General features: G+C 62.5%; 51 protein-coding genes and 3 pseudogenes (2 of these 54 cut by a window edge). 28 read left to right on the top strand and 26 right to left on the bottom strand.

The genetic code is table 11. The features are described from left to right. The 5 genes from IVB01_RS09355 to IVB01_RS09335 all read left to right on the top strand — a co-directional run. Positions 1–2,283, top strand: partial view of an AAA family ATPase gene (locus tag IVB01_RS09355; RefSeq protein ID WP_247494420.1) — the 3' portion only. 1,851 nt of this gene lie to the left of the window's left edge; only the last 2,283 of its 4,134 coding nucleotides appear in the window; its start codon lies beyond the left edge, outside the window; its stop codon occupies positions 2,281–2,283. Between the two features lie 17 nt (positions 2,284–2,300). After that, a complete protein-coding gene (locus IVB01_RS09350; RefSeq protein WP_247279948.1) occupies positions 2,301–4,457 on the top strand; it encodes an FAD-dependent oxidoreductase in 2,157 nt (718 codons plus the stop codon). Then, positions 4,454–5,395, top strand: a complete 942-nt coding sequence (locus IVB01_RS09345; RefSeq protein WP_247279947.1) for an acetoacetate decarboxylase family protein — start codon at positions 4,454–4,456, stop codon at positions 5,393–5,395. Before IVB01_RS09350 ends, IVB01_RS09345 begins: the two co-directional genes overlap by 4 nt. Before the next feature lie 57 nt (positions 5,396–5,452). Then, positions 5,453–7,477 carry an NAD(P)-binding protein gene (locus IVB01_RS09340; RefSeq protein WP_247494419.1) on the top strand — a complete coding sequence of 675 codons (2,025 nt, stop codon included), beginning with the start codon at positions 5,453–5,455 and terminating at the stop codon, positions 7,475–7,477. A gap of 1,205 nt (positions 7,478–8,682) precedes the next feature. Next, the gene (locus IVB01_RS09335; protein WP_247415314.1) at positions 8,683–9,306 is read left to right on the top strand and encodes an HWE histidine kinase domain-containing protein; all 624 of its coding nucleotides are present in this window, start codon (positions 8,683–8,685) and stop codon (positions 9,304–9,306) included. Here the strand turns inward: IVB01_RS09335 and IVB01_RS09330 are convergent. From IVB01_RS09330 to IVB01_RS09320, 3 genes and pseudogenes are all read right to left on the bottom strand, one after another. Then, on the bottom strand, positions 9,212–10,114 hold the full coding sequence (locus IVB01_RS09330; RefSeq protein ID WP_247279944.1) for a hypothetical protein: 903 nt from the start codon (positions 10,112–10,114) through the stop codon (positions 9,212–9,214). The two genes, IVB01_RS09335 and IVB01_RS09330, sit on opposite strands and share 95 nt — an antisense overlap. A 519-nt stretch (positions 10,115–10,633) precedes the next feature. After that, positions 10,634–12,274, bottom strand: coding sequence for a cytochrome b5 domain-containing protein (locus IVB01_RS09325; protein WP_247279957.1), 1,641 nt, complete (start codon positions 12,272–12,274; stop codon positions 10,634–10,636). Positions 12,275–12,509: 235 nt separating this feature from the next. Continuing rightward, positions 12,510–12,858 (bottom strand): annotated as a pseudogene (locus IVB01_RS09320) (transposase); the annotation flags it as partial. A gap of 357 nt (positions 12,859–13,215) precedes the next feature. On the opposite strand from IVB01_RS09320, the gene IVB01_RS09315 reads away from it, so the two are divergent. The 8 genes and pseudogenes from IVB01_RS09315 (at position 13,216) to IVB01_RS09280 (ending at position 18,197) form a co-directional block, all read left to right on the top strand. Beyond that, a complete protein-coding gene (locus IVB01_RS09315; protein ID WP_247279943.1) occupies positions 13,216–13,497 on the top strand; it encodes a hypothetical protein in 282 nt (93 codons plus the stop codon). Between the two features lie 37 nt (positions 13,498–13,534). Next, positions 13,535–13,765: a hypothetical protein gene (locus tag IVB01_RS09310; protein ID WP_247279942.1), complete on the top strand. Its 231-nt coding sequence runs from the start codon at positions 13,535–13,537 to the stop codon at positions 13,763–13,765. Positions 13,766–13,909: 144 nt separating this feature from the next. Next, positions 13,910–14,149 (top strand): annotated as a pseudogene (locus IVB01_RS09305) (hypothetical protein); the annotation flags it as partial. A gap of 61 nt (positions 14,150–14,210) precedes the next feature. Further along, positions 14,211–14,390: a hypothetical protein gene (locus IVB01_RS09300; RefSeq protein ID WP_247279941.1), complete on the top strand. Its 180-nt coding sequence runs from the start codon at positions 14,211–14,213 to the stop codon at positions 14,388–14,390. Positions 14,391–14,431: 41 nt separating this feature from the next. Continuing rightward, positions 14,432–14,602: a hypothetical protein gene (locus IVB01_RS09295; RefSeq protein ID WP_247279940.1), complete on the top strand. Its 171-nt coding sequence runs from the start codon at positions 14,432–14,434 to the stop codon at positions 14,600–14,602. Positions 14,603–15,417: 815 nt separating this feature from the next. Further along, on the top strand, positions 15,418–15,741 hold the full coding sequence (locus IVB01_RS09290) for a low affinity iron permease family protein (protein WP_247279956.1): 324 nt from the start codon (positions 15,418–15,420) through the stop codon (positions 15,739–15,741). Positions 15,742–16,802: 1,061 nt separating this feature from the next. Next, positions 16,803–17,237, top strand: coding sequence for a hypothetical protein (locus tag IVB01_RS09285; RefSeq protein WP_247279955.1), 435 nt, complete (start codon positions 16,803–16,805; stop codon positions 17,235–17,237). A 669-nt stretch (positions 17,238–17,906) separates the two neighbouring features. Further along, positions 17,907–18,197, top strand: coding sequence for a hypothetical protein (locus IVB01_RS09280; RefSeq protein ID WP_247279939.1), 291 nt, complete (start codon positions 17,907–17,909; stop codon positions 18,195–18,197). A gap of 895 nt (positions 18,198–19,092) precedes the next feature. Here the strand turns inward: IVB01_RS09280 and IVB01_RS09275 are convergent. From IVB01_RS09275 to IVB01_RS09240, 8 genes are all read right to left on the bottom strand, one after another. Continuing rightward, positions 19,093–20,271 (bottom strand): MFS transporter, encoded by a 1,179-nt coding sequence (locus tag IVB01_RS09275; RefSeq protein WP_247279938.1) that lies wholly within the window; start codon positions 20,269–20,271, stop codon positions 19,093–19,095. A 241-nt stretch (positions 20,272–20,512) separates the two neighbouring features. Next, positions 20,513–20,935, bottom strand: a complete 423-nt coding sequence (locus IVB01_RS09270) for a hypothetical protein (protein WP_247279937.1) — start codon at positions 20,933–20,935, stop codon at positions 20,513–20,515. A gap of 91 nt (positions 20,936–21,026) precedes the next feature. Then, on the bottom strand, positions 21,027–21,371 hold the full coding sequence (locus IVB01_RS09265) for a DUF1236 domain-containing protein (RefSeq protein WP_247279936.1): 345 nt from the start codon (positions 21,369–21,371) through the stop codon (positions 21,027–21,029). Positions 21,372–21,604: 233 nt separating this feature from the next. After that, the gene (locus IVB01_RS09260; RefSeq protein ID WP_247279954.1) at positions 21,605–21,910 is read right to left on the bottom strand and encodes a hypothetical protein; all 306 of its coding nucleotides are present in this window, start codon (positions 21,908–21,910) and stop codon (positions 21,605–21,607) included. 285 nt (positions 21,911–22,195) lie between these two features. After that, the gene (locus IVB01_RS09255; RefSeq protein ID WP_247415323.1) at positions 22,196–23,374 is read right to left on the bottom strand and encodes a PHB depolymerase family esterase; all 1,179 of its coding nucleotides are present in this window, start codon (positions 23,372–23,374) and stop codon (positions 22,196–22,198) included. Positions 23,375–23,379: 5 nt separating this feature from the next. Then, positions 23,380–23,799 (bottom strand): CopG family transcriptional regulator, encoded by a 420-nt coding sequence (locus IVB01_RS09250; protein ID WP_247415325.1) that lies wholly within the window; start codon positions 23,797–23,799, stop codon positions 23,380–23,382. A 247-nt stretch (positions 23,800–24,046) separates the two neighbouring features. After that, complete coding sequence (locus IVB01_RS09245) at positions 24,047–24,241, bottom strand: hypothetical protein (RefSeq protein WP_247415326.1); 195 nt, start codon at positions 24,239–24,241, stop codon at positions 24,047–24,049. A 78-nt stretch (positions 24,242–24,319) separates the two neighbouring features. Next, complete coding sequence (locus IVB01_RS09240; RefSeq protein ID WP_247278115.1) at positions 24,320–24,775, bottom strand: GMC oxidoreductase; 456 nt, start codon at positions 24,773–24,775, stop codon at positions 24,320–24,322. Positions 24,776–26,881: 2,106 nt separating this feature from the next. Here IVB01_RS09240 and IVB01_RS09235 point away from each other — a divergent pair. Further along, complete coding sequence (locus IVB01_RS09235) at positions 26,882–27,091, top strand: hypothetical protein (protein ID WP_247278116.1); 210 nt, start codon at positions 26,882–26,884, stop codon at positions 27,089–27,091. A 29-nt stretch (positions 27,092–27,120) separates the two neighbouring features. Here the strand turns inward: IVB01_RS09235 and IVB01_RS09230 are convergent, their stop codons facing one another. From IVB01_RS09230 to IVB01_RS09185, 10 genes are all read right to left on the bottom strand, one after another. Then, positions 27,121–28,128: a formate dehydrogenase subunit gamma gene (locus IVB01_RS09230; RefSeq protein WP_247278117.1), complete on the bottom strand. Its 1,008-nt coding sequence runs from the start codon at positions 28,126–28,128 to the stop codon at positions 27,121–27,123. A 31-nt stretch (positions 28,129–28,159) separates the two neighbouring features. Then, a complete protein-coding gene (gene fdh3B, locus IVB01_RS09225; RefSeq protein WP_027571966.1) occupies positions 28,160–28,756 on the bottom strand; it encodes a formate dehydrogenase FDH3 subunit beta in 597 nt (198 codons plus the stop codon). A gap of 12 nt (positions 28,757–28,768) precedes the next feature. Further along, positions 28,769–31,711, bottom strand: a complete 2,943-nt coding sequence (locus IVB01_RS09220) for a formate dehydrogenase subunit alpha (RefSeq protein WP_247278118.1) — start codon at positions 31,709–31,711, stop codon at positions 28,769–28,771. A gap of 2 nt (positions 31,712–31,713) precedes the next feature. After that, positions 31,714–31,932, bottom strand: a complete 219-nt coding sequence (locus IVB01_RS09215; protein WP_247278119.1) for a twin-arginine translocation signal domain-containing protein — start codon at positions 31,930–31,932, stop codon at positions 31,714–31,716. 29 nt (positions 31,933–31,961) lie between these two features. After that, positions 31,962–32,741 (bottom strand): molecular chaperone TorD family protein, encoded by a 780-nt coding sequence (locus IVB01_RS09210; protein WP_247278120.1) that lies wholly within the window; start codon positions 32,739–32,741, stop codon positions 31,962–31,964. 118 nt (positions 32,742–32,859) lie between these two features. Then, positions 32,860–33,483 carry a DUF3306 domain-containing protein gene (locus IVB01_RS09205; RefSeq protein WP_247278121.1) on the bottom strand — a complete coding sequence of 208 codons (624 nt, stop codon included), beginning with the start codon at positions 33,481–33,483 and terminating at the stop codon, positions 32,860–32,862. Beyond that, positions 33,480–33,995 carry a DUF3305 domain-containing protein gene (locus tag IVB01_RS09200; RefSeq protein ID WP_247278122.1) on the bottom strand — a complete coding sequence of 172 codons (516 nt, stop codon included), beginning with the start codon at positions 33,993–33,995 and terminating at the stop codon, positions 33,480–33,482. Before IVB01_RS09200 ends, IVB01_RS09205 begins: the two co-directional genes overlap by 4 nt. Next, entirely contained in the window at positions 33,992–34,999 is a 1,008-nt protein-coding gene (locus IVB01_RS09195) for a DUF6352 family protein (protein WP_247278123.1), read from the bottom strand. Before IVB01_RS09195 ends, IVB01_RS09200 begins: the two co-directional genes overlap by 4 nt. Next, positions 34,996–35,535 (bottom strand): DUF6505 family protein, encoded by a 540-nt coding sequence (locus tag IVB01_RS09190; RefSeq protein ID WP_247278124.1) that lies wholly within the window; start codon positions 35,533–35,535, stop codon positions 34,996–34,998. Before IVB01_RS09190 ends, IVB01_RS09195 begins: the two co-directional genes overlap by 4 nt. Next, positions 35,532–36,254 (bottom strand): biotin/lipoate--protein ligase family protein, encoded by a 723-nt coding sequence (locus tag IVB01_RS09185; protein ID WP_247278125.1) that lies wholly within the window; start codon positions 36,252–36,254, stop codon positions 35,532–35,534. Before IVB01_RS09185 ends, IVB01_RS09190 begins: the two co-directional genes overlap by 4 nt. 182 nt (positions 36,255–36,436) lie before the next feature. Here IVB01_RS09185 and IVB01_RS09180 point away from each other — a divergent pair, with 182 nt between their 5' ends. Then, complete coding sequence (locus tag IVB01_RS09180) at positions 36,437–38,407, top strand: 4Fe-4S binding protein (protein WP_247278126.1); 1,971 nt, start codon at positions 36,437–36,439, stop codon at positions 38,405–38,407. 35 nt (positions 38,408–38,442) lie between these two features. On the opposite strand, the gene IVB01_RS09175 is transcribed toward IVB01_RS09180, so the two are convergent. Continuing rightward, the gene (locus tag IVB01_RS09175; protein WP_247278269.1) at positions 38,443–39,657 is read right to left on the bottom strand and encodes a c-type cytochrome; all 1,215 of its coding nucleotides are present in this window, start codon (positions 39,655–39,657) and stop codon (positions 38,443–38,445) included. A 589-nt stretch (positions 39,658–40,246) separates the two neighbouring features. Between IVB01_RS09175 and IVB01_RS09170 the strand changes: the two genes are divergently transcribed. Next, positions 40,247–40,453: a hypothetical protein gene (locus tag IVB01_RS09170; RefSeq protein ID WP_247278127.1), complete on the top strand. Its 207-nt coding sequence runs from the start codon at positions 40,247–40,249 to the stop codon at positions 40,451–40,453. Between the two features lie 586 nt (positions 40,454–41,039). On the opposite strand, the gene IVB01_RS09165 is transcribed toward IVB01_RS09170, so the two are convergent. From IVB01_RS09165 to IVB01_RS09155, 4 genes are all read right to left on the bottom strand, one after another. Beyond that, positions 41,040–41,246: a hypothetical protein gene (locus IVB01_RS09165; RefSeq protein ID WP_247278278.1), complete on the bottom strand. Its 207-nt coding sequence runs from the start codon at positions 41,244–41,246 to the stop codon at positions 41,040–41,042. 142 nt (positions 41,247–41,388) lie between these two features. After that, positions 41,389–41,607 carry a hypothetical protein gene (locus IVB01_RS09160; RefSeq protein WP_247278128.1) on the bottom strand — a complete coding sequence of 73 codons (219 nt, stop codon included), beginning with the start codon at positions 41,605–41,607 and terminating at the stop codon, positions 41,389–41,391. Positions 41,608–42,231: 624 nt separating this feature from the next. Further along, positions 42,232–42,354: a hypothetical protein gene (locus IVB01_RS35440; protein WP_256464607.1), complete on the bottom strand. Its 123-nt coding sequence runs from the start codon at positions 42,352–42,354 to the stop codon at positions 42,232–42,234. 231 nt (positions 42,355–42,585) lie between these two features. Next, on the bottom strand, positions 42,586–43,713 hold the full coding sequence (locus IVB01_RS09155; RefSeq protein ID WP_247278129.1) for a mandelate racemase/muconate lactonizing enzyme family protein: 1,128 nt from the start codon (positions 43,711–43,713) through the stop codon (positions 42,586–42,588). A 265-nt stretch (positions 43,714–43,978) separates the two neighbouring features. Between IVB01_RS09155 and IVB01_RS09150 the strand changes: the two genes are divergently transcribed. The 12 genes and pseudogenes from IVB01_RS09150 to IVB01_RS09095 form a co-directional block, all read left to right on the top strand. Next, positions 43,979–45,229 (top strand): ABC transporter substrate-binding protein, encoded by a 1,251-nt coding sequence (locus IVB01_RS09150; protein ID WP_247278130.1) that lies wholly within the window; start codon positions 43,979–43,981, stop codon positions 45,227–45,229. Positions 45,230–45,353: 124 nt separating this feature from the next. Further along, positions 45,354–46,181: an AraC family transcriptional regulator gene (locus tag IVB01_RS09145; RefSeq protein ID WP_247278131.1), complete on the top strand. Its 828-nt coding sequence runs from the start codon at positions 45,354–45,356 to the stop codon at positions 46,179–46,181. 483 nt (positions 46,182–46,664) lie between these two features. Then, entirely contained in the window at positions 46,665–47,675 is a 1,011-nt protein-coding gene (locus IVB01_RS09140; protein WP_247278132.1) for a branched-chain amino acid ABC transporter permease, read from the top strand. 1 nt (position 47,676) lies between these two features. After that, positions 47,677–48,760: pseudogene (locus IVB01_RS09135) on the top strand (branched-chain amino acid ABC transporter permease). After that, positions 48,753–49,535 carry an ABC transporter ATP-binding protein gene (locus tag IVB01_RS09130; RefSeq protein ID WP_025035423.1) on the top strand — a complete coding sequence of 261 codons (783 nt, stop codon included), beginning with the start codon at positions 48,753–48,755 and terminating at the stop codon, positions 49,533–49,535. Before IVB01_RS09135 ends, IVB01_RS09130 begins: the two are co-directional and overlap by 8 nt. Further along, on the top strand, positions 49,528–51,738 hold the full coding sequence (locus IVB01_RS09125) for an ABC transporter permease (RefSeq protein ID WP_247278134.1): 2,211 nt from the start codon (positions 49,528–49,530) through the stop codon (positions 51,736–51,738). Before IVB01_RS09130 ends, IVB01_RS09125 begins: the two co-directional genes overlap by 8 nt. Before the next feature lie 3 nt (positions 51,739–51,741). Continuing rightward, entirely contained in the window at positions 51,742–52,575 is an 834-nt protein-coding gene (locus IVB01_RS09120) for a phosphoenolpyruvate hydrolase family protein (protein ID WP_247494418.1), read from the top strand. A gap of 25 nt (positions 52,576–52,600) precedes the next feature. Then, entirely contained in the window at positions 52,601–55,498 is a 2,898-nt protein-coding gene (locus IVB01_RS09115) for a flotillin family protein (RefSeq protein ID WP_247278136.1), read from the top strand. A 10-nt stretch (positions 55,499–55,508) separates the two neighbouring features. Then, entirely contained in the window at positions 55,509–55,946 is a 438-nt protein-coding gene (locus IVB01_RS09110) for an SRPBCC family protein (protein ID WP_128939213.1), read from the top strand. 2 nt (positions 55,947–55,948) lie between these two features. Beyond that, positions 55,949–56,392: an SRPBCC family protein gene (locus IVB01_RS09105; RefSeq protein WP_247278137.1), complete on the top strand. Its 444-nt coding sequence runs from the start codon at positions 55,949–55,951 to the stop codon at positions 56,390–56,392. A gap of 2 nt (positions 56,393–56,394) precedes the next feature. Next, positions 56,395–57,213: an FAD binding domain-containing protein gene (locus IVB01_RS09100; RefSeq protein WP_247278138.1), complete on the top strand. Its 819-nt coding sequence runs from the start codon at positions 56,395–56,397 to the stop codon at positions 57,211–57,213. 12 nt (positions 57,214–57,225) lie between these two features. Continuing rightward, a protein-coding gene (locus tag IVB01_RS09095; protein WP_247278139.1) for a (2Fe-2S)-binding protein crosses the window boundary here: on the top strand, positions 57,226–57,671 show its 5' portion. 31 nt of this gene lie beyond the right edge of the window; only the first 446 of its 477 coding nucleotides appear in the window; it begins with the start codon at positions 57,226–57,228; the stop codon falls past the right edge of the window.

Below are 57,671 nucleotides of genomic sequence, written 5' to 3'. Positions count from 1 at the left end.
TGGATCGATGCGCTGTCGGCGGACCTTCTGCTGGCGCTGGCGCGCAGATTGCCCCGGCTGCTGATCGTGGTGACGTCGCGGCCGTTCGATGCGACGGAGGCGCCGCACGGCGGACGGGTCATCCAGCGTGCGTCCCGCCGCATCCCGGTTACACGGATTGACTCGAAAGGCACGACGCAGATCATCTGCGATCTCCTGAACGTCATGTCCGTCCCACGCCGGCTGGTCGATTTCGTCTACGGACAGTCGCAAGGCTTGCCGATCCATATCGAGCAGCTCGTGCTTTCGCTGCAGGAGCATGGGTTGATCGAAGCACGGGAGGGGAAATGTCTCGTGCATGCGTCCGATCTCAGAGCCGCCGCGGTGCCGCAAAAGCTCCGTGACCTGGTCGTCGGACGCATCGACCATCTTGGTCAGGCCGATCAGCTCGTGGCTAAGGTTGCGAGCGTCATCGGCCGCGTTTTCGACATGGACACATTGCGGGCGATCTATCCGCTTCCGAGCGAGGCGCGCAGCCTCGAGATGAGCGTGCGGCGCCTGGCCCTCGCGGGCATTCTGGAGCCCGCATCCGGAGGAGACAGCGCCGCGCATGCCTTCCGCCATGTGATCATTCAGGAAGCGACATACGAGCTCCTGAGCTATGCGCAACGACGATCGATCCATCTTCATCTCGTCGAGCAGATCGAGCGGCGGCGCGCGGAGGCGCTGGAGCCGCACTATTCGGAGCTCGCCCATCATTGCGAGCACGCGGGCGAGACGGCGAGAGCGGTCGAGTTTCGCCTGTCGGCGGCGAGCCTCGCCGTGCTCCGCTCTGCCAATGATGACGCGCTGATGCATGTGGAGCGCGCCGACCGTCTGGCCAGGACCGCACGGCTGGCGCTGACCGACGCCCAGCGCTCGACCTTCGCGTTCCTGAGAGGAGAAGCGCTCCACGCCTTGGCGCGCTTCGGTGACGCCGAGGGCTATTTCCGGGAATGCATGCGGCTGAACAGGATCAAGAGGCCGGAGACCCCCCTCCAGATGAGGCTCTCCACGATTCGGCAGCTCGCTCGACAAGCCGCGCACCGAGTCGGCTTGATGCGAACGCCATGCGATGAAGTTACCCGCCAACGGGAGCGGCTGTCCGCCCTTCTGCATACACGCCTCGCCGAGCGCGCCTACTTCATGTGCCAATCCACCGAGCTGGAGCACGATACGCTCGCGGCGTTGAACCAGGCCGAAAAAGTTGGTGCGGTCTCGGAGACGATCGGCGGATACGGGGCGCTCGCGATCGGACTTGGAACGACGCGCCTGCATGCGCTGGGCCGCTACTATCGTCAACGCGCAATCGACGAATCCAAACGTGTCGGAGAATTGCGGGACCAGGGTTTTGCCCGTCTCTATGGCGCGGTCTACTCGCTGCACACTTGTGACTGGGACGAGGCGCGTACGCTTCTGCAGGATGGCGCCAAGCTGTTCGAGCGGCTCGGCGACCGGTTTCGCCGACAGTCGTGCCGCGCGGTGCTCGGGTATATCGCGATGGCCGCCGCGAACTACCGCGAAGCGCGTGCCATCCTCAGCGAGTTCGGATGGGACGCGGAGGGGGCCGAAACGAATGCGGTGCGGATCTGGTTGCTCGCCGGTCAGTCGGCACTCGATATGCTGGAGGGCCGCCCGCCTGCTGCCGCGGTGCGACGGATGGAAGCGGTGCGGGAGCTCGTTCTCTATCCGGCCGAACGCCACCTCTGCGACGGCGTTGCCGCTGCCGCTCGTCTCAGGGCAGGCGACATCGAGGGCGCACGGCGCGGTGCCGACGAGGCATTGCAGAACCTGGCCGCCGGCTTCTGCACGATGGGCTCGGCGTACAACAGCGTCAGCAGCGTGGCTGCCGTGTTCCTCGAACTGCTCGAGCAAAGCCAGGCTGACGGCAAGCGCGACGACGGCTTGCATGCGCGCACGGCCGAGGCGTGCCGCGCCGTATCGGCCTACGCAGCGCGGACGCGGATATGCCGCCCGCGCGCGCACGTGCTCGAAGGCCGCTTTGCATTGGCCTCGGGACGGCAGAGCCGAGCGATCCGTCAGTTCCGCCGTGCGCAGGGTTGGGCGCGACGATTGCAGATGCCGCTTGAGGAGGCATTGGGTCATCTCGGGCTCGCGCAAGCCCTGCCCGACAACGCCGCGCGCGAGCACCACTACGAACAGGGAATGTCGATGCTCGATGGCCTGGGAGCCCGGCCGTGGGGCTACGATTTAATGACGGCTGCAGCAGTCAAGCGCGAGGGTCACTCAGCCATCCGGGCGTAGCATGAGAGGAAAGATCGATGGCGAAGCAGAAGATCGCGATTCTCGGCGGAGGCATGGCCGGGCTGAGCGCGGCCTATCACCTTACCAAGACCCACGCTCTGCGCGATCGATACGAGGTCGCGGTGTACCAGCTTGGTTGGCGGCTCGGCGGCAAGGCAGCAAGCGGAAGGGACGATCTGGGACGCAATCTCGAGCACGGCCTTCACGTCTGGTTCGGCTGCTACGAAAACACCTTTCAGATGCTCCAGGAGCTTTATGCGGCGAATCCGCCCGGCGGCATGCTGACGGACTGGACGGCCGCCGTGACGCCGCAAAGCTACACGCCGATCGGCGTTTACGACAACGGCCGATGGACGTACTGGCCACTGACCTGGCCGACCAACGATGGAACGCCCGGTGACGGCACACTCCTGCCGAGCTGGGGCCAGATGATGCAGATGGTCGCCGGCTGGATCGCGGAGGCGATTGAACGTCGCCTGCAGCAACCGGCCCCCGCAGAGGCGGTCGCTGCGGCCGGCTGGCTGCCGCCCACCGGAGCCCTGGCGCTGTCGTCGGATACTGCGACACCGGCGGGTGCGGTGAGAGCGGCGCAGAACCACCTGCGTGCTCACGGTTCAGATCTTCGCAAGCTGACCGAACAGGACATGAAAGAATTTCACGACCTCGTCCGGTGGGCGCGCGATGCGCTGGCCGGACGGAAGTTCGTGGGTGAACAGAGGGCGGAATTCGTGGAGGCATCTCCACTCGATCACCGCATCCTGACCGAAGTCCTCGATATCTTCGCAGCAACCTCTGCCGGCATTTTCTGGGATTTGGTCGTGCCGGACCGTCCCCTCGAAGCGCTCGACGGCTACGACTTTCGCGCCTGGTTGATCAACCACGGCGCCAACCCCACGATCGTTAACACGTCCTCGGTCATTCGCGTCCTCTACGACACCTTGTATCAGTACGAGGACGGTGATGTGTCGCGTCCATCCTACGCCGCGGGCTCCGGGCTCGGCGTCATCATGCGTCTGATCGGAACCTACAAGGGCGCCATGATGTGGGACATCCAGGCCGGCATGGGCGAGGTGATCGTCGCGCCGCTGTACGAGCATCTTGTTTCGTTGGGCGTGAGCTTCAAATTTTTCCGCAAGGTGACACATCTCGGCTTGTCGCCGGACGGGACGCTGATCCAGACGATCCGGATGGACAAGCAGGTGGAGACGATCTCCGGCGACTACCAGCCCACCTACGATCTTGCGGATGGATTGACTGTCTGGCCGGCCGAGCCGCTTTGGGAGCAACTCGTCGACGGCGCCGAGATGAAGGCCGCAAAGGTCAATTTTGAGAGCTATTGGTGCGATCGGCCGCCCGTCGGACCACCCGAGGAGCTTCATCTCGGAACGGATTTCCACATCGCGGTCCTTGCGATCTCGCTCGGCGCCTACAAGCCCCTGAATGGCGCTGACGCCAGCATGTGCGCGGAGCTGATCGCCAAGAACGGAGCGTTTGCCTCGTACGTTCAGAATGTCGGTGTCGTGCCGACGCAGTCGGTCCAGCTGTGGTGCGACCCGACCAGTGCCGGCCTCGGCTGGACCACCGGCAAAGCCGCGACCGTTTCAGGGCCCGAGTATCTAAACATCTGGGCCGACATGACCCAGGTGTTGCCGTTCGAAACCTGGCAGGGGCCGAGGCCGCAGTCCCTGCACTATCTCACTGGAACATACAAGACGACGCTATTCCGGCAGCCCTCCTCCAATACAGGCGTTCCCGCCCAGGCCCATGATGAGATCCGGACCCAGGCGATCGCGTGGCTCAACGAGTCGTCCTACGGCCTGTGGCCACTCGCTGATCCCAACGGCGCCTTCGATTTCGACGTGCTGCACGTGACGGAGCCGGCCGTCGGCACAGCACGTTTCAACCAGCAGTTCTGGCGCGCCAATATCGACCCGACCGAATGCTGCACGCTGTCGGCAGCGGGAACGACGCAGTATCGGCTGCATCCCGACCAGACCGGCTTCAACAACCTCATCCTTGCCGGCGAGGGCAGCCGGCACGGTTTCAACACCACGGCAATCGAGGGAGCCGTGATGTCCGGTGCGGCGGCCGCGCGCGCGATCAGCGGCGCCCCTGCTCACATTGTCGGGTACGACTTCCTGCAACGCCGGCCATCGCAAGGACCAGGAACATGACAGAGGTACCCTACATATCGTGGATCGGACACGGCGCGACGTGTCTGTCAGCTCCCGACACCTTCGCCGATGCCACGATGAGCCTCTTCAGCATCGAGACCGACACCACCGCCGTTCAGAACCTCGTGGATGCGCTTCTCAATCCCGTAGCTCCCGGACGGGTGCGCTACGCCCCTGCGCTGTCCGCCGCGATCTTCAGCTTCAGCGACAATGCAAGATGTACCTCGACGGTCGATGCGATCGGCTTCATGCCCGGGCGCGAGACCATGATCCTGGTGCCGCTCTGGGAGTTTCATGGCACCAATCCGCTTCCCAGCCGGCTGGTGTTCTGGGCGCCCTATATCTTCATTGACTACACGATCGGCCTTGTCACCGGGCGCGAGGTCTGGGGATGGCCGAAAGCTTTCGCGCGCATCGGCGTCGACACCGATGCGCCGGGCGCGGGCTTTTCTTGTCGGACCACGGTGTTCCCGGTCCTCGCGCCGACGACGCCCGCGCAGGACGTCGTTCTCTATCGTATCTTCAGGACCAACGAGGGCGCCAAGTCCGAACCTTGGGACAGCGCGGGGGCAGCAGCCCGCGGCGCGGTGCGAGGCTTGCTCGACGGGATCGCCGAAGATGCCCTCCAGATGCTCACCCGCCAGCCGGAAATTTCGTGTGTCGTGCTGAAGCAATTCCGTACGTCGGACGATCCGACGATCTGCTGCTATCAGGCAATCGTCAACTCGCCGATCGCAGTGACGAATTTCGCCGCTGGGGGCCCGCTGTTCGACAGCTTCACCGCCGAGATTGCCACCTGCGAAAGCCACAGGATCGTGTTCGACTTGCTCGGGACGATGCCAACATCCCCGACCACACGCCTGCCGATCAGGTTCGCCGGTTGGGCAAGGATCGATTATACAGCGCTTCCCGGCAGCGCCGTGATCGTTGCAACGTAGACGAGCTCAATTGGTTTTGGCAGCATCGGTGCACCGATGCTGCATGGAGGATAAGCCATGCCCCACGGATCGCAAATCAACGTCGTGATCATCGGAGGAGGACCGGCGGGACTCGCCGCGGCCTTTTGGCTAACGGCGCCGGAGCAGAACGATCGCTATCGGGTCACACTCTACACCCAGGGCTGGCGCCTTGGGGGAAAATGCGCCAGCGGGCGTAATTACAGCGAGCACGACCGTATTGAAGAGCATGGGCTCCACATGCTGATGGGCTGCTATCACAACGCGTTTGCGACGCTGCGGGCGTGCTATGAGGCCTGGCATCCTGGCCCGGGCAGTCCGCTCTCCACCTGGGAGCAGGCGTTCATCCCTCAGCGCAAGATCACCCTCATGGAGCCCGACGGTCGCGGAGGAGCCTGGGAGCCATGGGACTTCGCCAACCTGCCTCGATCTCCAGGTGAACCTGGCGACGGTCTCGGCGCAGATCCGATGGCCGCGCGGGCCCTGGCGGAAGGGCCTGTGGATGCCATGCATCGGCTGGTAAAAAGGCTGGCCGATTGGCTCGAGACGTCGGTTGGCCTCGATAAGCTGATCAATTGCGGCAAGGCCGCGATTGCCGCATTGCGTGCTCCCCTGTTCGAACCAACGGATGAAAGAACGAAAAAGAAGCTCAATGACCTCGAGATCGCCAATAAGCAACTGAGAGAGGCGATTGGCAACAAGGGCTGGCAACCGGCCGGGCACGATGCCGAGCAAAACGAATCGTTTCAGCTGGCATCTGGAGCCATGAGCCGGCTCCTCATTCTTGCCAACCTCGGCGTGGCGACAGGCCTCGGCTATCTCCGGGATATCGCCCACAGCGGCGAGGCCGCCTACGACAAGCTCAACGCACAGGACTTTCGCGCATGGCTGGCGACGTGCGGTGCGTTCGACGAGACGCTGGCCTCAGCTCCCATTCGCGCGCTCTACGATCTCGCCTTTGCCTTCCGGGACGGTCTGGCCGGTAACATCGATAATGGCTCGATGGCCGCCGGCGTCACCTTTCGCTTTGCAATGGAGCTGACCTTTGGCTATCGCAACGCCCCGCTGTGGAAGATGGCAGCAGGAACGGGTGACACCATCTTCACGCCATTCTATGAGGTCCTCGAGGCGCGGCAGCCGGGATGCGTGCAGTTCTTCAGCCGGCTCACCGACATGACCGCGGCAAACGGGCGCATTCAGTCCATCGAGATCTCGATCCAGGCCGTGACGGGGGACGGCACGCCCTACAGGCCGCTGGTACCGGTCAAGAACCTGCAATGCTGGCCGAACCAGCCGGACTGGGATCAACTCAAGGACGGCTCTGTCTTGCGGGGCTGCAATTTCGAATCCAGCTTCTGCACGGCATCCGCCGGCACGCGACCGCTGCAGGTGGACCAGGATTTCGATCTCGTCATCCTTGCCATTCCGCCCGCGGCGATCACCAAGACCCCGGCGTCGTTCGCGCAAGGCAGCGCGCGATGGCAAGCCGCGCTAGGAGACAGCCGGTCCGTGGGAACCCAGTCGTTGCAGCTCTGGATGGGCCCTCCCATCGCCGGTCTGGGCTGGCCGCTTGGGCCGACCGTGCTGACCGCTTTCGCTGAGAACTACGATTCCTGGGGAGACATGAGTCATCAGCTGCAGACGGAATCATGGAGCTGTCCAGACGCACCGCAGACGATCGGCTATTTCGTCGGCTGTCTCCACGTGCCGCAGCAACCCGCGCCTACCCCGGATTCGATGCAGCAGGCAGCGAACCAGCAGGCCGATCAGTGGATCGCACAACACCTGCCCATCCTGTGGCCGGGCTACGGCGCGGGCCAGCAAACCTGCCGCTGCGTCGCGGCCAATTTCGACGGCTCGGACCTCTATGTGCAGACGCCGAGCGGCACGAATGTTGCGAGCCGCTTTTCATCCGCGGATACGGCAGACTTCGCAAACCTGTATGTCGTCGGCGACTGGACGCGCACGCGCTTCAGCGGTGGATGTTTCGAGTCAGCGATCGAATCCGCAATGCTCGCCTCCCGCGCGATCAGCAACTTTCCCACCCACATCAAGACAACGTAGGTGGCAGGAGCCGCGCTGAGGCGCGGTCCCTCAAACTCCGGCAGGCGTGCCGTGGCGACGATGATCGGCACTCGGTCGCGCCAGGGCCAGCCCTCGACCACTGTTCGATCGGGCTCGAAAATCTCGACCTTGAGCGGGTGGCAGGCGGCAACATCGCTGGAATGGCTGGCACCGCAGTCGCCGCCGGGACAGGCCGACAATGCGCCGATACCGATCTACAACCTCGATTTCTCGCTCATTCCCCGTGACGCTCGAGGAACTCGAAGCCGCGCAGGAGCGCGAGTATTGGTCGATGGTGGGCGATCCGCGATAGTAGGTACCGTGGCGTTGGCTCGTCACCAGACGTCCTTTGGCGATACGGAGATGGCCTTCTTGCGCGACAGGCATACCCAGCATCGCGCAGTTCGCGCGCCGCCTTGGTCCGAAAATCGGAAACTCCTAGCGCCTTGAATGCGGCCGTATCTCTCACTCGCTCCTCGACGTTCCCAGCCCGCCGTGCCGGACAGATACTCCGCACAACACCCCCAGGCTTCCTGCGCAGTAGCAGGCGTGTTGACGAACCGCCTGGTTGCGGCCGTTCCGGAACAGTCTGACGTGTTTCTGCTGGGCCATCTTGTTATCCCAAAAGTCCGACGCTCGGCTAATTCGATGTCGTTTCGCGTTCGATGTGATCCGCACTAGCTAATGTCAGTCCTATGATCTGAGCTGGCAGCCCTCAAGCCAATCCCAAGATTTTCGGATACACATTCAAACAGCCTATCTGGCCCGAAACGGCGCGCCAAATTCGGGTGTCGTTTCGCGTCGATCGCTTAGCGGCACGCAAGCGGGCGTCATCGAGCTTCGACCTAAGGTTCTGACGGCCGTGTCGGCCGTCCATCTCATCCTTCCTTTTCAATGGTGTCGTTTCGCGTTCGATCTGGATCATTCGCGTTCAATTGGAGTCTGTCGGGCCGATCCAGCGGTTGAACTTTGGGCGCCTAAGCTATGGCGCTTAAAGAGATTTCTCGATGTGATCCAAACTAAGTCGTGACAGTTTCCCATGGTCCGGGCTGGCAACACTCAAGCCAATCCTAGGATTTCGGATACACTTCCCCACAACCCGGAAATCGCTGCCCCTCGGCGAATCTGACGATTGAATATCCGGCGAGAAAGGGCTGTCACACCAATGATTTTCTCTCCAAACTTCGGCGCACATCCTACAACGCATGCGCGATCTCCTTGAGGGTCTGCCCGCAGCGATCTACACCACTGATGCCGACGGCCGTATTAAATTTCTTCAATCGGGCCGCAGTCGAGATGGCGGGGCGGACGCCCAGCCTGGCGATAAATGGTGTGTAACCTGGAAACTCTATTGGCCCGACGGTCCGCCTCTGCCGCACAATGAATGTCCGATGGCAGTGGCGCTGCGTGAAAACCGCCCGGTTCGCGGGGCCGAGGCAATTGCTGAGCGTCCAGACGGCAGACGCGTGCCGTTCATTGCTTATCCGACTCCGCTCCGCGATGCGGAAGGAAACTTGGTCGGCGCCATCAACATGCTCGTCGACATCAGCGAGCGCAAGCAGGCAGAGAATGCTCAAAAGGTGCTCATCGACGAGCTGAACCACCACGTGAAAAATACGCTTGCCACGGTGCAGTCACTCGCCAGTCAGACGGCTCGCCATGCCACCGATCTGCAAGAGTTTCTGCCGACGTTCACAGGACGGCAGTTAGCTCTTGCCCGTGCCCATGACCTTCTCACGACACCCAAGTGCCAGCAGCCGGGTCTTTGGGGCTTAGGCGCAAAGCGATCTCAATCGGAGAAAACGCTTCACCCGCGCGTCCCGCCGTAACAAGTACGATCCCCTTGGATGCATACGCGACGGGCGAATTGGGATCGATTTCCAAAGCTGCGTCATGTTCAGGTAAAGCTTCCTCAGGATTCCCGTAGTTCAGAATGTTTCCGTTGGCTACGTGCGCGTTTGCGGTCGCCGGTCGTTTTGCAAGAACTTGATCTATTAGCTTGATCGCCCTCTTTTTGTCCTCGACTACGGATGGTGACCATCCGTAGATCACGCCATCCGCTATGCACAACGTCTTGCCGATGATTGCATCAACGTTGTCCGGATCGAGGCGCAGTGCGCTATCGAACAGGTCGTTTGCCTCTGCATTCGTTAACTTGCTCCGGGGGCCATAGCGCTTCGCCCAGCCGCGCATGCTGAAATCCACAGCGTCTGGATTGGTTGGCCTATCCATTTGGCTGCGCCGGCTTTCAGCCTGGATGAGCTCGACGTTGAGGGAGCGGGCGAGCCGAGCCGTGACCTGGTCCTGCAAGGCAGTAAGGTTTGACCGATCGCCGTCAAAGCGGTCCGACCAGACGTCACGACCAGTCGACAGGTCGGAAAGTGATACGTTCATACGGACCCGATCTCCGGCCCGCTGCACCGCGCCCTGTACCGCCCATCGGATACCAAGGTCCTTGCCGAGCGTCTTCAGATCGACCTGCTTATTCTTATAGGTGAAAGCCGTCCCGCGCCCGATCACGAATGTCTCGGGCATTTGCGCGAGATCTGTCGTCAGATCGGTCGTAATGCCGTTGGCGAAATAGTCCTGCTCCGCATCGTTGTTGAGATTTGCAAATGGTAGGACAACGAGGGACAATCGGGGCGCAACGTCGGGCCGGATCGTAGCCTGTTTCTGCGTTTTTTGGCTCTCCGGAGACACGTCTGTGCGGAGCGTCTTTGTCTGGTCTGGGACCACAAGCGGCCTTCGTGGCACCGTCCGCCACCTGTTCGCTCGGGACCCGAGAGCCGACGCTGCTTAAGGGCAGCTATGAGGTCACCAGCGGCGGTCGAGGGAAGCGCCCGGCGTGCCCGTTCCAAGCCAGACAGCTGACGTACTGCCAGCCGGACCGCTATTCAGCTCAGGGCCCCTAAGCGGAAATCGCAACGAGCCGCACTGTCGAGCTTGGCTGTCGGGGATCTCAACCCGATCCACTCACGAAGTTCTTCAGCGGCATCGCCGGCGGGTTGTGCTGATCCACCCGTTTCCATTTCCCTGCACAGTTTAGCAAATATGTTGACTAAAGCGACCCTCGCGTCCCAACCCCCGTCCTCACTGGCGCATGGCTTATGGTCAACCCTGAAGTCCGATTTGGGTCGGCGAGCTAGTGATGGCCAGTCACGCAGGTGTTGGAGCGTCGACGAGGTCGCCGATACAGAAATGAGACATGTGGGCGACAGCTTCAGGACTGTGATAGTCACCGAATTCGGCAGTAGCTTCCTTGCCGGCATACATGCGGGCGATTCCTGCGCCACCGGGGTGATGGGGTGCCCACTCCGTGATATCGTAGACTTTTCCCCGGATGATGACCCAGCAGTCGTCGCGCGTTTTGTGCAGGGCGACTTCTTCGCGCGTGACCGGGCGTGGAGCCCTGGCGGGAGCAGCCGGTGTCCAGAACTCGCGGGTGATCGCGGGGTAGTTGGCCTTTGCGGCGCGGCGGAAGTCCCACGGCCCCAATCTCTTGGGAGGCAATTCGGCGCCGATGTTGCGGGCATCGTACGCATAGATCCAGGAGTCGTCCTCACCGCCCCGCTTGTCGTGGGCAAATGCCGGGCTCACCCGCTCGTCGATCTTTTCGAGCAGAGCCTTCTGCTCAGCGGTGTCCTTGGCCCGCAAATGATCGAAGGCGAACTTGGAGCCGAGCTGGAATCGGGTCGCGCGATAATGCCGCACGCGTTCGTAGTGCAACAGTGCTGTGGCCACGTCGCGGCCGTGCAGGGTGAACGCGCAAGCGAGCGCGGCGGCGTCCTCGAAGGACTGCGCGGCGCCCTGGCCGAACGTCGGAAGCATCGGATGCGCCGCGTCGCCGAGCAGACAGATACGATCTTGCACCCAGGTTTCGAGGGCGTCACGATCGTAGAGGCCCCATTTCGTAGGTCGAACGATCGCGCCCGCCAAAGCGAGCAGATCGTCTCTGCTGGGGTGCCCAGTAAATGCTTCAGCCACATCGCGAACGATCTCCTCGTGTCTGACAGGAAACCAGTCGCCCTCCTCCTGCTCGAATGCGGCAGAGTCCGGCTCATAGCGGGCGATCCACACGTTCAACAACTCGCCCCGGCGCACCCAGTACGTTGTCGCCCCGCTCCGCTCGCTCCGGTGCCGGTCCATGCTGAAGGAGTGGATGGGGTTGTGGTCCAGCGGGCTACCGTCAGTCTTGCGGAGCGAGGCGACCACCGCCCGCGGAATAAGTCCACGGAAGCAGGTCACCTCCGTCCACCGCTTGGGACGCGGGTTCGGCCACGCCAGCTGCAAGGTGGCGGAGTTGATTCCGTCGGCGCCGACGAGAACCTCTCCCGCGGCGCTTCGACCATTCGAAAAACTCGCCGTCACCTCGCCCGCGGTCTGATGCAGCTGCGTCAGCCGACAGTCCATGTGCACGGTGATCGGGCACGGCGCCCCGCTTTCGGGACCGAACTCGAACACGCGCTTGTACAGACACATCAACAGGTCAAGCCTGTGCATGTGATGGAAGCCGGCGCCGTCGCCCGCGGCGGTGACATGATCGAACGGCCTCTGCGTCACCGTCCCATCGGCGTTGAACTGCCTTGTCGACTCCAGAATTGCGGCCCGGCCACCGTCGATCACCCCGTCGGGGCCCCTGGGATCCCCGCCATCCAGGTCAACGCCCAGCCAACGACATATTCGCGCCCCGTTGGGCGGTACGTTCAACCCGGCGCCTGCAGTGCTCGGCACCTTGGTTTGCTCGTAGACATCGACCGAGGCGAAGACGCCGGACTGCCGCAGCGCCAACGCCGTCATCAACCCGCCCATTCCTGCGCCGATGATCACTGCCCGCATCTGTCGCCCTTGCCAAGTAAGCGAACGCACCGATTACCCAGCTCGTGGCGGAGCACGGTGGGTGCCGCTCGAATTAACTCGAGAGTAGCTTCGGGTTGACCAGCAATAAAGCAGCTTGTGGCGGAACCGGACGTGCTAGCTTCACAATCGCCAACGAGCCCGCAGTAGCATGCTCGAGCTGCCTATCGGGATAGGGTTGCTCGACCGTCTTGGTCGGCACGAACCGCATGTTAGGTCTCGTGACCGCCTCGCAAATCGCCTCTGCGTCCTTGGTGTCGTTCTTCTGCCGCTTGACGTAGGGCTTCACGTACGCCGGAGGCATCAAGCGCACCGTATGCCCCAACGCCTGCAGTTCGCGGGACCAATAGTGGGATGGCGCGCAAGCCTCCATCCCCACCAGGCACGGCGGGAACTTCTCAAAAAACGACAGCATGAAACGGCCCTTGAGTTGGCGCCGAATCACCACCTGGCCGGCTGCATCGACGCCATGCACTTGAAAGACCGACTTTCCAGATGTCCAGACCGATCGTCGAAATTAACTGCATGCGCTGCTCCTCCGAATCGTGGGAGCCTCAAACGGCGCCCAATCATTGGCACTCTCGTGCCCGTGGAGGAGCCGTCCACAGCATCAGAAGCGGAAGTTTCGCACGTAGTGCAGTCTCATTTTTCTGGCGAACACACGAACGATCATTCGAGCAAACCCGCCACTCGAAATCCGTGCGCTCCAAGGCCGTTCGGACCCAATCGCATTGACCGAATGCGATATCGACAGTTGCCGACTACACCATCGACGTCGCAACGGTGCAAACACCTTGCAGCGCAGCTACGGAACAATATTACATCTGAGAGATTCCAGGAACGAAACGGGTCGTCAGTCTTTCTCTGGGCTTTGGGAGGTGGCCATGACTTCTCAGACCATAGAAGGCGCGTGTGCGTTCGCTTGGCGGAATTACTTGCTGTTCCACAGCGGCATCAGCGAGAACGATAATAGGCGTTCTGCCCTCTATCGCTACGTCGCCAATGTTCGTGATTCGGGTCGAGATGATTTCGATCTCTTGCAAATAGCGGCCGTCGCGTACTTAAAAAAACTGGATGAACTGCACGACGACCGACGTGCGAGGCTCGCGGCAGATCAAGTCTTGGCTGAATGCTTAGAGTCACGCAGGGCACAACCCACCACATAGCTTACGGCGAGAACATCAAAACGAGGGAGAGAAACGCATGGCAGACGAGACCGCTAACGAAAACCGTTTCGCGCGCGACCAACAAGGTCCCATCAGCGCAGCGACTGCAATCGGTATGAATGCCTTGAAGGCAACTATGCACTTTCAAGTCTCAATGCTGAGGATGTGGGCCGACAGTATTGAGAGGTTGGCGGGCAATTACGAAAAGGGGTTGGAAGAAACCGCGACCGCCGTACAGGAACAGTCGAACAAGGAACGTGCCGCGTAAATCAACGCAACGGAGTCCACGAGCGTCGTTCGGCGACTCGGCAGGTTGCTTCCGGTTTGCCCGATGAACCGACAACAGAGACGCCGCCCGGACCTTGCTTGTACCGGTCGCTCTCATATTCGGGCAAATTCCTATTCAATATATGGCGGACTTGGCTGGCTAGAGGTAGAGTGCGCCCGCTGTAAGACCCGCGCCAGTCTCCCGCTAGAGGCCATCCGCCGGCCGAAAGATACGCCGCTCTGGAAGCTGGAAGCTTCCCTCAGATGCCGACCATGTCGCACCGCCCGGTACGCGCCACCTCCCCGCATGGTCAAGCTAACCGAGACAAGGCAGATCACGCCTTGTAAGTGGGTCCATCCCCCAGGAGCGCTAGTTTGCCGCTGAACGTCCCCACGCCAAACCGGAAGCCGCCGCCCGAAAGCTCGTCCAGCTCGCCGCCAGTGTCGTGCCCGTCCAGGACGGCCGCATCCATATTGAAAAAATCAACGCACCGTTCCTCCACACGCTCAAAGCCAGCGGCGAGGAGGTCGGTGCCGGCCTAAAGTTCGCTATTGAGCGCGGCTGGCTGCATCTGCACGAGAGCGGGACCTATGTTCGGCTCCGCAGCGGCGGCGACATGATATAATCTTCTGGCGGCCTGATCGGGAACCACAAGGAGACTGATCCATGGCGAAGGAAATCAAACAGTTTCGCAAGCAAGCTGAAAAGGCTGCGCGCGCAGCAAAGTCGGCTGCAGATGCCGGGGTGTCCGAGGAACTGCAGGCACTAGCACGCGCGTTCCAAAGCCAGGCCGACGTCCTGAAATCGAAAAAGCGAGCAGGCAAGAAGCAACGATGAGGCGGCCTTACTACGCCTCTTCCCTTTGAAACGGCTGGTAGGCCCGGGGGTCCTTGTTTATGCGGTTTCCGGATTGCATCAGATCAGCGAGTGTGGTTGCGGCTCGATCTATTCTGCGAACGGCTTCTGCCTGTTGGAGGCAGAAGCGAGTCATACTGAGGTCACGCCGCGCGGCCTGGACCTCGTGCAACACATGATCGAGTGCCTCCCCAACATTGTTCTTCTCAGCGGGTTCTGAACCGATACCGGCCGCGGCGCGGCGCACGGGCGTGCGTTGATCAGCCATTGGATCACTCTACCAGATGATGCTCGTCGTCAGGCGTCCCTGTCCACAGTCGGGACGGGTCCTGCTTTGTAGCGAACCCGCCCGCTGTGGCCGATCTACGGCTAATGTATGGAGTGCTGCCGCCATTCAAGGAACACAGGTTCCTTCTGTGCACGGTATCAGGAAGGTCGCGTGTGCCTGCCGCCGCGAAAGAAATGCGGCCTCAGCACTATATGCGTTGAGGGGGCGATGCCGAGGCCGCTGGAGGTGCTTGGCGCGGATCGACAAGGGAATCGAGCTCGACGGATTCGTTCTGCTCGCTTCTGAACATTGGAACCACGAACTCGATTCGCAATCGCCTACCTCAACACCTATTTTCCCCGCATGCGCATGGCGTATGAGCTCTGCCTGGCGGCCAGCGGTAAGCAGGTCTCGTCAGGACTGGACTGAATTCGTGAGGTGAAGCACGACGGCTACCGGATGCTTCCGGGAGAACGAGCGAGCGCGCCTCCTCTCTCGAACCTACAAAAGCAGCGGTACGTTGATCGCCATGGCCCCGAGCGAAGTCCGAGCCTGGTTGACCAATATCGGCGTGCTTGCCGCGCGACCAGGCGCGTTCGCCGTGTTTCTCCTTTATGCCGCGCTTTGGATCATCTTCGGCAATGGACGGGACTGGCACTCGCTTGCCACGCTTGCGACCTGGGGAATGACCCTCGTGATCCAGCGCGCCGGGCACCGCGACACACAGGCCATTCATGCGAAGCTCGACGGACTCCTGAAGGTTCATGACGATGCCAAAAACTCACTTATGAATATCGATGACAGGGACGCCGAGGAAGTCGAGCGAGAGCGAGCACAGGTCCGTACGTCGTGAGCTAATGATGCACTCGAATCACGTTGACCGCTCTTCCCTTCAGGTTCCAGAATTAACCCGCCACCGCGGCATCAAGCTTAACTGCAGACTTTGATTGCAGCGAAGCTGCGGAGCGCTAGCTTTTTATCGCCGGACATTGCCCTTGGTCCGGGTCCCCAAGTGTCGAAGCCGTCGCGCCACCATACTCGTCGCGGTGGCTTCCGCTGGGCTGTAGGCCTCTCGCGCGAGTTTCATTTGAAAAAGGCAGTCAGACCGCGAAACCATCGATCTCATTGAGATGCGTCGGCAACTCACGGCCCTGCGCTCGCAACACTCGGACAACCTTGCGATAGCATCGCTACTGAACCGCTTCCTCGTGAAGGTTGCATTCCTCTCAGAGCCTAAAGACCCGGAGCATGAACAGTATCTCCGATCTAAGTTTGCACAGACGCTGAAGAAGGTAGAGGCGATCACCTCGCGCAGGCCAGCAGCGAAGCGATCAGCGACCATGAAGCCGCCCAAGTAACTCATTGCGCTTGTCGGCGGCTGCGCCGATGCAAAATGCAGTCGCGAAGTCGTCCTTCGCGCACTGGCGCCTTCGCGGCCAAGCTCAGCTCGAGCCAGCGTTGGGGAAGCCACTAACTTGTAGCAAGTGGCCGTAGTAATTCATGCCGACGCTCAGACACTCAGCTGAAATCTATGCAGCTCTAACTACTTGCACTGGGGAGTGTAGAGGAGCGGATATCCGCAGACATTGCAAGATGAGTCTGCAGATGCTGTTATCGCGCTCACTGTCGTAAGTGCGTCGCGGAGCATACATTGAGAGCGTGACAATTGGAGTCGAATTGGACCACGATTCAATGTTGGCTACTGCCATTGTGGTGTCAGCAGAGGCGCGCCCTACCCTGGCTAGCCTGCTCGGCCGGCTTCAACCGCGGCCAGAAGCCGACTAGTTGGTAGGGTTCGCGTTTGAACTCTCCCGCGCCGTCATTATTGTGACTGGATTGCCAATTGCCGTTCGCGCGGCGCGGATGCTGTCGATGAACCAGCTTCGCGGCCGCGTTCAAACCAAGCGGACCACCATGTCCTCTAGCTCCAACACCAATATCGCCAAGAAAGCTCGCACGAAGGCTGAGGCGGATTTCGCCACTTGGCTCATGATGGCCAAGCTCGGTGGTTTCGATGACCTACCGTCCAACGCCCAAAGCTTTCTGACCAATTATCGAGCCCGGCTCGAGATCATGAGCGAGGTCGAGTCCACGGCCCTGGCCGTTCGCGAAGTATATAGCGCTTATTACAGCGAGATGGGAGGTGTAGGCGCAGCTCCGGAACCAAAGGCTCGGACGCCAATGACACAGAGCAAAGTCGTGCGGTCACAGAGACGGCTCAGAGTTCAACCCGGTCAGTCGCCTGCACGCCATTCGACGGGGCCAATGACTCGAAAATCGGTGCCGGCACTGCTGATCTTCGCGAGCATGGTAGCACTGATTGCCGCTTTCATATTCCTAGCGCATTAAAATCGCCTGCCGACGTTTGCGATGTCCGATTCTCGCCCGATAGGGAATAATGGCATAAATCGTGTGCCACGGAGAGCCGACGTGGCAACGGTTTTAGCGTTGTTCACTTCAGGGCCATCTGCATTGGCTTCGTGTCGAGAGACGAGCGGCGCAAGGGCCATATCAAAGCGGGCAGCAAAATCCCCGTAGCGATCCCCACAAAGTCGATTTCACGTTCAGGCTTCGCGGCGTGGAGTCGGGAAGGACGAAGAGGGTTGACCCTAAACCGTCTTCGCGTCGGGAGGAGCCGTCCACAGCATCAATAGGCGACCTTCTACTCGGTCTATTACGCGGACAACTGAACCTCTATCCCCGGCCTCGCCCGCAGCCGCAGCCAAATCGGGGGGGACCGTCAGAGACTTAAACAGAGACGAAAGCGGAAACAACATTGCTATGTCCCCACTCGGCGTTCCAATCGAACCGTCGAATGATGGCGCCAATTCATTGAATACAGCCGAGGGCAGCGGCTCTTGATCTCCTTCATCTGCAATGTGAGCATACGCGCGCCGAGATGACGCCTCATGGTCATCGTCGCGAAGTGTGACGAACATTATAGAGTTGCTGAATCGAAAAATGGGATGGTCCCCCCGCGCTGCAATCGAGCAGCCGCAAAAACCAGGGATCACGACAATGAAATCTTCTCGCCTCGCTCTAGCTCTAGCCGCCGCGCTCAGCCTAGGCGCCTTTGTTGGCTCTGCACAAATCTCTCCAGCCTCGGCCGGCCAGTGGGACTGGTTAGGAAATAAGCCATATGTCGACTGCGTGAAACGCGCTGACATGGCGCGCGTCGAAGCTCAGCGCGTGAGCTCAACGCCAGGAATCGCTGAAGCCATCCAAAAGAAGGGTGTAAATGATTGCAACCGTCTATACTATCCATCCAACGCCAACTCTTCTCACACGCTCGGCAAGCGCAAAGGGTGATACAGACACTCGCACCAAATCGGCCTTGAGTGCAGATCATGATGCGACAGAGACAATCGCATCATGATTTTTTCCCTTGCCCAGATGAGCTGCAGGCTCAACGTGGAGAACATTGCGACCTTCGCAAATCGCGTGGGCGGTTGGATGAGGCAAGAAGGATCCGACAAGTGCTTTGAAGTCGCACGATGCTTGACACACCTTTCCAAGGCTGTGGACCGACACGTTCACGCCAGCGGCGCTCAAGTGACCGATAGCGGCCGCGCCAAAACAGAAAGGTGGCAACGTGGGGCTTCGCCTACTCGGCTTGAAGGTTGCCGAGGCAGGGATCGCCTTGGTTTCGGTCTCGAATACGCTTGGCGTTTACGGGCAAGAGCGGTGGAAGTGGATGACCAGGCTGGAAGCCGCTTTGCGAATTCGTCGCTCTTCTTGGTGAGCGCCGCGGTCTGGCGCGCGCAGTTCTGCCGACGAGTACGAAGCGGCGTCAATGTCCACAGTAAAGCAAGTATCAGAGAGTGTGCGGGAGGTGGGGCGCAACGTTCGAGAATCTCTGGAGCAAGGCCAACAGTACAGCGCGTGGTCCCAAATTGTTCGTGACGTGGTCAGGGAAGCTCCTCTAGCTTCGCTGGCCGTCGCTTTCCTCATCGGGTATGTCATCGCGCGGCGGTAACGCCGCTCAGCTAAGAGAGTAACAGGTAGGTTCTGGATGCTGTGCAACTCGGAGTGACGCGCCCGCCCGATATAAGTCTCGCGCTTGATCGGCATTGGACTGGTCGCCACAAGCGCCTCCTGCCAACTGGCGCCTTTTCGTCACCTGGCGATATTCGCAAGCGTAGCGTCGTGCCGCGCGCGCTGCGCCGATAAAGATGCCGGTGCGCCGGCAGTTGGACCTGTTGGATCAAACGGGGCCGCATCGCGCCCTTTGGTCGGCAAAGCCGTACCAAGCCAACGGGAGGGCCAATGCACAGAGAGCTGCCATCGGCAAGAACGCAGCTCCTGCATATCGAGCATAAAGAATGCCGGACAGCGATATCAACGCAGCGGTAACGAGGCCTGAACCAAGGGCATAAAGGGCTTGGGCGGTGGCGGCTACCGTCGGGGAGACAACTGCCCTCATCATGTCCATGCAAGCGAGATGGAGCAGCGCAAAGGTCAACCCGTGTAAGGGCTGAATCATTGAGAGAAGCACAATAGAAGTCGTCGCTCCCTCAATCAGCCAACGTATGATGCCGGCCGCGGCTGCTAAGATGGCCGCACCACGCACGCCAAACCGTTCAATCAACCGAGGACCAACGAAAAAGAAGACCAAAACTTCTGCCGCCACCGCTTCCGACCACAGAACGCTTATGACGGAAGTTCCTATTCCAGCGTCGCTCCACCGAATGACGGCAAATGCGTCGTGCATCGAGTGACTTCCATAGACCAAAGCGGAAACCAAAATCAGGATCCGAAATCGCGGGATCGCCAAAAGAGCACCTACCTCACCGAAGGCCAACGATGCCGGCGGCGCAGGTGGAGCGGCTTGAGCGTTAACAGCGGGCATAAACACCGTCGCGCTGGCCGCTGCGATCAGTAGGCTGGCATTCATCCAGATAACCGGCATGAGGTCAGCAGGACCGATCAGTTGTCCAACGACGATCGTGCCCACGACGAAGGCGGCCGAGCCCGAACCCCGTATCCAGCCGTATTCAAATGGCCTTCCGCCCATTTGAGGTTTCGCTGCATTCACTGACAACGCGTCCGCAATCGAGGTCGTCGGAGCAAGTGCCGCAGCCTGAGCCAACGCTAGAACAAGCAACCACCAAAATCCATCTGCCCAGACCAAGGCAGCTGCCGCTCCGGCCGCCAACACGGCACAGCTTGCGAGCACAAGGCGCAATGAACCGAGGACGTCGGCGAGCCTTGCAAGACACGGACCGGAGACAAGCCGCACCAACATTGCCGCAGCGAGGATTGAACCGATCTGCTGAGGCGTCAGAGCTCTCGTCTCGAAAAGCTTAGGCCAGAATGGCGATGCCGCACCGAACGCAGCGTACAGGGCGCCGTAAAGAGCAATATAGGCGATTGGTCCAGCCACAGCCTAAAGCCACTGAAATCGGTTTCGCCGGTGTTTTACGCCAAGCTCTCCACCCAACTTGCAACACCGTTCATTGCACCTAGTCGATCTGCCTTTTCAAGCTCTTCTACTATCGCTCGTATCCGGTCGTGCGGCACCGCTGGCATCATCCCACTGGTGACTCCGGCCCATCTGGAACGGAACGAGGGCCGCGCACGCGGTGGGCGCGGCCTTTTCCTGTACCCGGGATCAATCGTCCCGCTCACCACCACCCGCCGGAAAAGAGGTCGTACCGTTCGAAGGCCAGCCGTGGCTCGGGCGGTCGGCTCGACGATTTCGCCAACCGCTTTGCATGCGGACGCGCCTCAGTAGATGTGCGGGCACGCGGTTCTTTCTTGATCTGGTGGGGAGCTGCAGCAGGCATGGCGGCCAGGGCCTCCCGCATTGCCTGGTGCGGTACTTCGGCCGTCGGCTCGGCCTGCACCATCTCCGGAACATCGGTGCGCGGGCGCGTGTCGAAGACGATCTTCTCCGGAAGGCTCCTTGCCGAGCTGATCCGGATGGTCGTCCTGTCGGGGTCGGCCGCGCCTGCGCGCTCGACTGGCGCCGGCAGGTACCGGTCCGCTGCGAAGAGCAGCGCCAGCAGCAGCCCGCTCAGGAACGCGAAATAACGGATGATCGGCATGGACAGCCGCTTGCAAATGAAGGGAATCGATTTCGACGGTCCGGACGTGGCTGAAGGCGGGCCGCTTCCTTCAGCGGCCCGCCTTCGAGGACTACTCCACCTCTTGGACCACGGTGCGCGTCGACGGGTCCACCAGCATCACGCGCTCGCCGGAGTAGACGTAGCGATACTTCGTAAGAGAGGGCCCCCATTCGGCCGGCACGGACTCGAGCTCGAGCTCGCGCGGCACGGGCGAGCCGACCACGATCTTCTCGCGGCTCTCTACCGGACGGATCTTGTGTTCCGTCACGTAGCTCCGGATCTTCGTGCGGTATTCCGGCTCGATCTGCACGGCCGCGGCGTGGCTCGTCCCGGTGGTTGTGACCACCGTGGACTGGGCCATCGCGCCCGTCGAGATCAGCGCGGCGGCCGCGCACGTCAGCATCAGCTTCTTCATGCATATCTCCTCGCCGCAGCATGCAGCCTGCATGAACCCGCGAATGGTGGCAAGGTTCCGGACGCGCGGCAGCACGATTGCCGCTTTTGCCCGCGCGAGCACAGGATGATACGGAGAGGCTAAGCCTCACCCCGTCGCCATCGGCGCGGCACTCGACGTAGCGGCGCACCTCATGGGTGTGGTTGTGGCGACGACCCTCGCATACGGGACAGCACGTCGCGCGCGTCGGAGCCCTAATCCACGCGCAGCTTACGAAAAGGCGCAAAAATAGCCGTGCGAACCGAGGTGACGGCATTCCACAACTTGGCGAACCACGGAAGCGTCAAAAGCTTCGGCTTGACGATCACAAAGAGCCTTTCGACGACACACAGGCTAAGGAGATAGCAGGCGACGATCATCGCGGTCCCGGTGATCCAATGGCCTTTGCCGGCAACCGCCAACGCAACAAGCTTCAACGGTTCGACCGTCGCCGTGGGTACTGCCAATAGAAGGAGCGACGGATAGGGGCCGAGGTTTTTGATCGTTCGCTTCAGGCCCATCACGGGTGCTCCTACCCCACTAACTTCCCGTCATGCGCGATGTTCCGACTTTGGAACGTCTGCCACATTTCCCCGCACCGCGCGCCGGGCATCAAATATGAGCGCGCCAGCACCGATTTGAGTGCCCGGGAAGACGTAGCGCGATCGGCGCGAGCGTCCGTTGGACGCACGCGCTCAATCGAGGTGAAGATCACGGCCAGTCGGCTTCAGCAAACTTCAATCCGGGCCGCGCCAATTCATTCTGCAATCGCTCTGCTTGCTCTAGTGGCATCAACCTGATGCCGACTAAGTCGGGAGCGATTGCTCGAGAAAGAAGCGAAGCATCTCCCTGCTTGCATCCGGGCCGCTTGGATCCGTGTAGGATCCCGCCGGACTTCCTCCCGACCAAGCGTGGCCTGCGCCGTGAACATTCCAGTGTTCGGAGACCGCGCGCCCGCTCACGTCGGTCAGAATGGTGCGGGTATACGCGTGCCCGTGTGGCACTTTTCCACCGATGACCTTCGCATTGAAATCCGACGCATTACCCGATTGTTCGGCGATACGGTCGCCGTTGTTCGGATGCACCGTTGTGTCTCGGTCGCCATGGAAAACGATGGTCGGCACCTGCGGTCCGCGATGGGAAATGATAGAACGGGCTCCCTGCCGCATGGCGACAAGAGCGGAGGGAAGATCACTGGCAGCTCCGCAAACCAAGCCCGAATGGATGCCAACGGCGGCGTAGAGGTCGGGGTGCGTCGCAGCCATGATGGCAGCCGCCGCGCCGCCGGCGGACAGCCCCGCTACGTACACGCGCTTTGGGTCGATCCGATGATCCTGCATGACCTGGCGGGTGATGCCCGCGATAAGCGAAGGCTCGCCGCCATCCCGTTCCTGGTCACCAGTACGAAACCAATTCCAGCATTTCGACTGATTGGCTGCGCTCGGCTGCTCGGGATAGACCACGAAACAATTCCGGGCCAGAAAATTCATGCGTGTGCCGGCCGCGAAATCGTCCGCCGACTGGGTGCAGCCGTGAAGCATGACGACGAGGGGAAGGGGCTCTCCTCGAGAGCGGCTCGGGATGAACAGCTTGTAGGCTCGAACTCCGGCCGCGTTGCGGAATGTGCCGGCAATGAATTGCGTCCCGTCGGGCGCGACATCCGACATGGACGGAGGAGCGCGCAATATCGGGCCTCGCAGACCGAGGCCAGCGAACTCTTGCATGTTGTCCAAAGGCGCGGGCCGTCCGCGCCGCTGCGCGGAAGCGGCCCGCGTGGCTGGGCGCCTTTCCTTCTTCCCGACCACGTCGGCCTTCACCTCGATGGTCGGCGGCTCCAGCCGCGCTGGCGCCGGAGGGCCCGCGCGATCAAACGGTTCTGCGGCAGTTTCACCCCGGAGCATGCGCTGCAGAAGCGCAGTGGCCTCGACCAACTTGCCCGCACGCGTGAGACGAGTGGCCTCATGGATCGTATTTCGATTCAGCATCTGCTTTACCTCGTTCTGTCGGCAAGAGCGGCCTTGACCGCGGGAGTGGCATGGAGGGCTCCGAGCACCGAGACCGACGCGATGGTGGCGCGTGCCAGGTCGGGCGTGACGTCCTGGGCGATGATTGCCAAGCCGAGGACGTTGATGTGCAGCATCTCGCCGGCGCGCTGAGCCGCTTCGAGATCCTGGCGGGTGAAGTTGCGTAGCCCGAGGTCCAAGCTGTGTCTGGCCGTCGACTGCTTGAGAACATCTGCATGCCGCTCGAGCTGATTGCGGATGGCCGTGCGAATGAAATCAGTGCGGTTCGAATAGAACCCTTCCTGCACCATCAGATCGACATGGCCGAGGTCCACGTAGCCAAGGTTGATCGTGATTTTCTCGGTGTCTGGGGCTTTGGGACGCAGGTCGCGAACATTGTCATACATCGAAATTATCCATTGACCATCCCCGTGGATGGCGCCTAGAAGCTATTTGGATGGCTGGCGAGGTTTTACAAGAGGAAGTTTTGCCATCCGACGAGACACTGGAGCCGACGATCAGCCACCACCGAGGGGTCGAAGGATCGGAAACTCGGAGCGGTTCAAGCCGATGAGGCCCCGGTATCGAGTAGCTGCGACACCGCGGCAGCCAACTGGGGCAAAGGCCCTGCCGTCGACGCCCTGCAATTTCCAGTCAGGGCGCGCCGGCGCTCGTCATGTAGACTACGGGAAAGCCAGGCGAGATTTCCCTGATCTGCTGCGCCAGCTCCCACCCAAGCCGGCCCATGCCGCGCTTTCTGGAGCCAACATCAGGTCCGTATCTATTCCCCTTGCGGTGCTGAGTCAGGCAGCGGCAGACCAGGACGATCTCGCCAGTTAGACGTTCCATTTGTCCCCGGTCTCCCTCCAGCATTGGTCGAGTGGGGTAGCGCTTGCTTCTGGTTCTCCCGCGCTCGTCGCGATTTTCTCAGGTCGACTTTCGCAAGAAATCGCCGATTTTCTCCGCAATCATGATCGTGGGAATATTGGTATTGGCCGCGGGCAGGCGCGGCATAATGGACGCATCCGCCACGTACATGTTCGCGCTGCCAATCACTCGCCCCTCAGGATTGACCACCGCCGTGCGGTCGGCGGGATCGCCCATGCGGCACGTTCCGACCGGATGCCAAACGCCGAACACGCTCTGCCGCACGAAGGCTTCGAAGGCGCGGTCGTCCGCGAGCGTCGCCTGGAAGGCGGTGCCGTTGAGCAGCACCAGCCGGATCAGGAGGTGCCGGAGGCCGGCGGGCACGTCGAGCATCGGCCCGAGGATCGAGGCGACGATGCGGTTCGCGGTGCCATACTTCCTCAGGCGCTTGATGAGCGGGGAATAGGAGGCGGGAAAGAAATCGCCGGCCCAGGGATTGAGCTGCGGATGCACCACGAGCCTTGCCAGCAGCCGGACGGCTGTCCCACACGGCCATACCGACAAGAGACCCGACCGAAAACAGCGCGGGCACGAGAGCTCCGAAGCGGCCGCCAGCCCTGTCGTTGAAACAGCCGTTCGCAAGGTAGACCACGGAGAGCAGAACGGCCGTAGTGCGAAACCTAAACACGCAGCCGTCCAGCCTCTCGCGCGGTCGCGCGAGAGACCCGAGATGAATGTCGAACGCTTACCGAAATCTTGAAGAAGGTCATACGACGCTGATCAGCCGCGTTCCGAGAAGCATCAGACGTAGCGGAGACCTGGGAAAAGGGCCCGGCGATCGCCGCCGGGCCGAGTAGAGGGAGGAAACGAGCGATAGGAAATCTCTCGCAAACGCCAAATGCGAAATTCGATCGAAGCAACCCAACGAACGACGTCCAGCAGCAGAACTATCGTACACATCAAAAAGCATTTTCTGCTAAAGTTGATGGCTTTGAGCGCCTTTTCCGGCATTTGCCGCGTCGTTAGATTTCGACAGCACCGCAAGGAATGCGTGCGTGACTTAGCAGGCCCGATACCAGGCCCTTACCGCACATCCATCTATCACTTGAAACGGTGCGCTGGAGAAATCGCGCCTATTTCCCGAGGGGCCGACCTCGACCGTCTCTATCTAACGCGCAGAGCACCTTTCTTCTGAAACTCGACAGATCGAACAGAAGCCTTGGCACTCTTTTGAGCGCAATCGCCCTGCCCTCGATTGCGAGATGTAGAACTCGTATCAATCTGGCAAGACCGAGTTCTACGAATGCGTCTCGAACATGCGGATCGTCCGCGATCGTGAGCTGGTTGTCCCTAATGACGATGGATGCCGGCAGATCGGGTTTTCTCTCCAGAACGAAGTCTCGACACGCCGCGGCAAACTCCTCCTCTTGAACGCTCAAAGGTACCTTGAAGGCGCTCCGAGAATCTCCCGCCATATTCGGGTCCCACATGAAAGAACGGCAGAGGGACACGTGATGCCGGCTCAGGTTTTCGATTTCTAATGGCTGGCGCGCTTGGTCGGCCTCTTCGCACCAGGCAACGCACTGTCGTCAGGCTCCCTCGAATTCCCTCCTTGGTAGCATTGGGTGTCATGGTATATCTTGCCGAAAACTCCGGCATTTGGAGCTAAACATGCGATGGATGAGCCAGTTATTGCGGATTTTGGCATTCTCTGCCGCTTCGCCCGAGCGCGCCTATTTCGATGAGTGAAACGCCCGGTGGGCACATTTGTCGCAATAGGATGGATCGACCGCGCCTGCCCGCCACGTTTTTGCGCCTGTCGCAATGCCTGCGCCGCTAAAAAGAGCGGCGATCACGCGTGTCCGAGCCACGTCATGCTGGGAATAAGGTAGAACGAGCGCCTTAGATTTCCGCTTCTGCATGTTACTTTTTCGTGACGCGTGTCGGCGGTTGATGAGCAAGTGTGCGACGGCCAGCTTGAAATTCGAGCTGGCCTTTCGGTCATTCTTCGCGCTTCTTCGTAAACAACGGAATGCTGGCAGGGACTGCCCTTGATAAGTCGCGGCACTTTCGGGCCATTGGAAGCCAAATTCTTCGGAGAGCGAAGTCCACGCTTGCTGCCAGTAGATTTTTCTTGATCTCTCGGTGCACACGCCGTGCATACGACGCCTTCCAACCAATTGAAAGACTTGAACTCTCGCTCCAATCCATCATGGGCGCCGTGGAAAATTTCCGATCTAAGCCATTCATTCTGTTGATATATTTTTACTCTGATCAGTCTCTTTATGCGATTGGACCGATTGAGAAATCTGCTTTGACGAGGCTTCCGCAGCTTGGCTCTTCTGGAACCCATATAGGCACGAATTGGAAGCGGAAATCGCATTTTCGATTATCAGTGCACTCGTCACGCACACTAGAACGACAATGGCCCGTCACTCGATAGCGCACATCAGGGATTCCATAGAGCTTGCAGGGCGTGCTCGCGCGAAACGGCTTAGTTGCTTCGCTTCATACTCCCGCCTCGCTGGGGCCGATGTAATTTGAAGGCCGGCTGTGACGTGGCTCACATCCCGCCAGGCAATTTACGTTTATCGGTCGTGCCGGGTGGAATGGCAGACGGAGATGCGCATGAAACGCCTCATGCCCTCGCTCATCGCAGCCTTGCTTCTCGCCGGTGCCGCCAGCAGCGTGCTCAAATCGCACGTCCTGTTCCATGCCGGCCAGAGCAGCATGCCATCCATCAAGGAACTGCAGACCGGTCAGGCGAGCAAGCTGCCGGAGTTGCAGATGCAGGACCGCTCTGTCCTGTTTGCGAGAGAGCCGGTTCAGTAGAACGCCCGGCCACTTTCAGGCTGTTCGTCTTACTCGGCCGCCGCGGTCGCAGGTTGAGGCTGTCCGTCGTTCGGACCCGTTCGCGCCATCTGCTCGTCGAGCCAGAGGCTATGGTGCTCGCGGGCCCAATTGACGTCGACTTCGCCCGAGCCCATGGCCTCGAACGCACCTTCCATTCCGATCGTACCAATATAGATGTGCGCGATCATCGCCGCGACGAACAGCACAGCGACGATGGAGTGGACGATCTGGGCCAGCTGCATGCCTTCGATCCCCGTCGTGTAGAACGGGAACATGAGGACATAGCCGCTCGCGGCGACAAAACCGCCGCCGATCACGACGATCCAGTAGATCGCCTTCTGGCCGGCGTTGAAGCGGTAGGCCGGCGGATGATCGTGCCCGACGATGCCGCCGCCTCGCTTCATCCACTCGACGTCCACCTTGTTCGGAATATTGCCACCGATCCACATCAGAAGAATCAGAACGACCCCAATGGTGAACGGGAAGCTCAGATAGTTGTGGGCGTACTTTGCCCAAAGGGACCATTCGGAGAAGGCCTCGAAGCCGATCAGCGGCAATAGCAGCGGTCGCCCGAAGGTGATGTTCAGTCCGGAGATCGCCAAAATGATGAAGCAGGTGGCGGTCATCCAATGCACGAAACGCTCATACGTGTTGAAGCGCACGATGGTGCGGCCGGATCGTCCGCTTTCGAGGCGCACCATGCCGCGCGTGAGATAGAAGATCACGAGCACCGCCAGCATGCCGATGATCGCGACTCCGCCGATCCAGCGCAGCGTGACATTGTGGAACTCGCGCCATTCCCGCCCCTGTGGCTGCTCGAGAACGCCGGACCTTTGATCAGGAATGCTGACGCGACCCTGGATCCGGTTCAGCTCCTGCAAGAGCTGCCGCTCCTTGACCGCGCTTGCGGTCGGATTGACCTGCTGAGCGCCTACCGGTGCCGGAGCTGCCACGATGAGAAGGAGTAAAGCACAAGCCCAGACAGCCGCCCGAACGAATTTTGCAAACGACACCATGAGCTCCTCCTCAATGCTCGCGCGACCTTCGTCAGGATTCGATCGTCTCGCGATAGGCCGTCTTCCACCCCCAGGCACCCGAGCCGTAACCGCGCTTCATCACGCGCTCCTTGTAAATCTGGGCAATGATCTCGCCGTCACCCGCAAGCAGCGACTTGGTCGAACACATTTCGGCACACAGCGGCAGCTTGCCCTCGGCCAACCGGTTCGCGCCGTATTTCTCGTATTCCTCTTTGCTGCCGTCGGCCTCCGGACCGCCGGCGCAATAGGTGCACTTATCCATCTTGCCGCGAGAGCCGAAATTCCCGACCTTCGGATATTGCGGAGCACCGAACGGGCAGGCGTAGAAGCAGTAGCCGCAACCGATGCACAGGTCCTTGGAATGCAGCACCACAGCATCGGCCGTGGTGTAGAAGCAATTCACCGGGCACACGGCCGCACAGGGCGCATCCGTGCAGTGCATGCAGGCCATCGAGATCGACCGCTCGCCCGGCTTGCCGTCGTTGATAGTGACGACGCGGCGCCGGTTGATGCCCCAGGGCACCTCGTGCTCGTTCTTGCAGGCGGTGACGCAGGCGTTGCACTCGATGCAGCGATCAGCGTCACAGAGAAATTTCATACGTGCCATCGTCGTTACTCCCTAAACCGCCGCGATTTGGCAGAGAGTGACCTTGGGCTCCTGCATGCCCGTCGCGGGGTCGTATCCGTAGGTAGTGATCGTGTTGGCGCTTTCGCCGAGCACGATCGGGTCGGTGCCCTTCGGGTAATTGCCGCGAAGATCCTTGCCCGCGAGCCAGCCGCCGAAGTGGAATGGCATCCAGGCGACGCCCTTGCCGACGCGCTCGGTAACGAGCGCCTTCATCTTCGCCCGGGAATTGTTCTCTGCACCCGTGACCCACACCCAGCCACCGTCCTTGACACCGCGCTCGGCGGCATCGGCAGGGTTGATCTCAATGAACATGTCTTGCTGCAATTCGGCAAGCCACGGGTTCGTGCGCGTCTCCTCGCCGCCGCCCTCATATTCGACCAGACGGCCGGACGACAGGATGAGCGGGAACTGTTTTGCAATTCCCTTCTCCACCGCTGCCTTCTGCACGGAAAAACCGATATTCGGCATTCGGAACTGCTTGGCATCGGGCAGCGTCGGATATTTAGCGACGAGGTCGACGCGCGGCGTGTAGATCGGCTCGCGGTGAACAGGGATAGGATCGGGCAAGCCGAAGGCATTCATGCGCGCCTTGCCGTTGCCATAGGGAACGCAGCCATGCGCCAGCGCCACGCGCTGGATGCCTCCCGACAGGTCGAGCGCCCACGACACCGTGTCCGGATTGGCCGGATTGATCTTGTTGATCACGGCCATTTCCGCTTCGGTGAGCTCGGAGTCCCAGCCGAGCTTCTTCAAGCTCGCCAGCGTGAACTCCGGATAGCCGTCCTGAATTCCCGACCCCAACGAGTACGAGCCGTCCGCGAGCAAGCTCACCTTCCGCGTCGTGCCGTCCGGCAGCTTCTCCTCGCGCTCGACGCCGAACCGTGGCCGGAACGTGCCACCGCCGTCCATCACATTCAAATTGGTGTTGTAGAGCAGCGGCGTGCCGGGATGCTTGACCTCAGGCGATCCCCAGCACGGCCAGGGCAGGCCATAATAATCGCCGCCGACCTCGGGATCGTCCTTCGGTGCCCGCATGCTCAGCATATCGAACTTGGCCTGGTTCTTCATGTGCGCCTTGAGGCGCTCGGGCGATTGCCCGCAATAGCCAGTCGACCAGCTGCCGCGGTTCATCTCGCGCAGCACATCCTCGGCTTCAGGAAGATTGTTTTCGACCTTGATCTTCTTGAACATCTGGTCAGCGAAGCCGAGCTTCTTCGCCATCAGATAGATGACCTCGAGATCATCCTTCGATTCAAAGATCGGCTTCACGATCTGCTCGCCCCATTGCAGCGAGCGGTTGGAGGCGACGCGCGACCCCTTGCATTCGAATTGCGTAGCGACCGGCAGAATGTAGACGCCATCCTTGCGGCCCGCCTCGACGGAGAGCGAGGCCCAGGTCGTCGGATGCGGGTCGGCAATGACGAGCAGCTCGAGAGCCTTCAGACCATTCAGGGACTCAGGAATGCGGGTGATGCTGTTGGAGGCGTGTCCCTGCACGAACACCGCCTTCACATTGTCTTTCTGAGCGACCTGATCCTTGGGCAATGTCACTGCCTCGAACCAGCGGGTCAGCGGAATGCCCGGGGTTTCCATGATCTGCTTGGAGTCGAAGCGGGACTTCAGGAAGTCATAGTCGACCTCCCAAACCCGCGACCAATGCTTCCAGGCGCCTTCGGCGAGCCCGTAATAGAACGGCAGCGTGACGATATCGAGCCCGACATCGGTCGCGCCCTGCACGTTGTCATGGCCACGGAAGATGTTGGCGCCCGCGCCGGCTTTCCCGACATTGCCGGTCATCAGGAGGGCAATGCAACTCGCGCGGACGTTGGCGGTGCCGACGGTCTTCTGGGTCTGGCCCATGGCCCAGATGAGGGTTGCCGGCTTCTCGGTGGCGAACATCTTGGCGACGCGCTTGAGCTGCTCGCCGGGAATGCCGGTGACGCGCTCGACTTCTTCCGGAGGCCACTTCTCAACTTCTTTCTTGATGTCGTCGAAACCGTAAACGCGCTGCTGGATGAATTCCTTGTCCTCCCAGCCATTCTGGAGAATGTGCCACATCATGCCGTAGAGCACCGGAATGTCGGTGCCCGGGCGCATCCGCACATATTCCGTCGCGTGGGCCGCCGTACGCGTCAGGCGCGGATCGATGACGATAAAGTTGGCCTTTTGCAGCTCCTTGCCCTCGAGCAGATGTTGCAGCGACACGGGATGCGCTTCGGCCGGATTGCCGCCCAAGATGACCTGTGTCTTTGCGTTGCGAATATCATTGTAGCTGTTGGTCATCGCGCCGTAGCCCCAGGTATTGGCGACGCCGGTCACGGTAGTCGAATGGCAGATGCGAGCCTGATGATCGGTATTGTTGGTCCCCCAGAACGCACCGAGCTTGCGGAACAGATAGGCGCCTTCGTTGGTCATCTTGGCCGAGCCGAGCCAATAGACGGAATCGGGGCCCGACTTCTCGCGTACAGCTTGAAGTTTGTCACCGATCTCATTGATCGCGGTATCCCAGGAGACGCGGGTCCACTGACCATTTACCAGCTTCATCGGATAGCGCAGCCGCCGCTCGCTGTGTACGAGTTCACGTACCGAGGCGCCCTTGGCACAATGCGAGCCGCGATTGATCGGCGAATCCCAGCTCGGCTCCTGGCCGATCCATACGCCGTTCAAGACCTCGGCCGTCACCGTGCAGCCAACGGAGCAATGCGTGCAGATGTTCTTGCGGATGGTCGCGCCTGCGGTGAGCGGACCAGCCATTGCGGCTTCCGCTTTGCGCACGCTGCCGACCGGCAGGGCGCCGAGCGCGGCAAGCGCACCGCCGGCAAGCCCGGATTTGCGCAAGAAGCTGCGGCGGTCGAGACCGCCGGCCTGGCCCGCAAGGGACTCGACAACGGAGCCGTGGCCCGGGGAATGCTGGTGTGTTCGCTTGATCAGCACGGTCAGCCTCCCTTGGCCGGATAACGATTGACGCGGTAGAACGCCTTGACGTGGTCGGACTCCTGGTAGCGCGCCTTGCGCTTCTCATCGTTGGTCTCACCGTCGGCCTGCGCCGACCCGACCAACGGTGTCGCGAGTGTCGCACCGACACCGACCGTGCCGATGCTGACCTTGCGCAGGAAGTCGCGGCGTCCCACTGTGGTCTTCTTGTCTTCACTCATCGCATCTCTCCTGGACCTGCGCGTGCCGGTCAGTTGGCGAATGTGAATGCTTCCGTCTCGATCTCGATAAAGGTGCGACCGAGCGCGCCGACGGCCCGATAGAAGCGGGCGTTCCCGGCGCCCTCCATGTCTGCGAATAGTCGCCCCAGCCACGGCGACACATGTTTCTCGAAGAAGGCGCGCTGTGCCTCTGGCGAGGCACCGAAGTGTCCGCCGGCAAGGCCGGACATGATCTCGCAAATGATGGCGGCGTGGTCCTCGGGTTCGGAATTGTTGGCAACACGCTCGACGCCGAGCGTCGTCAGGTCCCCACGCAGGCGCGATAGCGGCCGTTCGTTGAGAAAGCCGGTGAGATAGTAGGAGGCGTAAGGCAGCAATTCGCCGCGACCGAGCCCCACGAACAAATCGAAATATTCGCGCTCGACCTTAGCCGCGACTGCGCTTGAGGCGACGTCGGCGAGCGCCGCATGCGCGCGGCCGAGCGGCGTGGCGTCACCACTCAATGCCGAGAGCTGCTCGAGCAGTCGTTTCGACGGCGGCGCGGACAGCAAGGTTGCTAGCAACGCGTATTCTTGCGCGCGCGCAGCATCGACGGGATCGATGAGCCCCGCTGGGACGGCTTTTTCGCTGTAGAGATCGGGCCGCAAATCGTTGCGTGGAATACCGGTGGCCGTTTCAACTGCAACCACCCGTTGTGCTGGCACCCGGGTCCAGTTCGAGACCGAAGGCTGGCTGATGCCGATTTTGCGCGCAAGCTGAGCAATGCCGCCTGCGGCATCGATTGCGCGATCAAGCCCGTCATCCCGCACGTGGACCTCCCATCCGAGTCCCGTCTGCTTGATTACTGCTTTTGTAACAGTGTTCTAACGAAATCGTAGTCCCGGTTCCACGGATGGTCAATCATCCGTCCATATGAACCTATAGCCTTTAGTCGTGCTGCTCGCGCGGCAGTGCGCCACCGTGAATACGGTGCCTGAGGGGCTCAGCGAAATCCGCAGATCTCTCCGCCACTGACGGTTGCACCGCAACAGAGATTGCCGGACGTTCCGTGGCGCCTGCTGTCCGCACAATATCCGGCGCGCCCGCCGCATCGGCTTGATGCAATTCCGCCGAAGAATCCGCTGTTTCAATCGACGCCTCGGGGAGAGACTGCACCGCCTCACGCACGCCGCCCACGATGCGCTCGACGAGCGCCGCCAGCTGTTCCGACGAGCAATCCAGCGGGCCAAAACCCGGCATCGCGGTCGGGTCGTTGAAGTCCCATGCGTTCTCCGCAAGCCCGACAAAGTCGCGAATGGCGGGGTCGGTTGCCCACGCGCGGCGAAGAGCCGCACGGCTCAACTCCTGTGGAATACCCTTGCGCAGGAAGGCGGTGATGTCGGTCGCAGCGTTGATCTCGTCGATCGACGGCAGGGTCGAGAGATCGAACTCGCTCTCATCCTGCTTTGCCGCAGGCGGGGGCGTGGGCTGCGCCCGGGCAGGCTCCGCCGGCTCCGCTTGCGCCTCGCGCTTACGGCGGGACCAGCGTGCAAGGAACTCCTCCTCAGTCATTCCTGTCCGCCTTCATGTTCGCGCCGCGCCAGCGCCTCCGGATCAGCGCGGCGCCGCTTGCGCTTGACGAACTCCCGCTCGACATGGTGCTCGACCACGAACCTTTCAATTACTTCGCGCAGCACCTCCGGCATCGGCACGGCCTCGACCAGATTATCGGCGGCTTCGGTAAAGCCCTCGCCCTCCGCGGGGTCAGCGGTAACCGCAGTCACGGCATAGGGCCAGGCGCCTTCCGAGGGCGACAGCACAGTCCAGATGCTCGGATTGCCGGAGGCGAGATTATCGCGATAGCGCGCCGTCTCGGACGGATAGAGATCCACGGTCGCGCTTCCGGCATAGAACAGGGCTGTGCCATCCTGCTCGCGAAGCACGGTCCAGGGTTGTGTCGCCGGCTCGTCCGGCAGGACAGCAATTCCGCGCCAGACGAAGTCAACCCAGGGCGAGGCAGCCTTGCGCCGCTCGACGACGACGCCGACGGAGATGGATGCGAGTGGCGATGCCGCGGGGCTCATGTGAACATCTCCAGGCGCTTCACGGGAAGGCCGGTCAGCAGATTTTGTGGCTTCATCCGGAGCTTCTGATCCGCCGTCATGGACAGGATCAGGTAGACGGGCTCGTCCCGGACGTCGTCGTGCGCGCGGCTCGAATCCGCAAAAATCAGCCGGAACAGTGCAAGCACCCGGTCGGCGTCGCGCTCGTCGACGTCTTCGCCTTGCCACAGACGGTCGCCAAGCCTGGTGGCCTCGGTATCGAGCCCGACATACCAGGTGAGCTTTGCGTCCTGCAGCGCGCGCAGCGGCTCGATCGTGACCTCGATGCCGAGCAGATGAGAGACCCAGCGCATCATCGCCTGCGCCAGCGCAGTTGGTCCGCGTCCGCCGGCCGTGAGATCAAGGGCCATGTCGAATTGGTCGCTGCGCTGCCAATAGGCCTCGACATTCTCTTCGCTCAATATATCGAGCATCGCCTCGTTGGTGGCGCCCAGCATCGACATCAGGGAGAGCACCGGGGTCGGGCTCCGGCCGCCGACGATCTCCTCGTCGCCGAGCAGCAGGGCTTGCTCATGCGGCAGGATCCGCTGAACCCGGAAGAATAGCTCGGCCGCGCGGAGCACAAAGGGGTCGTCGCAGCCATCGAGCGCGTTGCGCAGGATGACATGTACCAGCTGATTGACGAACAGCGGCGGCAGGTCGTTCGCGCCTGATCGCAGCGATGCAAGATAGGCCGCTTCGAGCGTCGGATGCCGCAACAGGAGATCGCGAAACGCCAGCACGAACCGCCAGTTCTCCCGGGCGTCGGCGTCGGAAATTCCGGCAATTTCGTCGGCGCCGACCCCCTGACGCGGATCGGCGAGCAGCTCGCGGTGCAACCGGCGTTCGACCGGACACGCATCGTCGGGCGGCATCAGCTCGGGACGGGCAAAATAGGCTTTGAGGAATTCGTCGGTGACGCACAGCCCACCGCCCTCGTCGCGATCGAGCAGATGATGGCCGCAGGCGATCCAGAAATCGTTCATCTGACGGTCGGCTCCCGGCCCAGATCCGCAAGCCTGACGTCGCCGTCAGGCTGGACGTCGTCCTCCACTTCCATGAACGAGAACGCCTTGCTGTGCCCCTGCCCTACGCGGAGCTTCAGTCGGCGGAAGGACTCGCGGACTTCGCCGTAAATTGAAGTCCGGTGCACCGCAATAAGGGAGCTGATCGGATGACTGCACAGCGATTGCGAGAACGCCACCTCTTCTTCCGCGGCCGTCATTGCTGTGGCCATGTCCGGCGCACCGAAACGATCGATGAGTTGCCTTGCAAGGAGATCGATCAGGCTGCGGTAATCGTCCTCGGTCGCCGGAACGATCTGCGCCAGCGTCGACCAGCCCCAGGATTGCACCCCGAGGAACCCGCCGCGAAACGCCGCGCGCGCCTTGCCCTCGAGCTTCGCACCGTCGCAATCCCAGAAGCGGAAAGCACCGGAGACGGCCCATTCACCCGGCTCCGCCGCCACATCGAACACGAAGGTGTCGGAGGGATCGAGCGCGATGGTACGCAGGAGCTTCACAGCCGCGGCCCTCCGAGCGCCGGATCGAGCCACGAAGGCGTCGCCAGCGCCCGCACGAGGTCGCCACGTTCAATCTCGCCCGCCCCAACCCGGCGCGTGAGAAGATGGCCGCGATCGTCGATGCGCAGAACGGTCTGCCGTTCGCGGGGCATGCGGGAAAGATATTCTCGCGCCACGCCCTCAAAACCGCCCGCCTGCCAATCATCGAATGCCAGCATCAGGTGCCGAGCAAAGCTCTCCGTGATCTGCACCGCACCAGCCTCGCCAAAGCCTTCCTGTTCGAGCGCCGAAGCGAGCGGGTGAACACCCCGCTCGTCCTCGTTCATGGCAACCGTCCGGATCATCGCGCCGAAAACCATCCATGGTGGCGACGCGTCCTCGTCAGCCTCAGGAGGCCATCCCATCCGCCCACCGCCCACCAGCCCCCCATCGATCCTGACGGCGTCGGGCCAAACGATCGTGATCGGCTTGCTCGGCGGTGCGTAGGCACGCAAGGCATCGGTGAGGGCGACCATGCCGGCGTAGAACGCGCGCCGCGCCGTACGTAAGGGCTCGGCTGGCTCCAGCACCACGGCGAACTCCGCCAGATCAAAGCGGCCGACATAGACGAGCGTTCCGGCGCCGCTCTCCGGTGCAATGCGGCATGCGTGGGCAAAAGCGTCGCCACTCTCGCGCAGCCGCACCAATGTGAACGGCGGCGGCAGGTGGATCGGTTCCACCAGGGAAACGTGGCTGACTGGGATCGACGGCAGGCCGTCCTCCGCTTTCCTTTTCTTCCCGATGGATAAGTTCTATACGAGGCGAAGGGCCGGCGCGAGTCCGTCGTCGGTGCCGGATTGGCGGAGGGGTTAACCTGGAGCAGCCATCCAAGACCGTCCTGATCTGCTCGTGCGAAGACACGATGCGTCTCGACGCGGCCGCGATTCAGCGCGGATGTCCCAACTGCGAAATCAAAAGCTTTCATCATCTCTGCGGCGCCGAGCTCGATCACTTCCGCAGCGCAGCGGCCGCTGGCGGCGCATTGACGGTCGCCTGCACGCAGCAGGCCGCGCAGTTCACTGAGGAGGCCGGCGAGCGGCCTGATGCGATCAGCTTCGTCAACATCCGCGAAACGGCCGGCTGGTCGCGAGATGGCGCGCGCGCCGGCGCGAAAATGGCTGCCCTGCTCGCTTCCGCCTCCATCCCAGCGCCGGACTATCCGCTCGTCACTTTGTCGAGCGAGGGCGTGGTCCTGACCTACGGGCGCGATGAGGCCGCGATTGAAGCCGGCCGCCTGCTTGCCGATCACCTCGACGTGACGGTGATGCTGAAGCAGCTCGACGAGATCGTGCCGCCCGCTGCAACGGTCTTCCCGATCGTGAAGGGCACGATCCGCTCCGCAAAGGGACATTTCGGAGCGTTCGAGCTTGCGATCGACGATTACGCGCGCCCCCGCCCTTCTTCGCGCGATCGCTTCGTGCTGGACGCACCGCGAAGTGGGGTGACCTCGCGCTGCGATATCGTGCTCGACATTTCCGGTGGGATGCCATTGTTTCCTGCCCACGCGTTACGCGACGGCTATCTGCGCGCCGATCCGAGCGATCCCGCCGCCGTGCTTCGCGCCGTGCTGACCGCGCGAGACCTCGTCGGCAGCTTCGACAAGCCGAAATATGTCGACGTCACGCCCGCTCTTTGCGCCCATTCGCGTTCGAAGCGCACGGGGTGCCGGCGGTGCCTCGATCTCTGCCCCACTGGAGCGATCACGCCCGTCGGCGATCATGTCGCAATTGACCCGAACATCTGCGCGGGCTGCGGCCAATGCGCCGCCGCCTGCCCGACCGGCGCGGCATCTTATACGCTCCCGCCCGCTGATACGCAGCTTCAAAGAATTCGTGCCATGCTGCTGGCTTACCACAAGGCCGGTGGCACGAATGCGGTGCTACTCTTTCATGACAGCCCGCACGGCACGCCATTGATCGATGCCCTGGCGCGGCATGGCGATGGCCTGCCGGCAAACGTGCTCCCCTTTGCCATCAACGAACTCACGCAACTCGGGCTGGAGGCGATCGTCGGTGCCTTTGCCTATGGCGTATCGGCCATACGATTCCTGCTCCGCGCAAGACCACGCCACGATCTCACCGGACTGTCACAGACGATCGGCATGGCTGAAGCGATCCTTGGCGGCCTCGGCTTTGAGGGCCACCGCCTCGCCACCATCGAAACGGATGATCCCGACGCGCTCGGCGGGCATTTGGCTGCTATCGGCACACTGGCGGCCGTCGCGACGCCCGCGACCTTCAAAACCGTCGGCAAGCGGCGCGACCTTTTGCGGTTCGCCCTGAGCGAGTTGCATCGCGTGGCGCCGACGCCGGTCGACGTGATCGCCCTGCCCAAGGGTGCGCCGATCGGCGCAATCAGCGTCGATACCAGCGGCTGTACCCTATGCCTGTCTTGCGTCTCGGCCTGCCCGACCGGCGCGCTTCGCGACGATCCTGAGCGGCCAGTGCTGAAGTTCGTCGAGGACGCCTGCGTGCAATGCGGCCTGTGCCAGAGCACCTGTCCGGAGAAAGTCATCAGCCTCAAGCCGCAGATCGATTTCCGCGCGGCACGCGCCTCCGCCGTGATTATCAAGGAAGAGGAGCCCGCACTCTGCGTCCGCTGCGGTACCGCCTTCGGCGTCAAGAGCACGATCGACCGCATCGCAGCCAAGCTCGAGGGCCGGCACTGGATGTATCCGGCCGGCGACAAGCGGGTCGCAGCACTTAGGATGTGCGCAGACTGCCGCGTCATCGTCATGAGCGAACAGCAATTCGACCCGTTCAAGGGCGTTCCGGAACGAACGCCGCCGCGAACGACGGATGACTATCTACGCCAGCGCGATGGTAAGGATTAGACGAGCGAACATCTTCGCAGGGTCGGAAGGGGCAATCATTGCGACGTTGCGCGGCCCAAGAAGTCCGTCAACGCACGGCGGTCCTCGGCCGCGCCGATGCGCTGCTCCGGCATTTTGGTGCCGGGGGTGTAGGCATTCGGTCCAACCTCGAACAGTCGTGCGACCGTCTCCGGCGTCCAGACGATGTCCATGCTCTTCAGCGCGTCGGAGAAGCGATAGCCCGGCAGCGAAGCGATCTTGCGACCGTATAGTCGGGCAAGCGTCGGCCCCGCACGCTGAACATCCTTGTCCGACAGGGTGTGACAGGCCACACACGCCCGAAATACATCGGCGCCCCGATCGCCCGCATAGGCGGCGAGAGGATCGGCCGGCGTTCCCAAGAGGTTCGAACCAATGGGATCGCCGGTGCGGGCATTCCAGCGCCTGATCTTGCCGTCCGCGCCACCCGTCATCAGTGTTTCTCGATCCGGAAGGAAGGCGACCGACCATACCGGCAAGCCGGACACGACCAGCGTTCGTAGCAGGCTGCGCGACTTGCGATCTATGATCGCCACCGTGCCGCCGATGCCGGCCGCAGCAATCAACGTGCCGTCTTCCGATATCGTCAAGGCCGCCACCGCCGTGGGACCGGCCGCGACCTCGCCGCTCGGCTTGCCGTCTGTGGTCAGTATCCGCAGCGTGCCGTCGACCGCGCCCGTGACGATTTCACCATCCGGCGCCGCAGCAACGACGTTGAGCGGCGCCGGCAACGTCAAGACTTCAGGTTGGCCGTCCGGCAAATGCCAGATGCGCAAGGTGAGATCATAGCCGACGCTGAGAAGCGACTTGCCGTCCGGCGTGAAAGCGACACCGTTGACGTTCTGTGAATGACCTTCGAGCACGCGCGACGCGCCGTCCGACAGCGACCAGAGCCGCACCGTCCGATCCCATGAAGCCGATGCGAGAAGCGCCCCATCAGGGGACGCCGCAAGCGCCACGATTGGACCTCGATGTCCCTCAAACACCCGATCCGGCTGCTGCCGGCCAGGCATCCACACTGCAATTCGCGCATCGGCACCCGCTGTGATCATGCGGCCGTCCTTCAGAAAGGCGACGGCATTGACGGCGTCAGCATGATACCGCAGCACTTGCTGTGCCGTTTCGGTCTTCAGGGACCAGCGGATGGCTGCTGTGTCGAAGCTGCCGGACAAGAGGGCCTCGCCATCGGGGGAAATGGCAAGCGCCCGTACGGGGCCGCCATGTCCCACCATGTCGGCGTGCGCGGATGATAGCGCGAAGATGGCCCACAGGGCTGCGGCGCCGCCCGTGCAGAAAGGTAACCTCATCATCCGTCACCGGCTCTGGTCACGTTCACGGCCTCAAGATTGCCAGAAGCCCACGGAGATGAAAATCCGAACCCATTTACTTGGCTGGTGCCGTCGTCCTCTTGGACGATCCTTCAGGCGCGGCCTGCATTCCAGGCGGACTCTGACCTTGGGGACTTTCGGCGGGCGCACCACCCGAACCCGTATTGATTGGACCCGTCCAGCCTTGCGGTTGTGGTTGGCCCTTCTCCTCGGGCCGGGTTGGCGCCGCAGACGAATTGGTTTGTGGGGGTTCGGCGGAGGCGCGCTCGAACAGGCAGAGTGCTGCAAAGCACAAAATCGTCATCAGAAATTTCACGTTGGATCCTCCGAATGCCCGTACTAAACGGGGCGACACTGCATTCCGTTCCGGCGTGTGCGTCGCAACGGGCTGGCTTTGCGCATCCCGCTTGAATGCCGGTGATCCGGAGACTAATCTCCGACTGGCCACGTCAAGGATGACGGCATGCAGGGGCGAACGCGGCCATTTCTGCAGATGCTGGCGCGACTGCGCGCTTTGCGCGCGTTTGATGGATCGCAAGATCCCGATTCCCGAGACGCCTCGCCATTCCTGATCCTCGTTGCCGTCGTGCTTGCGCTTCTTCTTGCAATATTGGAAATCGACAGGAATGGCGCCGCACTTCAGTCCCTCGGCTTGATGGGTGATGCACTTTCCGTCGATGCGATGTTCAAGAGCCCGTAGGCGGCTTCTGCCTTGATACGATCAACGAGTTTGCTCGCGCCAAGCGGTGTCGTATAACAGCTTGACGTTTCGATCGAGGGAGGCTGCGGATGAAGGCTTTTCTTCTTGGCTGCGTCGCTGCAACGTTGATCGCGATTGTGGGGATGGTGATCTTGAATCGAATCCAGGAGCCAGTCGCGCAAGCGTTTGCCACAACCGGGGTACGTCTCTGAGACACCCATCTCAGGACCATGTTCAACATTCTTGGCGGCATGATCCCCGAGATCGGCAATCAAGCATGGCATGGGGCCAAGCAGCCTCCCATTCTCGAGGCCTTACGGCGTTCTGGTCGACGCTGCCCGCCGAGCACTGAACCAATAAATGCGAAAACAACCCCATGCACAGTAGAAGGCCCTTGTTTCCAAAGGACAATTTCCTGAGAAAAAAGTCCATGTCGCAGATGCTTTTGACACGTCGGGCAAAACAGGGGCATGATGTCATCATCGACGCGGATGTCGCCTCTGCGCCTCGATCCAAATTTCCGCGCCCTTGACCTGCACCGGATCGAGCCGCAACGGTGGGTTCGGCCAGCCCAGTGATCGCCCCATCACTCAAATCGAATGATGCCGCAACTCGGCTCAGCCTCGACGATATCACGGAGAAGGTTGGGTATGCCGCCCTCTACGCTCCGCGCTCCCAGGCGACGGTTGATCGGAATGCGGCAATCGTCCAGACGCAGCCTTGCAAGCGGATGCGGCGCGACGATGTCAATGCGGACCATTGAAAAGCGGCACGCTTCAATCAGCGCCGCCATCGACCCGGCCCGTAGTCGGCCAGGCGCAACGGGAGCTGCCGAAGAGTGTTTCGTAAGTTCACGACGGCAGCGTCCGGCCCGACGCTGCCTAACTCGATGCTCGTCCAAGCGTCGGCTGTCTAGGGTGTCCCCCGTTTTGCCTTTAGGACCACGGCGGCTCTTCGCTCGTCCCGGCCGCATCGTCATGGATCGTGACCCCCGCCGAACGCAACCCGGTTAGGAACACGGTTCTTACGGAGGCAGGATCGAATCCAATATCCTTGGCGTTTGGTGGATGCGCCTCGCTGCCCTTTAATCGGAGTGCCAAGTGCAAATGCTCGCAAAGGTGCTGAACGACAAGGTTGACCTGATCGTCAGTCATGATCCGCTCTTCCTGCTACCATTTTGCTACCCAACAGATAGCACACATGGAAATAGAGCGGTACGCGATTGGACCACCCCAAGGATCACCCCCCGCGAATGCCCATGGCCGGGCTCCAAATCTGCGCCAATCGGCGCAGACCTGAACTGACCAGCAGGCAACGAGAACGACGCTTTTGGCCCCAGAGCAGACCTCTGGCAGAGAGCCTCCCTTCGGCGGGTTGCTGTCACATGGCCGAGCCATGGCTAATGGCTCTCAACGCGCACTTATCTCCGAGCTCGACGCCGCACTGCCCCGACACATGGGACTCTTGAACGTTTGCCGTTGCTTCTTTCCAACGCCTTTTGCACCCGGGTGCTAAGGTTTCGAAGCTCTGCAAGTTGAGAATTGAGCGACCAGACACGTTGGTGCAGAATGACCATACGGTCGCAGACCCGATCACGACTACTCATTACGCGCCCCTGGAAGAAGGCAATTGCAAAAAAACGCTGACGTTGGGCCAAAAAATAAAAGGGACTTTCAAGTCAATGGTAGCATCGTTTCACGTACAAAATGTGAAGCGGCACACACATGCAGGAATGTATTCCACCGCCGCTCCCGGGCCGATTACCGAGGCGGCGGCTTTTAGAAGACGACCGGCTGTTTCGAGGGATCCTTGTGGGTGTCCAGGCTCTTGGCGGACTCCGCGACATCCGAAACGGGCAACGTGATGTCAGGCCGCCGGCCGATGACCGGCATTGTCGCCATAGGCCTCTCCCGATAGAGCCCGAGGCCTTCGGTCACAGCCAGGTCTTTGAAGCAGAACAAGGCAGGCGTCCTCGCTCGCGGGGTGCACCCGTCGGCATTCTCGATGATCACCTGAAAGGTCCGACGGCGAGAGCGCTGATCGCGCACGCGCGCGCCATTTCGGCGACCGCCAGCGGGCGATGACATCGCCACCCGACGCGCGGGTTGGTCGGAAGCCGACGAATCTCTGATCTAAATGGTGCGATGACGCTCGATAGATGCCAGATCAGGCGCTACTCCGAGGCCCGGCTCTTCGTCCAATTCAATCGTGCCTTCCCTCACGTTGAGGACCGGGCCGCAAAACAGATCGCGCAAGGGATTGTCGTTCGCGTCGACTTCCAGCCAGCCATTGCCTCCGATACCGGCGAGCAGGTGCGCGGATGCAAGCAAGCCAAGACCTCCGCCTAGATAGTGCGGGCAAAACGTCTTGCCCGCCTTCAGAATGTCGCGAGCCAGTGGAGCGCAGACACTCAGCCCGCCCCATTTCGCAATATCGGGCTGAACCACGCCGAGCACCTCTTCGGCCAGAACTTCCCTGAAACCCTCGGCGCTCGAAATGTTTTCGCCGGCGGCAATCGGCATCTTCGCTGCGGCGTGCAGCCTGCGCCATTCCTCGCGCGGCCGATCGGCGCGGATCGGCTCTTCCAACCAGCGCAGATCGAACTGGGCCAGCCGCGGCAGCATCTCCATCGCCTGCGTGACTGACCAGCCCTGATTGGCATCGGTAGCAAGCATACCGGGGCCGACGATCCGGCGCAGCGCCGCCAAATTGGCGAGGTCGGTCTCGGCGCCGAACCCGACCTTCAGCTTCAGCGCGCGATGGCCGCGCTCGAGCGCGGCCTCCGCCGTCTGCGCCGCACCGCCGGGATTGATGCCGCTGGCATAGACCTTGATCTTGCGCGACTGACCGCCGAGCAGCCGCCACAATGGCAGGCGCTGGCGGCGCGCGGAGAGATCCCACAGCGCGAGATCGATGCCCGCAATCGCCTGCGCGAACGGACCAGGTTCACCGCATTGAAGCGCCAGAACTTCGGTGCTTTTGGTCAGCGGCTCGAAGGCCTGGGCAGGACCCTCGAATTTGCGTCCGACGAGGCCGGGGGCGAGCACCTCGTTGACGAGCCGGGCGCGATGCTCCGCGCCTGGAGCCGGAAAGTTGCACCAGGCTTCGCCCCATCCCTCGACGCCGTCCTCGTCGACAGCGCGAACGAAGACGGCGGGACGGTCGAGCATCTTGCCGAACGACGTCACCACCGGCGTTGCCAGCGGATAGCGATAGCAGAACGCCTCGATCGCGCGGATGGTGAAGCTGTCAGTCGTCATGTTGCAGATCCTGCGGTCGAGATCGAAAAGCGGCGGGCGCCACTATCTCAACAGGCGCGCGCGAAGTCACCCGCCACGTGCTGCACCGCGAAACCATTTGCGCCGCAACATCCAAAATGAGACTGCCCGTCAAGCGGAACGAGGCGCCCGCGCATGCACCGCATGCGACTTCGGCTAGCCTTCCCGTCAAATCCGCCAGCCTTTCGAGCTGCGGGCGCCGCGCCGGTTGGCACGGCGACAAATCGACGGTACAGGGAGGAGCACAATGTCGAAATGCAGTGTGGGACTGCTGGCGCTGAGCAGCCTGTTTCTTTCAGGCGCCGCGATCGCTCAGGAGAAGATCAAGGTGGGCGTGACTGCGACGCTCGAAGGCACCTACACGGTGCTCGGCGAGGACGGCATGCGCGGCCACCAGACGGCCCTCAACGTGCTCGGCAAGAAGGTCGGCGACAAGGAACTCGAATTCATCGTCGCCTCGACCGACGCAACGCCCGACTCCGCCGTGCGCGCGGTGCGCAAGCTGATCGAACAGGACAAGGTGCAGATCCTGCTCTCACCGCTCTCTGGCGACGAGGGCATCGCGGTAAAGAATTTTGCAAAAACTCATCCCGAGCTGACCTTCATCAATGCGGCCTCCGGCGCCCAGGAAACGACTTATGTCGATCCGGCCCCGAACTTCTTCCGGTACAACATGGACGGCGCACAGTGGCAAGTCGGCCTCGGCAAATACGCCTATGACGAAAAGAAGTATCGCAAGATCGCGACCGTCGGCGAGGATTACTCCTTCATCTACACCCAGGTGTTCGGCCTTGTGCTCGAGTTCTGCGGTGCCGGCGGACAGGTCACCAACCGGCAATGGGTGCCGCTCGGAACGAAGGATTTCGCCTCGGTCATCGCCGCCCTGCCCGACGACGTCGACGCCATCTATCTCGGGCTCGGCGGCGCGGATGCCGTCAACTTTCTCAACCAGTATCAGCAGGCCGGCGGCAAGGCGCACCTGATGGGCGGTTCCATCATGATCGACCAGACCATCCTGTCGTCGAAGGGCAACGCCAAGAACGCGCTGATCGGCACCATTGCGGCGAGCGGCCAAGCCGATACCTGGGAGGATCCGGGCTGGCAGAAGTTCGTGAAGGCCTATCAGGACGCCTTCCCGCCCAACAAGCGCTTCCCGAGCCCGTCGCTGCTCGCGACCAACTATTATGATTCAACCATGGCGCTGATCCTTGCGCTGCGCCAAGTCAATGGCGACCTCTCCAACAACCAGGCGAAGTTCAAGGAAGCACTGGCGAAGATCGAGCTCGACGCGCCGAACGGCAAGATCAAGCTCGACTCCAATCGCCAGGCGATCGGCACCAACTTCGTCACCGAAGTCGTCGACGACGGCAAGGGCGCGCTGTTCAGCAAGGTCGTGAAGGTGATCCCGAACGTGAACCAGACGCTCGGCTATGATCCGGCCGTGTTCTCGAAGATCGGGCTGCCGAGCCGCACAGTACCGGAATGTAAGAAGTACTGACGCATCACGCCTGCACCGCGCTGGCGGAGAGCGACTTGCTGACGCGGTCGCTCTCCGCTCTTGCAATCTCGCCGGGGTTGTTGAACGCTGGCCGAAAAGACAAGAACATTCGGGAGGGGAAGGCATGAGCCGCGCGCTCGCCGTCTTCCACGGCCGGTTCGGCCGGGCGACGGTTTATCAGTTGAACCGCCCTTTCAATATCCACGCCCATCGTGAAGGTCATCTGATCTTCCATGTCGGCGGCATGCCGGCATGCATCGATGTCTCCAACGGGCATTATGATCTCACCGAATCCTCGGTCGTTGCCGTCAATCCGTGGGAGCCGCACAACTTCCTGCCGGCCGATGTCGACGGCGGCGCGATCTTCTTCGTGCTTTACGTCAACGCCGAATGGTTTGCGCCGGACGCATCCGGCTCCGACCGGTTGCGTTTCGGCCGCACCCAATTCAGGCGCACGCCTGCGCTCGACAAGCACATCAGGCGGACCGCCGCGCTCGTGTGCGGCGCACCATCGCTTTCCAGCCTCGATTCCGAGCTGAGGCGGCTGATCGACATCTGCTACGATGAAAGCTGGCAACAGGCCGAGATCGCGCGCGATCCGCGCGCCAATGGTGCCGTGACCGACTTCCGTGTGCGCAAATGCATCAGGCTGATGTCGGAGAGCCCCGGGGCCGAGATGGAGCTCGATAGGATCGCGCGGGAATCCGGTTTGTCTCGACCGCATTTCTACCGGCTGTTCCGCGTCCAGACCGGCGTCACGCCGAATCTCTATCTCAACACGCTGATCATGGAACAGGCGCTCGAAGCGCTGGTGGCGAGCGAGGCGCCGATCGCCGATATCGGCTTCGATCTCGGCTTCTCCTCGCAAAGCGGCTTCACCCGCTTCTTCGCCGCCAATGTCGGGATGGCCCCGACCGATTATCGTCGCGCGGCCAAAGTTTTGCGCACCTAGCCGCTGCGCGAAAAGATACTCACGATCAAACGTCCTCCTCGCAGCCCGGCTAGGATGTGGGCAACGCGATCTCGCTAGAGAATTGCGAGTCCAGGGAGGATGTTCGCCCATGGCAGGGCTCGCAGCCGATAACGGCTTGCACGCCGCCTCGTCCCACTTGCGGGGAGAGGGTTGGGGTGCACCCGCGCCGAAGCCCGTCATCGAGCGCGCCTTTGGCGCGACCCGTTGGACGCGACCGCTCCCCGGAAGCGGCAGGGTTATCGCATATGATCTCTTGGAGTGGTCTGAGCAAGCGCCTCGTCCTTCGAGACACCCGCTCCGCGGTCTCCTCAGGACGAGGCTAATTGGCATCCGGCCCGTTGAACCTGCTGCCGCACACTCCGCGCTCATCCTGAGGAGCCCGCCAAAGCGGGCGTCTCGAAGGATGGGCCGCAGGGAATCGCTTCCCATATGCGATTGCCCTGCCGCAAGCGGGGCGAGACCATGAGCCGCTTTGTCGAACGCCATCCCGTCTGGGCGCTGATCGTGATCATTGCCATTGCCGTCGTGCTTTGGCTGGTCTTCGCGGTCTGGCCGCCGGGCCTCGAAGAGGCGATCGGCCGCAAGCGCGTCTTCCTCAATGCCGTCTTCAACGGCATCACGCTCGGAGGGCTCTACTTCCTCGTCGCCAGCGGCTTCACGCTGATCTTCGGCCTGATGCGCAACGTCAACCTCGCGCATGGCTCGCTCTATCTGTTCGGCGGTTATGTCGGCTACGCCATCAGCGCCTCGACCGGCTCCTGGATCCTCAGCTTCATCGTCGCTTTCATCCTGACCGCCCTGGTCGGCGTCCTGCTCCAGTTGATCGTGTTCCGCCGGATGGAGGGACAGGATCTCAGGCAGACCATGGTGACGATCGGGCTTTCGATCGTATTCGCCGACCTCATGCTGTGGGCCTGCGGCGGCGACTTTTACCAGATCCAGACGCCGAATTGGCTGATCGGCCCGGTGGAGCTGCCGCTGATCACGGCGATCAAATCCTCAGGCGAGCCGGTCTATCTCAGATATCCGCTGGTGCGGCTCGTGATCTTCGCCGCTTCCGTGATCATCGGCGTGGCGATGTGGCTCGCGCTCAACCGCACCCGGATCGGCATGATCATTCGTGCCGGCGTCGATGATCGCGATATCCTTGCTGCGACCGGAGTGCGCATCCAGCTCGTCTTCGTGCTGGTGTTCGCCTTTGGCGCGGGACTTGCCGGCACCGCCGGCGTGGTCGGCGGCACGTTCCAGTCATTGTCGCCCGGCGAGGACATCCGCTTCCTGCTGGCGTCCCTCGTCGTCGTGATCGTCGGCGGCATGGGTTCGATCCCCGGCGCCGCACTCGGCGCACTGATCATCGGCCTCGCCGAACAGCTCGGCTCGGTCTACATCCCGACCTACGCCATCGTCGTGACCTTCCTGATCATGGTGCTGGTGCTGGCCATCCGGCCGCAAGGCCTATTGGCGAGGCGCTGAGATGTCGCTCGCCCACGATGCACGGCTTGCCGTACGCCCCGCCACAATGGCGCAGCGCCCGGCACGGACGTGGCCGGAGGTCAACAATCCCGCCGCCTGGATCGTCGCGGTCATTCTCCTGATCATGCCGCTGATCGCCAACGGCTTCTTTCTGATCGAGATCTTCGCCTCCACCTTGATCCTCGGCACCATGGCGCTGAGCCTGATGTTCCTCGCCGGCTATGGCGGCATGGTCAGCCTGATGCAGCTTACCATCGCGGGGGTTCGCGGCCTATATGGTCGCCGTGTTCGGCGTCAGCGGCAATGCCAATATCAGCCTGGGCTGGCCGTGGTGGCTCGCGGTGCCGATGGCGCTGACGCTGGCGACCGCTTTCGGCACGCTCGGCGGCGCGCTCGCGGTCCGCACCGAAGGCATCTACACCATCATGATCACGCTCGCGATCGGCGCGGCCTTCTACTATTTCACCAACCAGAACTGGGCGATCTTCAACGGCCATACCGGTATCAACACCGTGGCCACGCCGCACTTCTGGGGCGTGAACTGGCGCGCCGACATTCCCTTCTACTACGTCGTGCTCGCGGTCGCCGCGCTCTGCTATTTCGCAGTCGAATATCTCTCACGCGCGCCCTTCGGTCTTGCCCTCCAGGGCGTGCGTGACAATCCCAGGCGCATGGCTGCGCTCGGCTTCAACGTCAATGCGCACCGCGTCGCCGCCTATGCGTTCGCCTCGTTCGTGGCCGCGCTGGCCGGCGTGCTCCAGGTCTGGAACTACCGTCAGATCTCGCCGGGGTCGGTCAGCGTCGGAGCCTGCATCGACGTGCTGATCATCGCCGTTGTCGGCGGCATCACGCGCCCGATCGGTCCCTTCATCGGCGCGCTGATCTTCGTGCTACTGCGCACCTTCGCGCTCGACTTCCTGGTCAGGCTTGGCCTCGATGGCAACCGCTTCCGCCTGCTGATCGGGCTCGGCTTCCTCGCCATCGTGTTCTGGTCCTCGGACGGCGTCATCGGCCTATGGCAGCGATGGCGCCAGCGTCAGCGCCGCGGCGCGGACCGTTCCGGCGGAGGGCGCCGTGATGGATAGCGTCGCTCAACGCCTCTCCGCCGTGGGCGCCGGCGCTGCGCTGGAGCTCCGCGGCGTGACGCGCCTGTTCGGCGCGCTGGCGGCGCTGACGGACGTCACCATCACGGTGCGTCCGGGTGAGCGGCGCGCGGTGCTCGGTTCGAACGGCGCCGGCAAGACCACGCTGTTCAATTGCATCACCGGCGACTTCCCGCCCTCCTCCGGCACCATCCGCTTCTTCGGCGAGGACGTCACGCACTTCCCGCCTTATGAACGCATCCGGCGCGGATTGCGGCGGACCTATCAGATCTCGGCGCTGTTCCCCGGCCTCACCGTGCAGGACAACGTCTATCTCGCCTGCCGCGGCGTCTCGCGCGGACGCTTCTCGTTTCTGCGTCCGGGACAGAACGACGCCCTGATGCATGCGGCGGACAATCTCGTCCAGGCCGTGCATCTTTCGGCCGTGAAGGACCAGCGCGTGGCCGAGCTCGCGCATGGCCAGCAGCGCCAGCTCGAGATCGCGCTCGCGCTCGCGGGCGCCCCGCGCTTTGTCCTGTTCGACGAACCGGCCGCCGGCTTGTCGCCGACCGAACGGGCCGAGCTGATCGAGATCCTGACCTCGCTGCCCGCGCATATCGGCTACATCATCATCGAGCACGACATGGATGTCGCTTTACGCGTCGTCGAGAGCGTCACGATGATGCACAACGGCCGCATCTTCAAGGAAGGCCTGCCGCAGGAGATCCAGTCCGATCCCGAGGTGCAGGAGCTCTACCTCGGAGGCGGTCATGAATGAGGTCCGCCGCAGCAAGGCCGCGCTCGAGGTCCGCGGCCTCGATGTCTACTATGGCCACTCGCACGCCCTGCAAGGCGTCGATCTCACACTGGAGAACGGTGTGTTCTCCGTCGTCGGCCGCAACGGCATGGGCAAGACCACGCTGTGCAAGGCGATCATGGGTCTGGTAGGCGTGAGCGGCGGCTCGATCCGCGTTCGTGGCGACGACATCACGCGGCGGCCTCCGGCCCAGATCGCCCGGCTCGGCGTCGGCTATGTGCCGCAAGGACGCCGGCTCTGGCGCTCGCTCAGCGTCGACGAGCATTTGCGGCTGGCCGGCGGCCTGCGGCCCGGCGCCTGGACTGTCGATCGCATCTACGAGACCTTCCCGCGACTCGCCGAGCGCAAGGATCACGGCGGCGGCCAGCTCTCCGGCGGCGAGCAGCAGATGCTCGCCATCTCTCGCGCGCTACTCACCAATCCGCATCTCCTGATCATGGACGAGCCGACCGAAGGGCTCGCGCCCGTCATCGTGGCGCAGGTCGAGGAGATGCTGCTGCGGCTCGGTGAGGACGGCGACATGTCCGTGCTCGTGATCGAGCAGAATATCGGCGTCGCCACCGCGATCTCGCGCAACGTCGCGATCATGGTCAACGGCCGCATCAACCGCATCATCGACTCCGCCCGCCTCGCCGCCGACCGCGAGCTCCAGCAGCGCCTGCTCGGCGTCGGGCTTCACGCCGAGCTCGAGCCGGATATCGACGTCGCCGCGCCCGGTGTCGAAGCCAGGCCGGCGCCGGCGCCACGCCGCGAGGGACCGATCCGCATCTACATCTCCAACCCGACGCTCCCGACCCGATGGTCGCAACCGGTACCGATCGCCCGCATCGAAGCTGCTGCGCGAACGGTCTCGACGCAAGTCACCCGGCTCGAAGAGACGACGCGGCGCAAGCGCGAGCCGGTGACGACGCAGGCCGCCGGCCCGCCTGTGGCGTTGGTCGTCGGCACGCTCGACACCAAGGGCGTTGAGCTGCGCTTCATCCGCGACATCATCGCAGAAAGCGGCCTGCGCACGCGGCTAGTCGATGTTTCCACGAGTGGCAAGCATTCGTCGTGCGATGTCTCCGCGCAGGAGATCGCCCTGAACCACAGCCGTGGCGGCGCAGCGGTGTTCGGCGCCGATCGTGGCGCCGCCGTGACCGCGATGGCCGATGCCTTCGCCAACTGGCTGCGGCGCCAGGGCAATGTCGTCGGAGTGATCTCGGCCGGCGGCTCGGGCGCAGCGTCTCTGGTCGCCCCGGGGATGCGCACGCTACCCGTCGGCGTACCCAAGCTGATCATCTCCTCCGTCGCCTCGGGCGATGTCGGGCCCTATGTCGGTCCCGCCGACATCACGATGATGTACTCGGTCACCGACGTGCAGGGGCTGAACTCGATCTCGCGGGCGGTGCTGGCCAACGGCGCCAACGCGCTCGCCGGCATGGTCAAGGCGCGGCTCGATGCCCGCGCCGCAGCGGCGCGCGAGGCCGGCGGCCTGCCAGCGGTCGGTATTACCATGTTCGGCGTCACCACGCCGGCCGTTCAGAAGATCGCGGCCGAGTTGCGTGATGATTTCGAATGCCTGGTGTTCCATGCCACCGGCGTCGGCGGACGCTCGATGGAGAAGCTCGTCGAGTCCGGCCAGCTCGCCGGAATCATCGACCTCACGACGACCGAGATCTGCGATCTGCTCATGGGCGGCGTGTTTCCTGCGACCGAAGATCGCTTCGGCGCGATCATCCGCAGCCGCGTTCCCTATGTCGGCTCGGTCGGCGCGCTCGACATGGTCAATTTTGGCGCGCCCGAGACTATTCCCGAACGCTACCGCGGCCGCAAGTTTCACGTCCACAATCCGCAAGTGACGCTGATGCGGACAACGGCCGAAGAGAACGAGCGCATGGGCCGCTGGATCGCTGAGCGGCTCAATCAGATGGATGGCCCTGTACGCTTTTTCCTGCCCGAGGGCGGCGTGTCCGCCCTCGATGCGCGGGGCCAGCCGTTCTGGGATCCAGACGCCGACACCGCGCTATTTCGCACGCTGGAGCGCACGGTGCGGCAGACCGGCAACCGCCAGCTCATCCGCGTGCCCAAGAACATCAACGATCCCGAGTTCGCCGCCGCCATTGTCAGTGCGTTCCGAACCCTGTTCGGCCGTACCAAGGTGCGCCGAAGAGTAGCGAGGTGACCGATGGCGAGGTTTGAACGCGCAGCGCTCCTGGAGACCTTTCGCGACATGGCAAGGCGCGGTGAGCCGATCGTCGGCGGCGGCGCCGGCACCGGTCTATCAGCCAAGTGCGAGGAAGCCGGCGGCGTTGATCTCATCGTCATCTACAATTCGGGCCGCTATCGGATGGCCGGCCGCGGCTCGCTCGCGGGTCTGATGGCTTACGGCGATGCCAACGCCATCGTCGTCGAAATGGCGAACGAAGTGCTGCCCGTGGTCACCAGGACGCCGGTGCTGGCGGGCGTCAACGGCACCGATCCATTCCGCGACATGGACGTGTTTCTCGACCAGTTGAAGGCGCTCGGGTTTGCCGGCGTGCAGAACTTTCCGACCGTCGGCCTGATCGACGGCGTCTTCCGCGCCAATCTCGAAGAGACCGGCATGTCCTATGCGCTGGAGATCGACATGATCGCCAAGGCGCACGACAAGGACATGCTGACCACGCCCTACGTGTTCAGCGAGAAGGAGGCCGCCGCAATGGCGATCGCCGGCGCCGACATCATCGTTTGTCACATGGGCCTGACCACCGGCGGCACCATCGGCGCGCAGACCGCACTGAAGCTCGAGGATTGTCCCGCGCAGATCGACATCTGGGCGTCCGCTGCGCTCAGTGTCAATCCGGACATTCTGGTGCTGGCTCACGGCGGCCCGATCGCGGATCCCGCCGATGCCGATTTCATCATGAAGAACACCCGCCATTGCCACGGCTTCTACGGGGCGTCCTCGATGGAGCGACTGCCCGTGGAGCGGGCGCTGACGGAGCAGGTGCGTCAATTCAAGGCGATCGGCGCGCGGTAACGCCGAAGGTACGAGGGAGGGAAAGATGTCGGGGATTCTCGTCGGTGAATTGATCCTCTGGCTGATCGTCGCGATCGTCGTGATCGTGGTTGGCGTCTACATCGTCAACTGGCTGTACCACCGCTCCTCGAAGGAGACCTCGTTCGTCCGGACCGGCTTCCTCGGCGAACGCGTGGTCATCGATGGCGGCGCCTTCGTGCTGCCGTTCATCCACGACTACACGCCGGTCAACATGAACGTGCTGCCGATGGGCATCGTCCGCTCCAAGCAGGACGCCGTGATCACCCGCGACCGCATGCGCGTCGACATCGAGGCCGACTTCTATGTCCGGGTCCAGCCGACCCGCGAAGCGGTCTCGATCGCGGCGGCGACGCTCGGCCGCCGCACCATGGAGCCCGAGCAGCTCCATGCGCTGCTGGCCGGCAAATTCATATCCGCGATCCGCTCGGTCGCCTCCGAAATGACCATGGAGGAAATGCACGAGCGGCGCGGCGACTATGTCGCACGCCTCAAGACCAATGCATCCGAAGCCCTCGCCCAGAATGGTCTCGAGCTAGAATCGGTCGCGATCACTGATCTCGATCAGACCGACCTGGAGTTCTTCAACCCGTCGAACCGGTTCGACGCCGAAGGCCTGACCCGCCTGATGGAGGATATCGAGGCCAAGCGAAAGCTGCGCAACGATATCGAGCAGGACTCGATGATCAAGATCCGCTCGCGCAATCTGGAAGCCGAGCGGCAGGCGCTCGAGATCGAGCGCGAGAGCGAGACCGCGCGCCTCGAGCAGGAGCGCGACATCGAGATGCGCCGCGCCCTTCAGCGCACCGAGGTTGCCCGCGAACGCGCGCTCCGCGAGACCGAGGCCGAACAGGCGCAGATTTCTGCGCGGGAGGCCATCGAGCGCGCGCGCATCGCCAATGATCAGGCGATCGCGGAGGCCCGCATCGCCTCCGAGCGGGAGACCCGGCAGAAGGAGATCGAGCGCACCCGTACCATCGAGGAGAAGGAACTGCTGGCGCGCGAGGAGATCGAGAAGACCCGGATCGCCAACCAGCGCTCGATCGACACCACCCGCATCGCTTCGGAGCGCGAGGTACGCCAACGCGAGATCGAGCGGATGCGCACGGTCGAGGAAGCCGAGATCGCCGCGCGCGAGGCGATCGAGAAGGCGCGGATCCAGCAGGATCGCGTCGTGACCGACGCCCGCATCGCCAACGACGAGGAGACGAGGCGCCGCGAGATCGAGCGCACGCGTGCCGTGGAAGAGGCAGAGATTGCCGCGCGCGAAGCCACCGAAAAGGCCCGCATCGCCCAGACCATGACGGTCAATGTCGAGCGCATCTCCTCGGACGAGCGCACCCGCGCGCTGGAGATCCAGCAGGTGCGAACAATCCAGGAGGCCGAGATCGAGGCTCAACGCGCGGTCGAGGCGGCCCGCATCGCCCGCGAGCGGACGCTCGCGGCAGAGCGCATCGCCGCCGAACAGAACACACGGCAACTCGAGATCGAGCGCAACCAGGCACTCGACGTCGCCGGCATCGCAGCGCGAGAAGCCACGGAGGCCACGCGCATCGCGCAGGAGGAGCGCGTGCGCTCGCTTGAGATCGCCCGCAACCGCGCCGTCGAGGAAGCTGATATCGCCTCGCGCGAGGCGATCGAGGCGGCCCGCATCGCCCAGGAGAAGGCGGTTGCGGCCGAGCGCATCCAGGCCGAGCGCGAAACCCGCGCACTGGAGATCGAACGGACCGGCGTCTTGGAGGCGGCCGAGCTGAAGCGGCGTGACGCGATCGAGCGCCAGCGTATCACGGTGGATCTGGCGCTCGAGGCCGAACGGATCAATTCCTCCAAGAAGCGCGAGGTGCTCAACATCGAGCAGAAGAAGGCGATCGAGATCGCCGACGAGGACCGCGTCATCGCGCTGTCCACCAAGAAGTCCGAGCGGATCGACGCCGATCGCCAGGTCCGGCAGGCAGAGATCGTCGCACGCAAGGAGGTCGAGACCACCGACGTCTCGCGCGAGCAGGCGCTGGAAGCCGCCCGGATCGAGCGGCGTCGCGCCATCGAGCAGCTCGAGGTTGCTCGGGTGCAATCCTTGCAGGAAGCCGAGATTGCCGCGCGCGAGGAAGTCGAGCGCGCGCGCATCTCCTCCGACCGCGGCCTCGACGAAGCCCGGATCGGCCGCGAACGCGAGCTGCGCAAGCTCGAAATCAATCGCGAGAAGGAGGTCGAGACCGTGCTGATGGAGAAGGCGATCGCAATCCACACGAAGTCGCTGGAGGAATCCGCAGCCAAAGCATCAGCCGAGGAAGCGCGGATGCGCGCCACAGAAGCCACCGAGCGGGTCATCACCGCTCGCGAGAACGAGATTGCCAAGCGTCGCAAGGGCGTAGAAATTCTCATCGCCGAGAAGCAGGCCGAGGAGACACGGATCGCCGCCGAGGCCGAGCGCGTGCGCGCGGCCGTGGAAGCGGAAGCGCAGCGATTGCTCAACGAGGCCGAGAACGTTCTCACCGACCAGGCGCGCTACTCCCTCTTCCGCAGAAAACTGCTCGACCGCATCGAGGGCATCGTACGCGAGAGCGTCAAGCCGATGGAGAAGATCGAGGGCATCCGCATCCTCCAGGTCGATGGCCTCAACGGCAATGGCCACGGAAACGGCAATGGCGGCCGCAGCGCCACCGACGAGGTGATCGATTCGGCGCTGCGCTACCGCGTTCAGGCGCCGCTGATCGACTCGATCCTGTCGGACATCGGCGTCGAGGGCGGCAGTCTCGCAAAAATGCCGGGCCTGATCCGCGAGGCGCGCGACATGCAGGGCATCAGGGATTCCGCGCGCAAGAGTGGCGGCGACAAGCCGGCCTCCCCGCCTGCGGCCGAAGGCGGCGAGCCGCCGGCCGAGCGCGGGCCGAGAAAGAAGAGCTGAGGTCTGATCCATGGCCCGCGTCTATGTCTCCACCGTCGTCAACGCCCGCAACGACCGCGTCTGGGCGCGGGTGCGCGATTTCAACGGCCTGCCGAACTGGCATCCGGCCATCGCCGAAAGCCGGATCGAGGGTGGCGAACCCGCCGACAAGATCGGCTGCGTCAGGGATTTCCGCCTGCGCAACGGCGACCGCATTCGCGAGAAGCTCCTGGGCCTATCCGACTACGACATGTTCTGCACCTACTCGATCCTGGAATCGCCGATGGGCGTCGAGAACTACGTCGCGACCTTGCGGCTGACGCCCGTCACCGACGGCGACCAGACCTTTGTGGAATGGACCGCCGAATTCGACTGCGCGCCGGAGCGCGAGACCGAGCTCGTCAGCAACATCGGCGGCGGCGTGTTCCAGGGCGGCTTCGACGCCTTGAAACGCGTGTTCGGAGGTTAGCCGTGCCGCATATCGTCAAGAGCACGATCCTGAGCGCACCGACCGATGCGGTGTGGGACCTGCTGCGGGATTTCAACGGCCACGACCGCTGGCATCCGGCGGTTGCGACCTCCTCGATCGAACGCGCTCAGGCCTCCGACAAGATCGGCTGTATCAGGCGCTTCAAGCTCAAGGATGGCTCCGAGCTGCGCGAGCAGTTGCTGGCGCTGTCCGACCTCGAACAGACCTTCAGCTATTGCCTGCTCGATACCCCGATCCCGATGTTCAATTACGTCGCCCATGTCCGACTGCTCCCGGTGACCGATGGCGACCGCACCTTCTGGAATTGGGAATCGCGCTTCACCACCAAGCCCGAGGATAGGGACCGCATCACCCACATGGTCGCGGAAGACATCTACCAGGCGGGATTCGAGGCGATCCGCCGCCATCTGAAGGAGGCCGCCTAACCATGGCTGTGACCGTAAAGACCTTTGCCAGCGCCAGCGAAGCGGCCGGGGCCATATCCTCGGACCGCAGCGCGCGCTATCTCGGCGGCGGCACGCTGGTGATGCGGGCATTGAACGAGGGCGACGTCTCGATATCGACCATCGTTCGCGCCAGTGACCAGGCGCTGAGCCGGATCGATGCGTCCGGCCCACGCATCACGCTCGGTGCCGGCGTCACTTTCGCGAGAATTCTCGGCGAGCGGGACCTCGCTTTCCTGCACGCGCCCGCCCGTTCGATCGGCGGGCCCGCCGTGCGCAACATGGGCACCGTCGGCGGCAATCTGTTCGCGCCCAACCCTTACGGCGATTTCACCGTGGCGCTGCTGGCGCTCGACGCCACAGTCGCGCTGCAAGGCGGCTTCGGCGCCCGCGACATCGCGATCGAGGAGTTCCTGCAATCGCGCGAGCGGCAATCCGGTGCGTTAGTCCTCTCGGTCTCCTGCACCCGGCCGGCCAACGCCGAGGCCTTTCGCTATCGCAAAGTTGCCCGCATCAAGCCGAAGGGCGGCTCGGTCATCACGCTGGCCGCACATCTGCCGGTCAGCGGCGGGCGCATCGCCGGTGCTCGCATTGCGCTCGGCTCGATGGCGGCGACCCAGATCCGCGCCAAGGCCGCCGAACGTGCCCTCGAAGGACGCACGCTCGATACCGCGAACATCAATGCAGCCGCCTCTACCGCAATCGAGGGCACATCGCCCGCGGACAACGCGCTCGGCAGCGCCTGGTATCGCCGCGAGATCGTCGGCGTCCATCTCCGCCGTTTGCTGTCCGGTCAGGAATAGACAAGGACCAACATGTCCAAGACGCCTCTGCAATTTCGTCACAACGGCCGCGACGTCGCCATCTTCGTCGATGGCGGCGCCAACTTGCTGGTCGCCTTGCGCGAGCTGGTCGGTGACATGACGCCTAAGTTCGGCTGCGGCCAGGGCGGCTGCGGCACCTGCAGCGTGCTGATCGACGGAGAACTCCACCTCTCCTGTCTGACGCTCGCCGAGACCGTCGCGGGCCACTCCGTCGAAACGCTCGACGGCCTCAAGCAGGGTCCGAACCTGCACCCGCTCCAGCGCGCCTTTGCCGACAATTTTGCCGCCCAATGCGGCTATTGCACGCCGGGCATGCTGATGGCCGCGAAGGCGCTGCTCGACCGCAATCCGTCCCCGAGCCGGGCCGACGTGATCGAGGCGATCTCCGGCAACATCTGCCGCTGCACCGGATACGAGCCGATCATCAATGCCATCCT

The sequence above is a fragment of the Bradyrhizobium sp. 164 genome, from assembly GCF_023073715.1.
Lineage (GTDB): Bacteria > Pseudomonadota > Alphaproteobacteria > Rhizobiales > Xanthobacteraceae > Bradyrhizobium.
This window is presented reverse-complemented; position numbering and strand designations above follow the sequence as displayed.

What these genes read in the sequence shown, in the direction of transcription:
- IVB01_RS09230 (WP_247278117.1), bottom strand. Translation starts at nt 28,128, where the DNA reads ATGGTGTCGTTTGCAAAATTCGTTCGGGCGGCTGTCTGGGCTTGTGCT.
- IVB01_RS09110 (WP_128939213.1), top strand. Translation starts at nt 55,509, where the DNA reads ATGGCCCGCGTCTATGTCTCCACCGTCGTCAACGCCCGCAACGACCGC.
- IVB01_RS09100 (WP_247278138.1), top strand. Translation starts at nt 56,395, where the DNA reads ATGGCTGTGACCGTAAAGACCTTTGCCAGCGCCAGCGAAGCGGCCGGG.
- IVB01_RS09150 (WP_247278130.1), top strand. Translation starts at nt 43,979, where the DNA reads ATGTCGAAATGCAGTGTGGGACTGCTGGCGCTGAGCAGCCTGTTTCTT.
- IVB01_RS09160 (WP_247278128.1), bottom strand. Translation starts at nt 41,607, where the DNA reads ATGACTGACGATCAGGTCAACCTTGTCGTTCAGCACCTTTGCGAGCAT.
- IVB01_RS35440 (WP_256464607.1), bottom strand. Translation starts at nt 42,354, where the DNA reads ATGGCGACAATGCCGGTCATCGGCCGGCGGCCTGACATCACGTTGCCC.
- IVB01_RS09345 (WP_247279947.1), top strand. Translation starts at nt 4,454, where the DNA reads ATGACAGAGGTACCCTACATATCGTGGATCGGACACGGCGCGACGTGT.
- IVB01_RS09165 (WP_247278278.1), bottom strand. Translation starts at nt 41,246, where the DNA reads ATGGCGGCGCTGATTGAAGCGTGCCGCTTTTCAATGGTCCGCATTGAC.
- IVB01_RS09205 (WP_247278121.1), bottom strand. Translation starts at nt 33,483, where the DNA reads ATGACTGAGGAGGAGTTCCTTGCACGCTGGTCCCGCCGTAAGCGCGAG.
- IVB01_RS09310 (WP_247279942.1), top strand. Translation starts at nt 13,535, where the DNA reads ATGGCAGACGAGACCGCTAACGAAAACCGTTTCGCGCGCGACCAACAA.
- IVB01_RS09195 (WP_247278123.1), bottom strand. Translation starts at nt 34,999, where the DNA reads ATGAACGATTTCTGGATCGCCTGCGGCCATCATCTGCTCGATCGCGAC.
- IVB01_RS09140 (WP_247278132.1), top strand. Translation starts at nt 46,665, where the DNA reads ATGAGCCGCTTTGTCGAACGCCATCCCGTCTGGGCGCTGATCGTGATC.
- IVB01_RS09315 (WP_247279943.1), top strand. Translation starts at nt 13,216, where the DNA reads ATGACTTCTCAGACCATAGAAGGCGCGTGTGCGTTCGCTTGGCGGAAT.
- IVB01_RS09285 (WP_247279955.1), top strand. Translation starts at nt 16,803, where the DNA reads ATGTCCTCTAGCTCCAACACCAATATCGCCAAGAAAGCTCGCACGAAG.
- IVB01_RS09280 (WP_247279939.1), top strand. Translation starts at nt 17,907, where the DNA reads ATGAAATCTTCTCGCCTCGCTCTAGCTCTAGCCGCCGCGCTCAGCCTA.
- IVB01_RS09175 (WP_247278269.1), bottom strand. Translation starts at nt 39,657, where the DNA reads ATGGTGGGACATGGCGGCCCCGTACGGGCGCTTGCCATTTCCCCCGAT.
- IVB01_RS09155 (WP_247278129.1), bottom strand. Translation starts at nt 43,713, where the DNA reads ATGACGACTGACAGCTTCACCATCCGCGCGATCGAGGCGTTCTGCTAT.
- IVB01_RS09260 (WP_247279954.1), bottom strand. Translation starts at nt 21,910, where the DNA reads ATGGGCCTGAAGCGAACGATCAAAAACCTCGGCCCCTATCCGTCGCTC.
- fdh3B (WP_027571966.1), bottom strand. Translation starts at nt 28,756, where the DNA reads ATGGCACGTATGAAATTTCTCTGTGACGCTGATCGCTGCATCGAGTGC.
- IVB01_RS09340 (WP_247494419.1), top strand. Translation starts at nt 5,453, where the DNA reads ATGCCCCACGGATCGCAAATCAACGTCGTGATCATCGGAGGAGGACCG.
- IVB01_RS09170 (WP_247278127.1), top strand. Translation starts at nt 40,247, where the DNA reads ATGCTGGCGCGACTGCGCGCTTTGCGCGCGTTTGATGGATCGCAAGAT.
- IVB01_RS09245 (WP_247415326.1), bottom strand. Translation starts at nt 24,241, where the DNA reads ATGGAACGTCTAACTGGCGAGATCGTCCTGGTCTGCCGCTGCCTGACT.
- IVB01_RS09200 (WP_247278122.1), bottom strand. Translation starts at nt 33,995, where the DNA reads ATGAGCCCCGCGGCATCGCCACTCGCATCCATCTCCGTCGGCGTCGTC.
- IVB01_RS09215 (WP_247278119.1), bottom strand. Translation starts at nt 31,932, where the DNA reads ATGAGTGAAGACAAGAAGACCACAGTGGGACGCCGCGACTTCCTGCGC.
- IVB01_RS09130 (WP_025035423.1), top strand. Translation starts at nt 48,753, where the DNA reads ATGGATAGCGTCGCTCAACGCCTCTCCGCCGTGGGCGCCGGCGCTGCG.
- IVB01_RS09335 (WP_247415314.1), top strand. Translation starts at nt 8,683, where the DNA reads ATGCGCGATCTCCTTGAGGGTCTGCCCGCAGCGATCTACACCACTGAT.
- IVB01_RS09325 (WP_247279957.1), bottom strand. Translation starts at nt 12,274, where the DNA reads ATGACGGCGTTGGCGCTGCGGCAGTCCGGCGTCTTCGCCTCGGTCGAT.
- IVB01_RS09235 (WP_247278116.1), top strand. Translation starts at nt 26,882, where the DNA reads ATGCGCATGAAACGCCTCATGCCCTCGCTCATCGCAGCCTTGCTTCTC.
- IVB01_RS09290 (WP_247279956.1), top strand. Translation starts at nt 15,418, where the DNA reads ATGGCCCCGAGCGAAGTCCGAGCCTGGTTGACCAATATCGGCGTGCTT.
- IVB01_RS09145 (WP_247278131.1), top strand. Translation starts at nt 45,354, where the DNA reads ATGAGCCGCGCGCTCGCCGTCTTCCACGGCCGGTTCGGCCGGGCGACG.
- IVB01_RS09115 (WP_247278136.1), top strand. Translation starts at nt 52,601, where the DNA reads ATGTCGGGGATTCTCGTCGGTGAATTGATCCTCTGGCTGATCGTCGCG.
- IVB01_RS09255 (WP_247415323.1), bottom strand. Translation starts at nt 23,374, where the DNA reads ATGCTGAATCGAAATACGATCCATGAGGCCACTCGTCTCACGCGTGCG.
- IVB01_RS09125 (WP_247278134.1), top strand. Translation starts at nt 49,528, where the DNA reads ATGAATGAGGTCCGCCGCAGCAAGGCCGCGCTCGAGGTCCGCGGCCTC.
- IVB01_RS09180 (WP_247278126.1), top strand. Translation starts at nt 36,437, where the DNA reads ATGCGTCTCGACGCGGCCGCGATTCAGCGCGGATGTCCCAACTGCGAA.
- IVB01_RS09120 (WP_247494418.1), top strand. Translation starts at nt 51,742, where the DNA reads ATGGCGAGGTTTGAACGCGCAGCGCTCCTGGAGACCTTTCGCGACATG.
- IVB01_RS09295 (WP_247279940.1), top strand. Translation starts at nt 14,432, where the DNA reads ATGGCGAAGGAAATCAAACAGTTTCGCAAGCAAGCTGAAAAGGCTGCG.
- IVB01_RS09270 (WP_247279937.1), bottom strand. Translation starts at nt 20,935, where the DNA reads ATGCCGATCATCCGTTATTTCGCGTTCCTGAGCGGGCTGCTGCTGGCG.
- IVB01_RS09250 (WP_247415325.1), bottom strand. Translation starts at nt 23,799, where the DNA reads ATGTATGACAATGTTCGCGACCTGCGTCCCAAAGCCCCAGACACCGAG.
- IVB01_RS09350 (WP_247279948.1), top strand. Translation starts at nt 2,301, where the DNA reads ATGGCGAAGCAGAAGATCGCGATTCTCGGCGGAGGCATGGCCGGGCTG.
- IVB01_RS09265 (WP_247279936.1), bottom strand. Translation starts at nt 21,371, where the DNA reads ATGAAGAAGCTGATGCTGACGTGCGCGGCCGCCGCGCTGATCTCGACG.